This is a genomic window from Aquimarina muelleri DSM 19832 (assembly GCF_000430665.1).
Taxonomy (GTDB): domain Bacteria; phylum Bacteroidota; class Bacteroidia; order Flavobacteriales; family Flavobacteriaceae; genus Aquimarina; species Aquimarina muelleri.
The window spans coordinates 1-57671 of the sequence record NZ_AUML01000016.1 but is presented as its reverse complement, the minus strand read 5'-3'; the positions used below and the strand labels follow the sequence as shown (position 1 = coordinate 57671).

General features: G+C 31.7%; 55 protein-coding genes and 1 tRNA gene (1 of these 56 running past the window's edge). 32 read left to right on the top strand and 24 right to left on the bottom strand.

Annotated features, from left to right (window positions below):
* The 7 genes from H527_RS0107935 to H527_RS0107905 form a co-directional block, all read right to left on the bottom strand.
* Window positions 1–160: the start of a DUF547 domain-containing protein gene (locus H527_RS0107935; protein ID WP_027412209.1), read on the bottom strand. Its footprint begins 551 nt before the window's first position; the window shows 160 of its 711 coding nt (coding positions 1–160); its start codon is at window positions 158–160; its stop codon lies off the left edge, out of view.
* A 372-nt stretch (window positions 161–532) separates the two neighbouring features.
* A complete protein-coding gene (arsM, locus tag H527_RS0107930) occupies window positions 533–1501 on the bottom strand; it encodes an arsenosugar biosynthesis arsenite methyltransferase ArsM (RefSeq protein ID WP_027412208.1) in 969 nt (322 codons plus the stop codon).
* Window positions 1502–1504: 3 nt separating this feature from the next.
* A complete protein-coding gene (locus H527_RS0107925; RefSeq protein WP_027412207.1) occupies window positions 1505–2317 on the bottom strand; it encodes a purine-nucleoside phosphorylase in 813 nt (270 codons plus the stop codon).
* Window positions 2314–2934, bottom strand: coding sequence for a TIGR04282 family arsenosugar biosynthesis glycosyltransferase (locus tag H527_RS0107920; protein ID WP_155837830.1), 621 nt, complete (start codon window positions 2932–2934; stop codon window positions 2314–2316). Before H527_RS0107920 ends, H527_RS0107925 begins: the two co-directional genes overlap by 4 nt.
* Entirely contained in the window at window positions 2931–3428 is a 498-nt protein-coding gene (locus H527_RS0107915) for a rhodanese-like domain-containing protein (protein WP_027412205.1), read from the bottom strand. The genes H527_RS0107920 and H527_RS0107915 overlap by 4 nt, the downstream gene beginning before the upstream one ends.
* A gap of 17 nt (window positions 3429–3445) precedes the next feature.
* Window positions 3446–4507, bottom strand: coding sequence for an arsenosugar biosynthesis radical SAM (seleno)protein ArsS (arsS, locus tag H527_RS0107910; RefSeq protein ID WP_027412204.1), 1062 nt, complete (start codon window positions 4505–4507; stop codon window positions 3446–3448).
* 123 nt (window positions 4508–4630) lie between these two features.
* Entirely contained in the window at window positions 4631–4966 is a 336-nt protein-coding gene (locus H527_RS0107905; RefSeq protein ID WP_027412203.1) for an arsenosugar biosynthesis-associated peroxidase-like protein, read from the bottom strand.
* Window positions 4967–5238: 272 nt separating this feature from the next.
* On the opposite strand from H527_RS0107905, the gene H527_RS0107900 reads away from it, so the two are divergent.
* Both H527_RS0107900 and H527_RS21665 read left to right on the top strand, forming a co-directional pair.
* Window positions 5239–6249, top strand: a complete 1011-nt coding sequence (locus H527_RS0107900) for a LacI family DNA-binding transcriptional regulator (RefSeq protein ID WP_027412202.1) — start codon at window positions 5239–5241, stop codon at window positions 6247–6249.
* 132 nt (window positions 6250–6381) lie between these two features.
* On the top strand, window positions 6382–8085 hold the full coding sequence (locus tag H527_RS21665) for a glycerol-3-phosphate dehydrogenase/oxidase (RefSeq protein WP_081414573.1): 1704 nt from the start codon (window positions 6382–6384) through the stop codon (window positions 8083–8085).
* A gap of 387 nt (window positions 8086–8472) precedes the next feature.
* Here the strand turns inward: H527_RS21665 and H527_RS0107890 are convergent, their stop codons facing one another.
* The 5 genes from H527_RS0107890 to H527_RS0107870 all read right to left on the bottom strand — a co-directional run bounded on the left by H527_RS0107890 (window position 8473) and on the right by H527_RS0107870 (window position 13696).
* Window positions 8473–9339, bottom strand: a complete 867-nt coding sequence (locus tag H527_RS0107890; protein WP_027412201.1) for a phosphatase PAP2 family protein — start codon at window positions 9337–9339, stop codon at window positions 8473–8475.
* A 310-nt stretch (window positions 9340–9649) separates the two neighbouring features.
* Window positions 9650–10909 (bottom strand): BamA/TamA family outer membrane protein, encoded by a 1260-nt coding sequence (locus tag H527_RS0107885; RefSeq protein ID WP_027412200.1) that lies wholly within the window; start codon window positions 10907–10909, stop codon window positions 9650–9652.
* Window positions 10906–11907 carry a glycoside hydrolase family 113 gene (locus tag H527_RS0107880; RefSeq protein WP_027412199.1) on the bottom strand — a complete coding sequence of 334 codons (1002 nt, stop codon included), beginning with the start codon at window positions 11905–11907 and terminating at the stop codon, window positions 10906–10908. The genes H527_RS0107885 and H527_RS0107880 overlap by 4 nt, the downstream gene beginning before the upstream one ends.
* Before the next feature lie 60 nt (window positions 11908–11967).
* Complete coding sequence (locus tag H527_RS0107875; protein ID WP_027412198.1) at window positions 11968–12882, bottom strand: hypothetical protein; 915 nt, start codon at window positions 12880–12882, stop codon at window positions 11968–11970.
* A gap of 103 nt (window positions 12883–12985) precedes the next feature.
* Window positions 12986–13696 carry a DUF547 domain-containing protein gene (locus tag H527_RS0107870; RefSeq protein ID WP_027412197.1) on the bottom strand — a complete coding sequence of 237 codons (711 nt, stop codon included), beginning with the start codon at window positions 13694–13696 and terminating at the stop codon, window positions 12986–12988.
* 288 nt (window positions 13697–13984) lie between these two features.
* On the opposite strand from H527_RS0107870, the gene H527_RS0107865 reads away from it, so the two are divergent.
* From H527_RS0107865 to H527_RS0107835, 7 genes are all read left to right on the top strand, one after another.
* Window positions 13985–15286: an NAD(P)/FAD-dependent oxidoreductase gene (locus tag H527_RS0107865; RefSeq protein ID WP_027412196.1), complete on the top strand. Its 1302-nt coding sequence runs from the start codon at window positions 13985–13987 to the stop codon at window positions 15284–15286.
* A gap of 60 nt (window positions 15287–15346) precedes the next feature.
* Window positions 15347–16945, top strand: a complete 1599-nt coding sequence (locus H527_RS0107860) for a 4Fe-4S binding protein (RefSeq protein ID WP_027412195.1) — start codon at window positions 15347–15349, stop codon at window positions 16943–16945.
* A gap of 122 nt (window positions 16946–17067) precedes the next feature.
* Window positions 17068–17550: a toxin-antitoxin system YwqK family antitoxin gene (locus H527_RS0107855; protein ID WP_027412194.1), complete on the top strand. Its 483-nt coding sequence runs from the start codon at window positions 17068–17070 to the stop codon at window positions 17548–17550.
* On the top strand, window positions 17551–18243 hold the full coding sequence (locus tag H527_RS0107850) for a glycosyltransferase family 2 protein (protein WP_027412193.1): 693 nt from the start codon (window positions 17551–17553) through the stop codon (window positions 18241–18243).
* Window positions 18244–19716 (top strand): cellulose synthase family protein, encoded by a 1473-nt coding sequence (locus H527_RS0107845; protein WP_027412192.1) that lies wholly within the window; start codon window positions 18244–18246, stop codon window positions 19714–19716.
* The gene (locus H527_RS0107840; protein WP_027412191.1) at window positions 19716–21113 is read left to right on the top strand and encodes an MptA/MptB family glycosyltransferase; all 1398 of its coding nucleotides are present in this window, start codon (window positions 19716–19718) and stop codon (window positions 21111–21113) included. Before H527_RS0107845 ends, H527_RS0107840 begins: the two co-directional genes overlap by 1 nt.
* Window positions 21103–21933: an alpha/beta hydrolase gene (locus H527_RS0107835; RefSeq protein ID WP_051316690.1), complete on the top strand. Its 831-nt coding sequence runs from the start codon at window positions 21103–21105 to the stop codon at window positions 21931–21933. Before H527_RS0107840 ends, H527_RS0107835 begins: the two co-directional genes overlap by 11 nt.
* 444 nt (window positions 21934–22377) lie before the next feature.
* Here H527_RS0107835 and H527_RS0107830 read toward each other — a convergent pair whose 3' ends face one another.
* Both H527_RS0107830 and H527_RS0107825 read right to left on the bottom strand, forming a co-directional pair.
* Window positions 22378–23289 (bottom strand): pseudouridine synthase, encoded by a 912-nt coding sequence (locus H527_RS0107830; RefSeq protein WP_027412189.1) that lies wholly within the window; start codon window positions 23287–23289, stop codon window positions 22378–22380.
* Window positions 23290–23337: 48 nt separating this feature from the next.
* A complete protein-coding gene (locus H527_RS0107825; RefSeq protein WP_027412188.1) occupies window positions 23338–24294 on the bottom strand; it encodes a carbon-nitrogen hydrolase family protein in 957 nt (318 codons plus the stop codon).
* Window positions 24295–24836: 542 nt separating this feature from the next.
* On the opposite strand from H527_RS0107825, the gene H527_RS0107820 reads away from it, so the two are divergent.
* The gene (locus tag H527_RS0107820; RefSeq protein WP_027412187.1) at window positions 24837–25193 is read left to right on the top strand and encodes a hypothetical protein; all 357 of its coding nucleotides are present in this window, start codon (window positions 24837–24839) and stop codon (window positions 25191–25193) included.
* A gap of 55 nt (window positions 25194–25248) precedes the next feature.
* Here H527_RS0107820 and H527_RS0107815 read toward each other — a convergent pair whose 3' ends face one another.
* From H527_RS0107815 to H527_RS0107805, 3 genes are all read right to left on the bottom strand, one after another.
* Entirely contained in the window at window positions 25249–26157 is a 909-nt protein-coding gene (locus H527_RS0107815; protein ID WP_027412186.1) for a geranylgeranylglycerol-phosphate geranylgeranyltransferase, read from the bottom strand.
* Window positions 26158–26264: 107 nt separating this feature from the next.
* A complete protein-coding gene (locus H527_RS0107810; protein ID WP_027412185.1) occupies window positions 26265–27200 on the bottom strand; it encodes a mevalonate kinase family protein in 936 nt (311 codons plus the stop codon).
* 46 nt (window positions 27201–27246) lie between these two features.
* On the bottom strand, window positions 27247–28332 hold the full coding sequence (locus tag H527_RS0107805; RefSeq protein ID WP_051316689.1) for a diphosphomevalonate decarboxylase: 1086 nt from the start codon (window positions 28330–28332) through the stop codon (window positions 27247–27249).
* A 98-nt stretch (window positions 28333–28430) separates the two neighbouring features.
* Between H527_RS0107805 and H527_RS0107800 the strand changes: the two genes are divergently transcribed.
* Both H527_RS0107800 and H527_RS0107795 read left to right on the top strand, forming a co-directional pair.
* A complete protein-coding gene (locus H527_RS0107800; RefSeq protein WP_027412183.1) occupies window positions 28431–28904 on the top strand; it encodes a TspO/MBR family protein in 474 nt (157 codons plus the stop codon).
* A gap of 30 nt (window positions 28905–28934) precedes the next feature.
* Window positions 28935–29504 carry a TetR/AcrR family transcriptional regulator gene (locus H527_RS0107795; RefSeq protein ID WP_027412182.1) on the top strand — a complete coding sequence of 190 codons (570 nt, stop codon included), beginning with the start codon at window positions 28935–28937 and terminating at the stop codon, window positions 29502–29504.
* Between the two features lie 180 nt (window positions 29505–29684).
* Here H527_RS0107795 and H527_RS0107790 read toward each other — a convergent pair whose 3' ends face one another.
* Genes H527_RS0107790 through H527_RS0107780 form a run of 3 tightly spaced genes read right to left on the bottom strand, consistent with a single transcriptional unit; the run spans window position 29685 to window position 32132 of the window.
* The gene (locus tag H527_RS0107790; RefSeq protein ID WP_027412181.1) at window positions 29685–30233 is read right to left on the bottom strand and encodes a DUF1697 domain-containing protein; all 549 of its coding nucleotides are present in this window, start codon (window positions 30231–30233) and stop codon (window positions 29685–29687) included.
* 10 nt (window positions 30234–30243) lie between these two features.
* Window positions 30244–31455 carry a BaiN/RdsA family NAD(P)/FAD-dependent oxidoreductase gene (locus H527_RS0107785; protein ID WP_035087649.1) on the bottom strand — a complete coding sequence of 404 codons (1212 nt, stop codon included), beginning with the start codon at window positions 31453–31455 and terminating at the stop codon, window positions 30244–30246.
* Window positions 31455–32132, bottom strand: a complete 678-nt coding sequence (locus tag H527_RS0107780) for a glycerophosphodiester phosphodiesterase (protein ID WP_027412179.1) — start codon at window positions 32130–32132, stop codon at window positions 31455–31457. The genes H527_RS0107785 and H527_RS0107780 overlap by 1 nt, the downstream gene beginning before the upstream one ends.
* Window positions 32133–32976: 844 nt before the next feature.
* On the opposite strand from H527_RS0107780, the gene H527_RS0107770 reads away from it, so the two are divergent.
* The 5 genes from H527_RS0107770 to H527_RS0107750 all read left to right on the top strand — a co-directional run bounded on the left by H527_RS0107770 (window position 32977) and on the right by H527_RS0107750 (window position 41376).
* Window positions 32977–33288, top strand: coding sequence for a DUF6660 family protein (locus H527_RS0107770; RefSeq protein WP_027412177.1), 312 nt, complete (start codon window positions 32977–32979; stop codon window positions 33286–33288).
* Window positions 33289–33366: 78 nt separating this feature from the next.
* Complete coding sequence (locus tag H527_RS0107765; RefSeq protein ID WP_027412176.1) at window positions 33367–37704, top strand: CusA/CzcA family heavy metal efflux RND transporter; 4338 nt, start codon at window positions 33367–33369, stop codon at window positions 37702–37704.
* Window positions 37705–37714: 10 nt separating this feature from the next.
* Complete coding sequence (locus H527_RS0107760; protein WP_027412175.1) at window positions 37715–38920, top strand: efflux RND transporter periplasmic adaptor subunit; 1206 nt, start codon at window positions 37715–37717, stop codon at window positions 38918–38920.
* A gap of 5 nt (window positions 38921–38925) precedes the next feature.
* Window positions 38926–39339, top strand: coding sequence for a Fur family transcriptional regulator (locus tag H527_RS0107755; protein WP_027412174.1), 414 nt, complete (start codon window positions 38926–38928; stop codon window positions 39337–39339).
* 60 nt (window positions 39340–39399) lie between these two features.
* Window positions 39400–41376 (top strand): heavy metal translocating P-type ATPase, encoded by a 1977-nt coding sequence (locus tag H527_RS0107750; RefSeq protein WP_027412173.1) that lies wholly within the window; start codon window positions 39400–39402, stop codon window positions 41374–41376.
* Window positions 41377–41445: 69 nt separating this feature from the next.
* Here the strand turns inward: H527_RS0107750 and H527_RS0107745 are convergent, their stop codons facing one another.
* Entirely contained in the window at window positions 41446–42288 is an 843-nt protein-coding gene (locus tag H527_RS0107745) for a universal stress protein (RefSeq protein ID WP_027412172.1), read from the bottom strand.
* Window positions 42289–42675: 387 nt separating this feature from the next.
* Here H527_RS0107745 and H527_RS0107740 point away from each other — a divergent pair, with 387 nt between their 5' ends.
* The 8 genes from H527_RS0107740 (at window position 42676) to H527_RS0107705 (ending at window position 47938) form a co-directional block, all read left to right on the top strand.
* Window positions 42676–43092, top strand: a complete 417-nt coding sequence (locus H527_RS0107740) for a VOC family protein (RefSeq protein WP_027412171.1) — start codon at window positions 42676–42678, stop codon at window positions 43090–43092.
* Between the two features lie 3 nt (window positions 43093–43095).
* The gene (locus H527_RS0107735; RefSeq protein ID WP_027412170.1) at window positions 43096–43875 is read left to right on the top strand and encodes an RMD1 family protein; all 780 of its coding nucleotides are present in this window, start codon (window positions 43096–43098) and stop codon (window positions 43873–43875) included.
* A gap of 17 nt (window positions 43876–43892) precedes the next feature.
* Window positions 43893–45263, top strand: coding sequence for a 30S ribosomal protein S6--L-glutamate ligase (gene rimK / locus H527_RS0107730; protein ID WP_027412169.1), 1371 nt, complete (start codon window positions 43893–43895; stop codon window positions 45261–45263).
* Between the two features lie 13 nt (window positions 45264–45276).
* Window positions 45277–45867, top strand: coding sequence for an SET domain-containing protein-lysine N-methyltransferase (locus H527_RS21660; protein ID WP_035087647.1), 591 nt, complete (start codon window positions 45277–45279; stop codon window positions 45865–45867).
* Window positions 45868–45921: 54 nt separating this feature from the next.
* Window positions 45922–46338 carry an NUDIX hydrolase gene (locus tag H527_RS23100; RefSeq protein ID WP_051316688.1) on the top strand — a complete coding sequence of 139 codons (417 nt, stop codon included), beginning with the start codon at window positions 45922–45924 and terminating at the stop codon, window positions 46336–46338.
* A gap of 11 nt (window positions 46339–46349) precedes the next feature.
* The gene (locus H527_RS0107715) at window positions 46350–46604 is read left to right on the top strand and encodes a hypothetical protein (RefSeq protein ID WP_051316687.1); all 255 of its coding nucleotides are present in this window, start codon (window positions 46350–46352) and stop codon (window positions 46602–46604) included.
* A 221-nt stretch (window positions 46605–46825) separates the two neighbouring features.
* Complete coding sequence (locus H527_RS0107710) at window positions 46826–47182, top strand: hypothetical protein (protein ID WP_027412167.1); 357 nt, start codon at window positions 46826–46828, stop codon at window positions 47180–47182.
* Window positions 47183–47332: 150 nt separating this feature from the next.
* Entirely contained in the window at window positions 47333–47938 is a 606-nt protein-coding gene (locus H527_RS0107705) for a DUF6134 family protein (RefSeq protein WP_155837829.1), read from the top strand.
* A gap of 110 nt (window positions 47939–48048) precedes the next feature.
* Here the strand turns inward: H527_RS0107705 and H527_RS23495 are convergent, their stop codons facing one another.
* The 3 genes from H527_RS23495 to H527_RS0107690 all read right to left on the bottom strand — a co-directional run bounded on the left by H527_RS23495 (window position 48049) and on the right by H527_RS0107690 (window position 49053).
* Window positions 48049–48396: a GLPGLI family protein gene (locus tag H527_RS23495; RefSeq protein WP_229809272.1), complete on the bottom strand. Its 348-nt coding sequence runs from the start codon at window positions 48394–48396 to the stop codon at window positions 48049–48051.
* A 16-nt stretch (window positions 48397–48412) separates the two neighbouring features.
* Window positions 48413–48739, bottom strand: a complete 327-nt coding sequence (locus H527_RS23890) for a COG3415 family protein (protein ID WP_155837834.1) — start codon at window positions 48737–48739, stop codon at window positions 48413–48415.
* Window positions 48740–48980: 241 nt separating this feature from the next.
* A tRNA-Phe gene (locus tag H527_RS0107690) sits at window positions 48981–49053 on the bottom strand.
* A 98-nt stretch (window positions 49054–49151) separates the two neighbouring features.
* Between H527_RS0107690 and H527_RS0107685 the strand changes: the two genes are divergently transcribed.
* The 7 genes from H527_RS0107685 to H527_RS0107650 all read left to right on the top strand — a co-directional run.
* The gene (locus H527_RS0107685) at window positions 49152–49883 is read left to right on the top strand and encodes a type III pantothenate kinase (protein ID WP_027412165.1); all 732 of its coding nucleotides are present in this window, start codon (window positions 49152–49154) and stop codon (window positions 49881–49883) included.
* Window positions 49880–51124 carry a BamG family beta-barrel-assembly machinery protein gene (gene bamG, locus H527_RS0107680; RefSeq protein WP_027412164.1) on the top strand — a complete coding sequence of 415 codons (1245 nt, stop codon included), beginning with the start codon at window positions 49880–49882 and terminating at the stop codon, window positions 51122–51124. Before H527_RS0107685 ends, bamG begins: the two co-directional genes overlap by 4 nt.
* A gap of 20 nt (window positions 51125–51144) precedes the next feature.
* Window positions 51145–52515, top strand: coding sequence for a tetratricopeptide repeat protein (locus H527_RS0107675; RefSeq protein ID WP_027412163.1), 1371 nt, complete (start codon window positions 51145–51147; stop codon window positions 52513–52515).
* On the top strand, window positions 52515–53072 hold the full coding sequence (gene lptC / locus H527_RS0107670; protein ID WP_035087646.1) for an LPS export ABC transporter periplasmic protein LptC: 558 nt from the start codon (window positions 52515–52517) through the stop codon (window positions 53070–53072). Before H527_RS0107675 ends, lptC begins: the two co-directional genes overlap by 1 nt.
* 208 nt (window positions 53073–53280) lie before the next feature.
* The gene (locus H527_RS0107660) at window positions 53281–54549 is read left to right on the top strand and encodes a hemolysin family protein (RefSeq protein ID WP_027412160.1); all 1269 of its coding nucleotides are present in this window, start codon (window positions 53281–53283) and stop codon (window positions 54547–54549) included.
* 600 nt (window positions 54550–55149) lie between these two features.
* Window positions 55150–57270, top strand: a complete 2121-nt coding sequence (locus H527_RS0107655) for a peptidylprolyl isomerase (RefSeq protein WP_027412159.1) — start codon at window positions 55150–55152, stop codon at window positions 57268–57270.
* A gap of 127 nt (window positions 57271–57397) precedes the next feature.
* A partial coding sequence (locus H527_RS0107650) for a transposase (RefSeq protein WP_027412158.1) occupies window positions 57398–57671 on the top strand: 274 nt, incomplete at its 3' end.

Here is a 57671-nt window from a genome sequence, read left to right as displayed (position 1 = left end):
GCGAGCTGTCTCTCATAAAACCATTATAATCTACTTTTCCATCTTCAGATACATTTAATAAAAGGGCTTGGTCCCATACATTATGATCAAAATTGTTTTGTGCTATTATGGGGTTAAAAAATAAGGCACATGCTATTACTATAAATTTAGGGGCTATCATTTTATAATTTTTTTTAAAATATTTGTAATACGATTTACGAATAAAAATCTCGCATATAATCGCATTCTTTTTCTACTATATTTTCTTCATAAAATGAAACAATAGCTATGGCTATTCTTTAATTTGATTCATCAATCTAGCGAAAAACCTTTGCAATTATTTATACGCAATTCTCATCCGTAAATCGTATAAATTATTGTGTGGTTTTTTCTTACGGTAAGCGATTATTTTTTATTCTCATTATTAGTAGTAGGTTGATATATAAACTTACAGGTAAAACATGATTTTTTTATAGTAAAAAGCAAAAAAGAAGCCAAAAACAAAAATTAGTTTTTGACTTCCTGGGTTTATAAATAGTTAGCCACCCTTTTTTTAACAGCATCCGCCTCCATCATAATGGTAGGTAGATTCGCTGATAAATAGATCATTTCTGCCCAAGCTTGCTAATGCGCCAGCAGTTTTATCGCATATTGCGATTGGTTGGTTTTTAAGTAGGATATGTCCTTTTTTATCATCAAAATAATCCTGATCCCCATAGTATATAGCAGCTTTACCAGTAAATATACAAGGGCCATCTGCGGGTATAGGGTCTTTAATTGCAGCAACTTCTATAGATTCTATATAAATAAGCTCGTTAGTATCATAATTATTAGGATCCAGAATTCTATATGGTTTTCGGGCTCTTATTTCTATGGTTCCAAAACCAACATCGGTTAATGCTTTTACATATTCGGAGATTGGCAAACTACCACTTAGGCAGAGTGCTCTTAAGCGCTCGTCGTTACGTAAATTATCGTTCATTGGTTGCTCACAAGTTGGATCACTCATTACTAATCTACCATGTGGTTTTAGTACCCGATACATTTCTTCAATTGCTTTTCGCAGGTCTTCGGCTTTAAAAATATTGAATAAACAGTTTTGCGCTGCTACGTCTATACTATTATCGTCTACAGGCAGATGTAGGGCGTCTCCATATCTTAGATCCACAAATTCACTTTTAAACCAATCATTTTGTTCTTCGGCTTCTTTAAAATTTTTGCGAGAAGCTTCTAGCATTTCCTTAACTACATCGACTCCAATAACACCACTTTTTTGACGAGAAAAATAGGCGAATTGTAGCAATTCCATTCCGCCACCAACACCTACATATAAAATTTTAGGAGTATTGGTTAAATCACGAGCATTAACTGTACTACCACACCCATAATTCATTTCTTGCATGATTTTAGGTATTTTAAGACCGGGTAGCTCCCAAATAGGATTTGTAGTACAACACAAACCCACATCTGGGGTTAATGCAGCTTCTTTATAGACATCGTGAGTGGTATCTAAATAGCTCATAAATTATAAGGATTTAATCAATTCTTTAAATAATAAAATCATGTTTGGTTCTGCTTTTTCTGCCATTGCTATGATCTCACTAATATTAACAGGGTTTAGATTATCTGGATCACACTCATCGGTTAGTACAGATACAGCAGCAACAGGTAACTCTAAATGGTTAGCTACAATTACCTCGGGCACTGTGCTCATTCCTACAGCATCAGCTCCTATGATTTTAAGATATCGATATTCTGCACGGGTTTCTAATTGTGGTCCTACTACAGAGGCATATACTCCTTTATGAAGGGTGATATTATTATTTTTTGCAATGGACTCGAGCGTAGAGTTAATAGCTGAATGATAAGGTGCGCTCATATCTGTAAAACGGCTTCCTAGTTTTTCTACACCTTTAAAAGCCAAAGGAGAGCCTCCTTGTAAATTAATATGATCATCTATAAGCATTAACTCTCCTTTTTTAAAATTTAAGTTAATTGCTCCAGATGCATTAGAAACCAATAATGTTTTAATGCCCAGTTTTTCCATGATTCGAACAGGGTAGGTTACATCTTGCAGGGTATATCCTTCATACAGATGAAAACGTCCTTGCATAATAATAACATTTTTACCTTCTAGTTTTCCGTATATTAATTTCCCCTTATGAAACTCTACCGTTGCGGTCGGAAAATTAGGAATGTGATTATAGCTTACTTCATTAATAATTTCGATTTCATCAATCAATTGTCCTAATCCTGTTCCTAGTATGATTCCTACTTCAGGGTTTTCGAATCCTCTTTTTTGAAGGAATTCGGTAGTTTCTTCGATAAATTTGGTCATGATTTATGGTATTGGTCTATAAATTTCTGAAAAACAGCAATGTCTTTAATATCTTCATAATAATCAATATCATTGCGCTCTTCTAATACTTTTAGGTTTTTTTCTTTAATATCTTTTAAGGTGTCTTCAAGAACAGTTTCTGTTCCCCAGGCTTTATTTTTAAATACTTGTGAATTTAAGGATTTCATTCCAAACAAATAGTATCCTCCGTCTTCTGCAGGACCAATAACATACTCATGGGTATCTAGAGCAAGAAATGCATTTTCAATATCTTTTTGGCTAAGATCATACATATCACTGCCTATAATAATGATGTTTTCATATCCTTGTTCAAACCCTTTTAGAAAAGCATATTCCATTCTTTGTCCTAAATCATCTCCGTATTGTTTTTTTTTAGAGTAAATATGGGGATTCCATAAGTCATTGTCTCTAATTTTTACAGAATAATGGACTTCCTTTTTAACATCTAAATTTTTGGTTATCGCAACCGTGTGTTGTAGTAAAAATGTATAAATTTTTAATGCGGCTTCTTCCCCAATAGTAGCTGCTAATCGAGTTTTACATTTGCCAAGTTCTGGATTTCGGGTAAATATTAAGAGGAGGTTTTTTTCTTTCAATTCGTATATATTTTTATTCCTTTACGTAACCAAATACTCCATTCTTTGGAGTATGTATGTACTTCTTCGGTTACTTCGTTTTTAGGGTTTATTACAGAATAATTTTGGTTTTTCCATTCAAAAATACCACCGTATAAGTTATAAACTTTGGTATATCCAGCTTTTTTAAGTTTTTCTGAAACATCTTCAGATCGAATTCCTAAACTACAATACACAACAATAGTAGAATCTTTGGGAATGTTTTGTTTTAAAACAGAATCGATCTTAAAATCGATATACCCAACATGAATAGCATCTTGTAAATGACTTATTTGGTATTCTTTTTTTTCTCTGGCATCTAAAATAAGTACAGTATCCTTAATTTTTTGTAATTCTGAAACAGAAATGTATGGTATACTATGAGTATTATATTTTTTTAAAAGATCCTCTAATGAATTTTGACCACTTGCAGTAGTAATATAAAGTAATGTAATGAGAAGGGTAAAAATTTTCATCCAGATTCTATAATTAGTTAAGCAACGGTTCCTTGGCAACTACTTCCTGCACCAGCAGTACAACCATAACAATGTTGCGAGATAATAATGTCTCGGTTTTGAAGTAACTCTTCGTTATACTCGCTTATGTGCTTTACTTTACTGGCTACTTTGAGATCTAGCATTTGGTTAAAATCACAATCATACAACCAACCATCCCAGCTTACAGATATGGTATTGGTACACATTACATTTGCTACTGCCGATGGATTGTATGCCTCTACAAGGGCATACATATAATCTTCATAATTTTCGGAAGCAATTAAGTAATCTAAAAATCGACTAATAGGCAAATTAGTAATAGCAAAAAGATGATGAAATTGAATATTAAAATCTTCGAGTAGTGCTTTTTTAAAATCTTTTTCCATAGCCACCTGATCCCCTGGTAAAAATGCTCCAGAAGGGTTGTATACCAAATCGAGTCTTAAATCACTATCAGGCATACCATATCCTCGATCATTAAGTTCTTGTAGTGCTTTTATAGATGCATCAAAAACACCATCACCCCTTTGTTTATCTGTTTTTCCTCTGGTCCAGTGTGGCATAGAGGAAATCACATGCACATTATGTTCTTTAAAGAAATCAGGAAGATCGTAATACTTTTTGTTAGCTCTTATTATAGTTAGATTACTACGAACGATAAAATCTTTAATTCCAGCTTTACTAGCTTCTTCTACAAACCATCTAAAATTCGGGTTCATTTCTGGCGCTCCACCTGTTAAATCCAGAGTGTGTGCTCCTGTTTTTTTAATAACCTCCAGACATTGTAACATAGTTTCTTTTGTCATAATCTCTTTACGATCGGGGCCAGCATCAACATGGCAATGTTCACAAACTTGATTGCACATATATCCAACATTGATTTGAAGGATTTCTAATGTATTAGGACGTAAAGGCGAGTGTCCTATTTCTGCAATTTTATCTGCAAATTTAGGAAGTTCGCCATTAGCAAAGATTCCATTATTTAAAATCTCTAACTGCCTGTTTACATTTGCTAATTGGTTGTTTCGTTTATGTAAAGATTGTTTTGTTTCTGGCATCTTCTTTTCTTGGGTTATCTAATTAATCTGAAAAGAAATTAATTTTTTCTTTTCGATACATTTCAATTTGTTTTAGGTCGAGAAATGTGAGTGACTTTATGTACAAAAAACTACGTTGTACGATTACATCGAAAGTTTTTCGTATTTATTCATCATTTGTACACCATGTACTAAAGTAGCACCACTTTCTATAGCAGCACCAACATGCACAGCTTCCATCATTTCTTCTTTTGTGATTCCTTTTTGCAGCCCGTCTTTGGTATAAGCATCAATACAGTAAGGGCATTTTACTACATGCGAAACGGCTAAGGCGATTAATGATTTCTCTCTTGCGCTTAGAGCGCCTTCTTCAAAAACTTTACCATAATAGTCAAAGAATTTAGTACCTAATTCTTCACTCCATTCTGTTATTTTTCCAAATTTCCTTAAATCCGCAGGGTCATAGTATGTTTTTGACATATTTTTTTTTTTGAGTTACAGACATATTTTATATATGTCGTGAATAGTATACAAATACTTACATTATAAATTACTTATTCCTTAATAAAAGGATTAAAAATTTAAAGATAGGTAAGATAAAAAACCCGTATTAATAAACGAATTATTTTTTTACTAAAAATATAGGGGTAACGTTATAAACTAATAATACAAGTAATACTACATTAAGAAAAAAGCTTAATTTAGGCTCAAATTCCTTTAAGATAGTATTGGAATTTGAAAAAATTGAGGTTATGAGGAGAAAAGTCACACTAAAACAACTTGCAAGAGAATTAAATTTATCTATTTCTACAGTTTCTAAATCTTTAAAAAACGATTCAGAGATTAGCCAAAAAACAATTACCCGAGTACACGAACTAGCAGCTTTTTATAATTATAAACCAAATGCGTTAGCAGTAAGCTTAAAAAATAATAAGACTAAAACGATAGGGATTATCCTACCCGAGATTTTAAATCACTTTTTTGCGAAAGTATTATTTGGAATAGAAAAAGAAGCTTCAAAAAGCGGGTATAAGATTGTGACTTGTATAACCAACGAATCTTATGATAAAGAGGTAGGGTATGTAGAGATGCTAAACTATAGTAGTGTAGATGGTTTTATTGTAGCTTTAAGTAGAGAAACCCAGATGATCAATAAACTAGATCATTTTCAAGTTTTAAAAAGAGATCACGTGCCTATCGTTTTATTTGATAGGGTTAGTGATGAAATTGATTGTGATAAAGTTATTGTAGATGATAAAGAGGCTTCTAAAAATGCATTTGAGTATTTGTTGCAAACAGGATGTAAAAAAATAGCAATAATTACCACGATTAGTAACTTGAGTGTAGCAAAACTAAGATTTGAAGGAGCAAGAGAGGCTGCCGCAAAAAATAATCAAGTTTCAAAAATAGAACTATCGGTTAAAGATTCGGATAACTTTGAGGCAGAAATAGAAAAGTTTATTAAAAATAATGATATAGATGGAGTTCTTGGTTTAGACGAAACCGCTGCGGCTATAAGTATAAATATGTCGCATAAGTTAGGATACAAGATTCCTGAAGATATTTCTGTAGTAGGGTTTACAGATGGGCTATTGTCCAGACATACCTATCCAAAACTTACTACAGTCTCTCAACATGCAGAGGATTTAGGAGCAAAGACAGTTCAAATTTTGGTAAACCAATTAGATAATCCAGACGAAAATTATAAAGCAAAAACAGAAGTTATAAAAACATCTTTAATCATAAGAGAATCTACTAATTAACACGTGTTTTGTTCCAAATAAATTATATATCCTATACATACTTTTAAGTGATATACTACAATTATCCTTGTTGCCATTTGGGTTTTGTTGTATAAAATATCGAGAAAGTTACAACTACCTAATACCTGTTATATGAATAAAAATGAGCTTGCTACTACGAAAAAGGATAGTATGCGTTTTTCGGTTTTGGATAGAGATGTTCAATTGGATAAAGCTGTCGAAAAAAAATTCGATCTGGTAGTTATAGGAGGAGGAGTTACTGGTGCGGGAATTGCTTTGGATGCATCTTCGAGAGGGTTAAAAGTCTGTCTTATAGAAAAAAATGATTTTGCATCGGGAACGAGTAACAAATCTACAAAACTTATTCATGGCGGACTTCGATATCTTAAACAAATGGAAATAGGTTTGGTAAAAGAATCCGGAAGTGAGAGAGCTTTAGTTCATAAACTAGCGCCACATCTTGTAGTACCCGAAAAAATGTTATTACCATTAATTGAAGGTGGAACATACGGTAAAATTATGGCATCTATTGGTTTGAAAGTCTATGATTTTTTGGCTAATGTAGAAGGAGAGGATAAAAGAAAAATGCTTTCTGCGCAAGAGACTATAGATAAAGAGCCTTTGCTTAATAAACAAGGACTTACAGGAGGAGGTTATTATGCAGAGTATAGAACAGACGATGCTCGGCTTACTATAGAATTATTAAAAAAAGCAGCTTCTTTTGGTGCAAATAGTATAAATTATTGCGAAATGATTTCTTTTAATTACGATCTGGATGGTAAAATCAAAAGCTTGCAATGCCTGGATCATAACACCAACAAAAGTTTTATTATTAGGGCTAGAAATTATGTTTCGGCAACAGGACCATGGGTGGATCTTTTAAGAAAAAAAGACCATTCTGTTAACAACAAACATTTGCGCTTAACCAAAGGCGTGCATCTCGTTTTTTCCAGAGAACGGTTTCCACTCACCCAATCTGTTTATTTTGATGTGCCGGGCGGAAGAATGATTTTTGCAATACCGAGAGGCAGAGCAACCTATGTAGGAACCACAGATACAGATTATAATGCTAATTTAAACAGGGTAGTAGCTTTGCAAAAAGATGCAGAGTATTTGCTTACTGCGGTAAATCACATGTTTACAGGGTTAAACCTTACGCAAAAAGATATAGAGTCTAATTGGGCAGGATTACGCCCTCTTATTCATGAAGATGGTAAAAACCCATCAGAACTATCTAGAAAAGATGAAATTTTTGTATCAAAATCAGGACTCATTTCTATTGCAGGAGGTAAACTTACTGGATATCGTAAAATGGCACAAAGAACATTAGATGCGGTAATTAAAACAATGAGTGATAAAAGAAAAGATACATTTTCTAAACCCTATACCGAAAAAATACCATTAACCAGTGCTCCATTACAAAATACGAAAGCTGTAAAAACATATTTAGATCAAATAACCAAAACACTTAAAGAACTAGGGGTAGAAGATCCGTATTGTGGTTGGTATTTAACCTCCACTTATGGTAAACAGTCAGATATTATTATTCATAAAATGAATAGTTTTTTAGATACAGAAATCACAGACCGATTAATTAGGGCAGAACTATGGTATTGTGTGTATTATGAAATGACTAATGGTATTGCTGATTTTTTTGTAAGAAGAACCGGAAGATTGTATTTTGATATACAAAGTGTATATAGATATAGAGCATTAGTACAAAAAGATTTGGTTGCGTATTTGGGTTGGGACAAAACACGTTTGCAATCTGAAAATGATTATATGGATCTCCTAATTAAGGACGCTACTACATATTACCAAAAAGAAATAGATTAAACCCAGATTATCAATGTCGTTAAGTTAAGAATTTAAACTGTTGATTTATAATTTGTTAATGGTGGATTCCGTTCTTCAACGGAATGACAAAATAACCAAAACACAATGCTTTCTGCTTGTCATTCCAACGTAGGTTGGAATCCATGATGGAAGTAAAGCAGTATTTTGCTTTTACAGATGTTTAATCCTCAAAAAGATACAACTTAACTTAACGACATTGCCCAGATTATGTAATAGAAAATCTATTTCATCTGTGATCTACTGCAAACACTGTCGCCTTGCTTTGTTTTTCACTTTAACCATAGCGATGCTATGCTAAAAGTAAGAAAACAACAGTGTTCATTATATCTCAAAGCTTCATAACGAAGTTCTATTGCATAATCTGGATTAAAAACGACCTACAACCCCTATTTGACCTGCTCCTAATTTTAGATTCCAACGTATTGCATTCTTTTTATTACGATAAGTATAACGTTCTGTTTTCTTTAAATAATTATCTATCCCATCAACAATAACTATACTTATAGCAACCCCTAAAGCCACATCGGTAAGCCAATGCGCTCCTTCCCATAAACGGGATACAGGAGATACGAGCCCTACCGCATAGATACCTGCTTTTAGATAAGGGTTCTTAAATTGTTTACCTATTGCATAGGCAGTAGTAAACGAAAGAATAGTATGGCCAGAAGGAAAAGAATGGTAACCAGGCTCATCAGACCAAAAATGAAAACTTAAATTTTCTTCACCCATAGAGGGTCTTGCGCGACCTGCTAAAGTTTTACTTACCGTTTGGATCAGACCACCTGCAGTAGCAGAAGCAATAAGAAGTACTCCTGTTTTTCTGATTTTTTCATTTTTTGTCAATACCCCTATTGCATAAACACTGGCTGTTAATCCATAATTAAGAATAGGTTTACCAAAACGAAAACCAATTTCACGTATACCATTAGGAATATCTTTACTTTGATCTGTAAAATAGGTATTAGCAGGTTTATCTATAGTTAATAAAGCAGCCGTTCCTGCTATTACACCTCCAAAAGTAGCCCAATCTTTACCTTTCCATTTAAAAGGTTGCGTATAAGTATGTTTTATCCCTCCAAATATAGATGTCCCATCATGTTTAAGTAGTTGCCATACAGATTCTGGAGTTTGTGTGTCTAAAGAATCTATACTGTCTTCAGAGTTTTGAGAGTATACAGTAAAGGAAACGAAAACCAATAATAAAATAAAAATAATAGTGGGGTTGGTATGCATTGTAATAAAAATTAGCGATGCAAAAATACTAACTTATACAGGTAATGTTATTTTGTTAAGAGTTAAATTTCTTAAGATGTAGTAGGTTGTTGTAGAAATGTTGAGTTAAAGACTGTTTTCTTGTACAACTATAAACTATATAATTTTTTGTGAAAAAAATGTGTCTTTTTTGCTTTAAAAAAACTTATATCTGTTATATCTTTTAATTTAGCAGTAAAAATAGCACTTTTTGTAGAAGAACTTAGGTTTTCGATTAGCGATCATGAACAAACCTTGAGGTTCTCGAAGAATTAATTTGCAAAAAAATAGATTAAAAATATTGTCCAATGCCAAATACAAATCCATTGGTAGCATTTTCTGTAATCCCATGCCCATAATCGATTCTAAAAATAGCATTAAAAATACGTTTATGCATAAATCGCAGACCTACACCTGGGTATATTCTAAAATTTTGAGACTCCCCAAAGTCTCCAAAGTCTCCACCTGGATTGCGCCAGCTACCACCATCTACAAAAACATTACTTTGTAGTACAAACCAATCTTTTTCGTATATCGTATGCCTGTATTCTGTATTTAAAACAATAACTCCCGTACCTCTATCAATAGTATTTCCAACTCCTCTAATATTAAGGTTATTGTCTACTGCAAAAGGGGCAAAAGGAGAGTCATCATTAGTTGCCAGCCCTAATCGTAATCTGGACGCCCAGTTTCCTTTTTTACCAATCCTTTTGTAATACAAAAAATCATTCCACCCAATAATAAAATCTGGCAAAATATCTTCAGTACTAATTACATATTGCATATTAAATACACTTTTAAATCCAGACACATATTGATAATCATAATCCAAATTATCATATTCGTGTATTAGTTTGTACAATAGCTTATTTACATCAAAATCTAAAGGAACTCCATCTGCAGTAGCTCCTGTTTTGTAGGTATACTCTTCATTAAAATAATTAATCCCCAACTCTATACGGTTTTGAAGATTAAATTGATACAAGCCTAAAATCTCGTATGATGTATTGTTATATTTATAATCTGCTGTTCCATTTTCTAAAAAAACTGGCTCTTGAGTCGTAAGATTACTATAATTAAGTGCTATTCCAAGGTTTTTGCCAAACAAAAACGGGGCTCTTAGGTTTGCCCCATAAGAGCTGTAAATATCATTTTGATATATCGCTCCTAGGGTAATATTACGTCCCATTAAATTAAATTCATAAAGACCTAGTCTAAAAGCAAACTCATCATTATTTGTTGTATAAACATTAACCGAAGGGATTATGGTAAAATTTTCTTCTATTCCATAAACTACTTCATACCCTTCTTCCTTTGTATTTACTTGGTAATATGCATGTGCTATAGATGGTAACCTTTTTAATCTTTTGATATCTTTTTCGATTTGCAAGGAGTCCAGAGCATTTCCTTGCTTAATCGTAGTAAGTTTTAGTATAGAAGCTATTTTGGTTTTATTATTTCCTTGGATATGTATTTCAGAAATTACTTTATCCTGCCCAAAACTTATACATGTTATAAAAAAAACGATATAAAGTATACGATGAAAATTCATTTACTATTGGAATAAAATTCTTGAATCAATTTTTCTGACGGTTTATTTTGTATGGTAAACCTATTATTTTTTTCTCCTCCTACTTCCTCATGGTTATGATACCATTTCCATAGAAATCCTCCTGCAAACCAAGGTTCATTCCAAAATTCCTGATATAGCGCAGTTAATGCATTGCTCTGGGCTTCCAGATTAACATTTCTTTCGATACGGCTAGAATCCCAAGGTTCTTTACCTGTATAGTTTATACTTCGATACCCATACTCTGTAAACAATACTGGTATTTCTACTTCTGCCTGTAATGCCATAATATCTGTTTTATGTTTTTGCCAGCCTTTTTTAAGTTCTTCAATTGTTGGAGTATGTTTTTCAGAAACCGGAAAATAAGCATCTATACCTATATAATCCAATTGTTTCCAAAAAGGCACTTTATCATATTGATCCCAATTTTCGGCATAGGTTAGTTTGCCTTTGTAAACCGATTTTATTTTTACAATTAGATGCTCCCAGAACTCAGGTCTTTTTTGTACAAACGTGTGTAGCTCTGTAGCTATACATAATACAGGAACCTTCATCTCTTCTGCTAATTTTGCATATAACAGTATAAAATCCTCATAGGACTTCTCTAATGTTTGCCAATCTTTTTCAGATTTCATATCAATATTGCCAGTAAACTCTCCTTTCCAAACCCAAATCTGGGGCTTTAGCATTACTTTTATTCCTTTATCGTTTAACAACTCTATGGTTTTTTTAGCACCATCTCTTCGCTCTCCCCACCATTGTCTTTCTATATTAAAAACTACTGTTGGTGTTTCTAAGTTTTTTATAAATCCAAAAGGCATTACTGCTGCCCAATTTGCATTAACTTTTACTACCGGATCTATTTCTGTAGAAGTAATTTGTTGTGGAGAAGCTACAAAGCTTACTCCGTTAATTTTTTGGAGTTGCCCTGTACAATTAACAAAAACGGTACTTAACAGTAGTATCAAAAACTTTTTCATAACAATTTTTCAATTCATTTTACTACTGAAAAGTACAATTTTATATTTATACCATTTTATTTAAAATATAGCTCTAATCCCCAGACTAAAAGTTTGCCCTAATCCTTGAAAATTACTTCCTCGTACTATTTTACCAAAAGATGCTTCTATATTAAACACTTTTGTTAGTTGGTATTTTCCTCCCAAACCAACTTGTGTATAATTTTGAGAAAAATCATTCCCAAGATCTATTAAAAAAGCTTGTTGTGTATTCACAAAAACAGTAGATTTTGAAGAGGGAAAATAACTTAAAAAGGCACTTAGTGGTAAAAACAGACTATTATTTGCAAAACGTTCTCCAATATTAGAATCTGCAACATTAGCATCCACAGATTTTTCTCCGAAATTAAACCCTAAATCTGCTTCTGTAAAAATTTGCCATTTATCTCCTCCAAATGTTTTATCATAGAAAAATTTAGTTTCCCAAAAAAAGCTTCTCTTATCCAGATATGTTGCATTAGGCACATCTTCAAAAACAGGGATATAAAAAGAACTGGTAAAAGAAAAATTACTAATGTTTTTAAATGGCTGTACTCGTACAGATGGTGCAATGGTAGTTAATCCACTTCGTGCATCGGTAGTGTTATCTTTAAAATTTAACACTTCTAAGGCTCCTGCTCCTTCATATGTATTGGCTCTAACTTGAAAAATCAATCCTATATTTACTCTGGAGCTATTGCTTACTCCTGTATATATCTCTGTAGTATTAGTAAAAAAAGTTTGTCTGTCAATAGTATGGGATTTGGATTTAGCATCGGTTTGCTCGGTTTGCGTATAAATACTATTAAAAAATTTAATATCCCATTGCCCTTTTTTTAATAATTTAGATGGTGTGTACTCTTGGATATTGGATGTTTCTGAATCTTGTTCTTGAGAAAATCCTATCGACAGAGCAAAAAGGCTAATTATTAGTAGTGTTATTTTTTTTGTTTTCATTTATGTTATTTTTATGTGTATAAATCCCACCTATCAAAACTATCTTGAATACCAGATAATTTGAATGAAAATTCTTTTAGTTTATTTGATTGTTTTTTTAATACTACTGAATATCATTTAGTCTCCAATCATAAGGATAGTAGGATACCTTAGCTCCTTCTGTAATTTTTTCTTTTCTAAATGTATTTATGTAATCTATTTCAGAGCCATGATGTGTAAAATCTACTTTATACCATTCAAATAACTGCGAAATCTGCACTTTTTCCCCCTTTACTTTTATAAAATCAGGGTTATTAAGAGCTTTTACAGTTTGTTGCTGTAATTGTTTCTCTAAAACCGTAGGTCTGTAGGCTGTAGCTATGATTGGAGGACAACCCAGACCTGCACATACTAACACAAAATGAAATCGGGCTTCGTTAGGAAAATTTTTTCGTAAAATGTTATTTTCTAAATTATTAAGTGTGATCTTGTTTCCCGCTAAAGCATAGGTGTTTTTATCAAAAAAGCCTTTAATGTCCAAAGGTGATTTCGTAGGATAATTATCTATAATTCCTTTTATTACTGCCAAATTATACGCATTAATATAAAATGCTTGATAGGTTGTAGTTTTACTTTTATCTACTTTTATTTTGGAAGCGATACGCAATAACTCGTCTAATCCCGAAGGTTTTTTTTTAATGCTTTTATAATCTACTCTACCGTTAGAAACATGCGTTTTTAAAAACCTGTCTGTTTTATTAAAAAAATCTGCTGTAGTTTGTGAAAACCCAAATTGGATAGAGAGAACAAATAATACGATTAGTGTTTTTTTCATCTTTTACCTTTTTTATCCATCTTGTTTTAAAAATCTACCATTGGTAATGACCATTGAGTCGAATTACAAATCATCTACTTACAAATTGTATTTAATTTTATTCCTTCATAAAAAGTAAAGTTTTTCAGAAATGTATCTTACCCTACAAAACTTAAAAACCTTACAAGTCCTTTGACTTTTAGATTGATTCTAAATTAATCTACTTGTTTAAGTTATTATATTTATGTTCGACTTACTTTACCGAAGTATTCACTTCTTTGTAAATATGGACAACCAATACTTATCTTTATGGAGCACATTGTAATTATCGGAAATGGAATTTCAGGAGTTACTGCTGCCAGGCATATTCGCAAAATGTCTGACAAAAGAATTACTATCATTTCTGGAGAAACCGATTATTTTTTTTCTCGAACTGCACTTATGTATATATACATGGGACACATGAAGTTTGAACACACACAACCGTATGAAGATTGGTTTTGGAAAAAGAATAAAATAGATCTTAAAAGCGGATTTGTTTCTAAAGTAAATCATCAAACCAATGAACTTGTCTTTGCCAACGGTGAAATTATGAGTTATGACAAACTTATAATAGCAGTGGGTTCTAAACCTAATAAATTTGGTTGGCCAGGTCAGGATCTAGATGGTGTTATGGGGATGTATCATAAACAAGACTTGGAAAAACTAGAACATCATGCTCCAAATAATAAAGTATGTAAACGAGCAGTAATTGTTGGTGGAGGATTGATCGGAATAGAATTAGCCGAGATGCTTCGCTCCAGAGATATCCCAGTAACATTTTTGGTTAGAGAAAATAGTTTTTGGAATGGAGTTTTGCCTGAGGGCGAAAGTAAAATGATTAACAGACACATCCTTAACCACCATATAGATTTAAGATTAGGAACTAATTTAAAAGAAATCGTTGCTGATGATCACGGTAAAGTAAAATCTGTTGTTATACAAGAAACGGGAGAAGTTATTGACTGTAATGTAGTAGGTTTAACCGCAGGAGTATCTCCAAACATAGATTTTTTAAAAAATTCTGGGATAGAGCTAGGTCGGGGCATAAAAGTAAATCGATTTCTAGAAACTAATATCCCTAATATTTATGCGATAGGAGATTGTGCAGAGCAACATGAGGCTATAGGAAATCGTCGCCCAATAGAGGCCGTTTGGTATACTGGTCGTATGATGGGAGAAACTCTGGCACAAACTATATGTGGAAATAAAATCGAATACAAACCAGGACATTGGTTTAATAGTGCTAAATTTTTGGATATCGAATACCAAACGTATGGTTGGGTATTTGGTAAACCCAAAGAATATGAACAACAGTTTTACTGGTTGCATAAAGATGATACAAAATGCTTGACCGTATCCTATCATAAAGAAACTAAAGAATTTTTGGGTATAAATACATTTGGTATTAGAATGCGCCATGAAGTTTTTGACCAATGGCTAACACAAAAAAAAAATGTGGATTATGTAATACACCATCTTGCTGAAGCTAATTTTGATCCAGAGTTCTACAAAACGTATGAATCTGAAATTCTTACCGCTTACAAAAAAGTAACGCTTCAAACCGCATAAAAATAAAACAGAATACCTCGCAGGATTTAAAAACTTACGAAACATAAAAAACACAAAAAAATGAGTAATAAATTAGAGCATAGTATGTCGCTTGCCAGTCCTGATCCTAAGGGACTATCTATAAAACAAAAAATAGCATCTGCTATAGGACTCGTAGGATTATTTATTTTAGTTCTTGCCCTATTCAATACTAATTTTCCTAATCAAGGAGCATTTTTAACCATATCCCTTATATTAATAACAGCAGGAACCATCCTATTTGCAAATGATGCATATCTAACTAAATTAGAAGGAATCAAAAACGATGGTGTATGGTTTAAATCCATCTCCTCCAGAGGTGTTTTGGGATGGTTAACTGGGGTTGGACTAACTACATTTTATATCGTATTGTACTTTTATGCCGAATTATTAGGTCTAGGAACTGGCGGAAAAGCCAACACTGGTTTGGTTGCTTTATTCGATCCTTTGAGTAAACTTTTGAGTGGTAATCCCGCAAGCCAATGGTTTGTGTATGGAACTCTATACACTATCGCCATTATTGCATTTGGTTATAAGTTTATTTTAAAATACAGACATAACCGCTACCAACAGATACGAACAGTTTCTGTGATGTTTTTTCAATTAGGGTTTGCTTTTCTAATACCAGAATTTATGGCTAGATTAAATTCTGATTCCTTTAAATTACCATATTATGATTTAAAAAATGTTTGGCCTCTTAATTACTATAATTTTGAACAATACAGGATTGACGAATTTATTAATGCTGGTAATGTGGGATTAGCATTGCTAATTTTTGGAATAGCTTCCATTTTTATCATTACTCCTATACTAACTTATAAATTTGGGAAAAGATGGTATTGCTCCTGGGTATGTGGATGCGGTGGATTAGCAGAAACTGCTGGAGATTCCTTTAGACAATTATCTAGCAAAAAATTAAGCGCATGGAAGTTAGAACGCTGGTTAATTCATACCGTATTAGTATTTGCTGTAGTAATGACTACTGCTGTTGTATATACCTACTTGGGGTATGATCCTAATAAATATTGGTTAACCAAAGATGTATTCCTTGCTAGTGTAGCCGGGTTTTTAACCTTGGTTTTTGCAGGGGTCATGATTTTTAAAAGAAAAGAACTAGGTAAAGATGCCAGATATGGAGCAATAGGGTACTTTGCTATAATTGCTTTATTAATTGGCATACATGTATTTGGCGATGGGGGTAAAATTTTCTTTATAAAAGCAGAAACCCTTAGATCTTCCTATGGGTTTGCAATTGGCTCTATATTTTCTGGAGTAATTGGTACTGGTTTTTATCCTATTTTAGGTAATAGAGCATGGTGTAGATTTGGCTGTCCTATGGCAGCTATTCTTGGATTTCAACAACGATTATTCTCTAAATTTAGAATTACAACTAATGGAGGGCAATGTATATCATGTGGTAATTGCTCAACCTATTGTGAAATGGGAATCGATGTACGTTCGTATGCTCAAAAAGGGGAGAATATAGTACGATCCAGTTGTGTGGGATGCGGTATATGTTCTGCTGTTTGTCCAAGAGGAGTTCTAAAATTAGAAAATGATAAACTGGATGGTCGTATAAATTCGAATGAAATTTTATTAGGTAATGATGTAGATCTAATGAATTACGTTAATAAAAGATAAGTTTTAATACTACAGCTTTTCAATAGGATTCGTAGAAGTAAAACTGAAAATAGTTTAAAAAAAGTGTTTATTCTGTTGGTATTCTCAATAGCTTTCGTCTAACCATGCGTAAATCAATTTTAATGATACATAAAATTTTTATACTTATACTACTCTATCCTTTTATGATAAATCAAATGATTTCTAAAAAAGAATATCATTATGAGTATTATGTGGATGGAAAACTTAAAGGAGAAGGATGGAAAACAGAGCAAGTTAAAATAGGTTTTTGGCACTTTTACTATCCAAATGGAAAAGTTTCTCATGAAGGACATTATCAAAACAATAAAAAAAATGGATATTGGTATTTTTATACAGAAAAGAATAAACTATCAAAAGAAGGACATTTTATAAATGATAAAGCTGAAAAATGGTGGATTATTTACGATATTGCAACCAAAATAACACGGAAATATCAATATAAAAACAATAAAAAACAAGGATATTGTTTGTTGTACAAAAATAATAAACTTTTTAAAGTAGAACTTTTTGTCAATGATAAAAAAACTGGTGGATGGACTGATATTATTAGTTTTAAAAGAGATAATCCAAATGCTTCCCTATAAATGACCCAAATTATAAACGTTATTATACCTGCTTTTAATGAAGAAGATTCAATTGCACACGTGATACATGAGATTCCAGATATAGTATCTGAAATAATTGTTGTGAATAATAATTCTACGGATAATACCGAGTATGTTTCAGAAAAAGCAGGAGCAACGGTCTTGAGAGAAGAACGGAAAGGGTATGGTTATGCTTGCTTAAAGGGAATGCAATATATAGCATCAAAAGATGTAAAGCCTGATATTGTAGTTTTTTTAGATGGAGATTACAGCGATTACCCATCCGAACTTATTTATATAGTATCTCCTATTATAGAAAAAGATATTGACTTTGTTGTAGGATCAAGAGTAAAAAGACTTCGTGAACCAGGCTCTATGACATTTCCTCAAATTTTCGGAAACTGGCTTGCTACAGGATTAATGAAACTTTTTTTTAAAGCAAATTTCACAGATTTAGGCCCTTTTAGAGCTATTAAATATAATAAACTTTTAGCATTAGAAATGGTAGATAAAACCTACGGTTGGACCGTAGAAATGCAACTAAAAGTGTTAAAAAAATGTTATAGTTATGTAGAGGTGCCTGTGCAGTACAAAAAGAGAATTGGTGTCTCAAAAGTTTCAGGAACCATAAAAGGTGCTATATTTGCAGGCGTTAAGATTTTAATTTGGATTTTTAAATATAGCTTTAGATAAATGGATATTGCTATCATCATAATATATACAGTAGCATTACTAATAATTTTTTTATATAGTTTAGCACAATTAAATTTGCTTTTTAATTATTTGAAATCTAGAAAGCAACCCGATAATTCGCCTACTTTTAATTTTTCTAGAGAAGAAGAAATTCCGTATATAACAGTTCAATTACCTGTATTTAATGAATTGTATGTTATGGATCGTTTATTGAAAAATATTGCAGAGCTCGATTATCCTAAAAATAAGCTAGAAATACAGGTCTTAGATGATTCTACAGATGAGTCTGTTGTTACTACGGCTCAACATATTCAAAAATTACAAGAAATAGGTCTTAACATAAAACACATTTGTCGTAAAGACCGAAGTGGATTTAAAGCAGGAGCTTTAAAAGAAGGTCTTAAAATCGCCAAAGGAGAGTTTATTGCTATTTTTGATGCTGATTTTTTACCTGCCAAAAACTGGCTTTTACAAACAATTCCATATTTTAAAGACACAAATATTGGAGTAGTACAAACTCGGTGGGGTCATATAAATAGAGATTATTCTTTGCTGACCAAAATTCAGGCATTTGCATTGGATTTTCATTTTACCATGGAGCAGGTTGGTCGTAATTATAAAAATCATTTTATTAATTTTAATGGAACCGCAGGTGTCTGGAGAAAAACTTGTATTGAAGACGCAGGAAACTGGCAAGGAGATACATTAACAGAGGATCTAGATTTAAGTTACAGGGCACAACTTAAAAAATGGAAATTTAAGTATCTAGAAGAAGTAGAAACTCCTGCAGAACTTCCTGTTGTTATTAGCGCTGCCCGATCACAACAATTTAGATGGAACAAAGGTGCTGCAGAAAATTTTCAGAAATTATACTGGAAACTCCTTAAAGACAAAACAGTTCCTTTTAAGACTAAATTTCATAGCTTTTTTCATTTATTAAATAGTAGTATGTTTTTACTTGTGCTACTGGTTGCGGTACTTAGTGTGCCTGTAATGTATATTAAAAACAGTAACCCTTTATTTAGTTGGTACTTTAATGTAATTGCATTTTTTGCAATGAGTACTGTTATATTCTTCTTTTGTTATTGGCATACTTATAAAAAGATCCACGGTAGTGGATTCTGGAAGTTTATGGAGTATATAAAAATGTTTTTTACTTTCTTTTCTGTTGCAATGGGCTTTTCTGTACATAACTCTATGGCAGTTCTAGAAGGTCATTTTGGTAAGAAAAGTGAATTTGTACGTACTCCAAAATTTAATATTAATACTATTAAGGATTCTTGGAAAGGAAATAAATACGTGAACAAAAATATATCTGGTAATACTATTATAGAAGCTCTACTTATGGGATACTTTGCTTTTGCTTTATATAGTGCCTTTAAGCTTCAGGATTTTGGGTTGTTTTTATTTCATATAATGTTGTTTTTAGGTTTTGGATTTGTATTCTTTAAATCTGTAACATCTAAGATGTAATGTTGCAACAATGGAAATACAATAAAATTTCTATATTATTTATTATCATTGGCATTCTCTTTTACTGGAGTTTTGCATACACCTTACAAAGAACTGATTTTGTTAAAATGATTGGTCTTTGGTCTGCATTGTTTTTTGTTTCTTATAAAATTATACAGATAAATCCTAATAACTGGAAGATCTTAGCAATTACAGCACTACTTTTTCGGATCGTCTTTTTATTTGCTATTCCTAATCTATCTCAAGATTTTTATAGGTTTATTTGGGATGGCAGAATGCTCCTAGAAGGTTTTAATCCATACTTGTCCTTGCCCAAGAACTGGATATCGCAAGGAAATATCCCAATAGAACAAGCACAAGAACTATATAATGGCATGGGAGAGCTAAATGGTAGTCATTATACCAATTATCCTCCTGTAAGTCAATTTTGCTATGGTATAGCCGCGTTATTTGCCAGTAAAAGTATCTTAGGCTCTGCAATAGTATTTAGAACTCTCATTATATTAGCAGACGTTGGGACTTTTTTTATTGGGCGGAAACTATTACAATCCCTTAAGCTTCCTGAAAACAGAATTTTTTGGTATATCCTTAACCCTTTTATACTTATAGAACTTACTGGTAATCTTCATTTCGAATCTGTAATGGTATTTTTTTTAATAAGCTCATTATATCTTTTGCATAAAGGGTATTGGTATTGGGCAGCCATTGTTCTGGGGCTTTCTGTTTCGGTAAAATTAATTCCTTTACTCTTTTTGCCTTTGTTTTTTCAAAAAATTACACATCAAAACAAGAGTATTTCTACTATACAAAATGTAATAAAAGGTATACCAAATCTAATGGGATTTTACTTCATTGTAATTCTTACTATACTCCTTACATTTGCCCCATTTTTATCGTCACAATTCTTAGTTAATTTTAGTAAAACAATAAGCCTTTGGTTTCAGAACTTTGAGTTTAATGCAAGCATTTATTTTATTATACGTTGGGTAGGATATCAAATTGTAGGATGGAACGTTATTGAAACTGCTGGTAAAGTATTACCACTTGTAGTAATTACAATACTTTTAGGGTTAACTTTTATAAAAACCAATAAAAGTACTCTTCAGCTTATTGAAGGAATGCTTTTAGGGATTTGTTCCTATTATTTTTTGTCAACAACAGTCCACCCATGGTACATTGCCGTACCATTATCTCTTTGTATTTTTACTAATTACAAGTTTCCAGTTGCATGGTCTTTTGTGATTATTTTTAGCTATACTGCTTATATGTCCCTTGGTTTTAAAGAAAATTTATGGATGGTAGGAATAGAGTATCTAATTGTATTTGGGGTTTTTATTCTTGAAATATATAACAATTTTAAAATTAACACATTAAAACCTATTTCTGTTGAAGATTAATTTCAAAAAGATCAGAAGACGGTTACTTAGAATTATAATGACGATTATTATTATAATTCTTTCTGGATATCTGTTTTTATATATAAGGCAGGAACATTTTTTCTTTAATCCTAAAGTTTTAGAAAAAGATTATATATACACCTTTGATCAACCTTTTGAAGAGATAACTATTCCTGTAGAAAAAGACGTAGCTCTAAATGCATTACTTTTTAAAAGAAAGAATATTCCTTCTAAGGGGGTTATTCTATATTTTCATGGTAATGCCGGAGCAATTCATGAATGGGGGATGCGAGCACCTTTATATACAGAAAATGGATTTGATATATTATTTGTTGACTATAGAGGATATGGCAAAAGTGATGGTTTTTATAAAAAAGAAAGTGAGTTATATCATGACGCACAAAAAGTATATGATTATGTAAAAACAAGATATGTCGAAAAAAATATTATTGTTTTAGGATTTTCACTAGGTACAGGTTTCGCTTCCTATGTTGCATCAAAAAACAATCCAAAACTTTTGATTCTTGAAGCACCATACTATGCCTGGAACAAATTTATAACTAGTATAGCTCCTGTGCCAACAATACTTATCAATTATGAAATTCCTTCTTATAAATTTTTAGCAGAAGTGACATGCCCGATATATATATATCATGGTACTAATGACTTCTTAATCAAACCTGAAGAAAATTCTAAAAGATTAGAAGCTTTATACCCTAATAAAATAAAACATGTAATGATTAAAGGGGCAGGACATAATGATATTTATGTTACAAAACAATATTATAACGAGATAAAACAATTATTAAATAGATATTAAAGGCTAGATCAACATGTCGTTAATAACCTTTAAAAAACAGCCTATTTTTCATAAAACTCCTTAATAAATCGTTAATCTTTATTTTTATGTTTAGTTAGATCAAAAAAGATCTTAGATTTGCGCGCCAATCAAATTAAAACCTACTAATTATGCGCTTTTTTACACAATCAAAATACTATTACAGTTATAGTTCTCTCATAATAATATTGTTTATTTCTTTTGTTTAGTCTTTCTTTTAGCTAACCATATAACGTTGTCTTTTTTTGTCCCTCTTGAACCTACAATTGCTATAAAGAACAATTTGATATGATTTATGATCTAAAAATAGTGGAGATTTTTTATCTATATATACTTAAATAAGAAGAGCAAATCAGGAAATGAATAAAAAAGAGGTTTTTTCTAGTATTGAGAAAACCTCTTTAAATATTTTGAAACACTAAATTTTTATAGCATTCTTAAATTAATCACCTCTTGTTCAGTAAGAATTCTCCAATGACCTCGGGGTAAATCTTTTTTCGTTAAGCCTGCAAAAATTACTCTATCTAATTTAACGACACTGTAATTAAGATGTTCAAATAGTTTGTGAATAATTCCATTTTTAGAAGACTGCAATTGAATTCCTATTTCATTTTTGCCAGCTCCTTCTATATAAGAAATCTCATCTACATTTATAAAGCCTTCTTCTAGCTTAATTCCTTTTTCTATTTTTTGAAAATCTTCAAATTTAAGATTACGTTCTAGCTCTACATGAAAGATTTTACGAACGCCACTTTTATGGTGTGTTAATTTTTTTTCTAAATCGACATCATTAGTAAACAAAAGTAACCCTGTAGTATTACGCTCTAATCTTCCTACTGGTTTTAATAGAGATTTTGAAGCATTAGCTACTAAATCCATAACCGTTCTGGTTTTTTCAGGACTGGTACTGGTAACAAATCCTTTAGGCTTGTTTAGTAGTACATATTCTTTTTTATAAGGGGTTATCAGCCTACCATCAAATTTAACCTCGTCGGTTAATTTAACTTTGTATCCCATTTCGGTTATTGGTTTTCCATTAACCCATACACTACCTGTTTGAATATACAGATCCGCTTCTCTTCTAGAGCAAACCCCAGAGTTTCCTACGAATTTATTAAGTCTCATCTCATTAGAATCAGAGATCTTTTTTGGAGTAGTATTTGTTTTTTTAGTAAGAGCTTTACCTCTTACGTAAGGCTTGTTTCCAAAATTTGGTTTCTTTTTATCACTTGAGTTATCTCTTGCTTTAGGCATATCCTTTTCATTCGATTTGTTTCTCGCTTTTCCTTCCTGTTTTCTGCTAGCTCTTTCTTTACCAGAATTATCTCCACGACTCATATCTTAATTTTTTTGCAAAGATAATTGTTTAAAGCATAGGTTCAACAACTATTCTTTGGCAAACCTAATCGTGCTTTGTCTCTCTCTATTTATGTGTAACTGTGTTACATCTGGTCTCGAATAATGCCCAACGGGATCAAAATTTTGGCGCTCTTGCAATACTCTATTAAAGTCTAAAATTTCGATAAGTAAGCCTTCTTTATGTAAAACAGGCTCTAGTATCCATTCTCCATCTGGCCCAGCTATGCAAGACCCTCCATTTCCTAAAACATCTGGAGCTTTTTCTAAAATCTCCTCCAAATATGGTGTAGTTATAGGAAAATCTTCTTTTCGCATTAAACTAGATACAGATATTACATAAGAGCGGGATTCTCGGGCAATAAAACGAGTAATATCTTTAGTATTATAATCACTACCAGGCCATACCGATACATGTAAATTCTCTCCTTGCCCATATAATGCTGCTCGAGGTAATGGCATCCAATTCTCCCAACAATTTAACCCCCCAACGGTAAAGGATTTTAAAGGGTGTACTAAAAGTCCATTTCCATCTCCTGGTGACCAACTTAATCGTTCTTCGTATGTAGGTTGCAATTTACGATGTACAGATTTAATCTCTCCTTTTTGATTAATATATACTAATGATGCATATAGGCTGTGACCTCCTCTATCTTTTGGTCGTTCGAGTATTCCTAAATAAATAGCTATATTATTTTCTTCTGCAATATTGCAAATAGAATCTAAATCTCCTCTTTCAATTACAACTGCATTTTGTGCATAGTGCGCATGAATTTCTTTTTGTATAGTACTATTAAATTGAGCCCCATCGGTTAATGATATCCAAAATGGATACCCAGGTAAAAGAGTTTCGCCAAAAACAACTAACTCTGCTTTTTTAGAAGCTGCTTCGGTGATAGCATTTTCTATTTTTTTAATTGTACCTGTTTTATCTAACCAAACTGGTGTGATTTGCGCTAAAGCAACCTTTAATAACGGGTCTTTCATTTATTCGTTTAAATTAGTTATGATTCTTATAACCTATATAGAATACTTTTAAAAAACTTTGGAATGTATTGTAATATTAAAGAATCCCCAAAAAAATATAACAGAGATAACATTAACTGCTTTTAGGATACTGTTTTCAAAAAATAAAAACATTTCGTTAACAAACGAATGGTGTGTAAAAAATTGATTTACAAATAATTAAATGCCTATTGTGGTGTTATGGAAAAACCATAACTTAACATTAAGGTAATATTAAAGCGTTATCAAAAAATCAGTGATCCATAATCTTAGAACCTTAAAATTAAGGATTTCTTATCTAGAAATACATTTCTTATCTATATCCAAAAGGTAAACATATAAAAAGTATTTATTCTTCAAAGTTTAATTTAAGTTAAAACACACCTGTTTTAACTTAAACGTAATCATAGTAATACATTCTAATAAAATAGAAAACAAAAATAATGAAGCATACCATTATACATTTGTACTGTAAAATTGAAACAAAATAATATTTAAATACTCCAATCTAAAAAACACAAAAAATGAGAAAGTTAACCGTTTTATTATTCGCAATCGTACTAGGAACAAGTTCTTTATTTGCTAACAACAGTATTCCTGAAAAAGATTCTAACCAAAAAATAAGAGAGCAAATTGCTGTTCTTTTAGATAAACCTGAAATCAAATTATTAGAAACGGAAGAATTAATTGCCAACATCGAATTTACTTTAAATACTAAAGGTGAAATTGTAGTATTAAATGTAGATGCAGAAAAAGAATTAATAGAATCTTATGTGAAATCAAGATTAAATTATAAAAAATTAGATGTTCTTAAAGCACAAAACCTTAAAAACAAAATATTCCAAATTTCTTTAAGAATTAAAAAGCCAATAGGAGCATAAAGCTAACCACTTATGATTTATAAGGCAGTTGTATTATTGTACAACTGCTTTTTTTTTACCATAAAACTCTATCCAGAATCATATTTACATCTACTAGGATAATACTAAGCGTTCCTACTACAATAATAAGTTTTAAAATATTATGTAACCAAACATAGTGTGTTCTTCCTGTAGATTTCCATAGTCCAAATAAAAATAAAAATAAAAGTACTATACATACATAAAAATATAAGTACATAAGGCCAATTTCGTAACGGATAAGTAATAAATAGACAGGGACAAAAGATGCTAATGTTAATACACTTAGAATTATTTTTGAGATTAACTCTCCATACACAATAGGTATTGTTTTATAGTTTTGAGCAAGATCTCCTCTAAGGTTCCCTAAATCCTTTATCATTTCTCGCATAACCAACATTAAAAATAAAAATGTTGCATGAACAAAAATTACTTCATCAAAATTCTTGTAATAAATAAAAACAGCAAAAAAAGGAGTTATTGCTAATAAAGAAGCAACGATATTACCTGTTATTGGAAATTTTTTAAGCTTATGTGAATAAAACCAAATTCCAAAAATATATAAAGAGAAAAAAACGACTGCTCTAAAAGAAACATAACTAGCACATACTACCGAAAGAAAATTAAGAATAAAATACCCTGTTAATTTAGTGCGCTGACTTACTAAACGATCTAACATGGTTTTTTGTGGTCGATTAATTAAATCTTTTTCTTTATCATAAAAATTATTAATGATATATCCTCCTGCAATAACACCTGCAGATGCTAAAACAATTACAAATAAATTGGGATCAAAAATCACATATTGTAATCTAATATGAGGCGCTAAAATAAAGATAGAAGTAAGGTATTGCGCAAGTATTATAATCAGAATATTGTATCCTCTAACTACAGAAAATAAACTTAAAAGTTTAAGAAGAACAAGTCTATTTTTTCTAGAAAGCATAAATAATGATACTTAATCAATAACCTCGGAGTAAACGTATGAGTATGTTTCCGAAAATATATTTTGTTTTCGAGGCAAGCCTCTAAATATTAAACGCTTATAAGGGATTAAAAAGTATAAACTACTTCTAGTTTGTAATCCTTAAGAGAGGCTTGTGCCTTATCAAAATCTTGTGTAAACCCTAAAATATAACCTCCTCCTCCAGAGCCACATAATTTTAGATAGTAGTTGTTCGTTTCTATGCCTTTTTTCCATAAATTATGAAACTGTTTAGGAATCATAGGTTTAAAGTTGTCTAAAACCACATGCGAAAGCTCTTTAATATTTAGGAACAAAGATTTTACATCTCCTTTTAAAAAATCATCCACACAGGCATCGGTATATTTAACAAACTGGTTTTTAAGCATATTTCTAAAACCTTCCTGTTTCATACTTTCCATAAAAATACTGACCATAGGTGCTGTTTCTCCTACAATACCACTATCTAATAAAAAAACAGCTCCTTTTTTACTTTCTACGCTTTGTGAAGGTATACCTGCTGGCTCGATATTATCTTTAGAGTGAATTAAAATAGGCAAACTAAGATAACTGTTTAAAGGGTCTAAACCAGAGCTGCTGCCATGAAAGAAAGACTCCATTAATCCAAAAATCTCTTTAAGTTTTAATAATTTATCTCTTGTAAGGTTCTCTAATACGGTTGTTTTATTAGCCGCATATTCATCATAAATAGCAGCTACCAAGGCACCACTACTACCTACTCCATAACCTTGGGGAATGCTACTATCAAAATACATCCCAGAATTAATATCAGAGTGTAGTTTTTTTAAATCAAACTGTACAACTTTCTTCTCTTGAATCTCTTCTAGGTAAGCAGCAAAGTTTTTAAGATTTTGGTTAGATTGTATAGCTTCCTGACTTGGAGTTTCAGAAACTTTCAATGCTCCTTTAAAAAAATTATAGGGTATAGAAAGACCTTTAGAGTCTTTAATTATACCATATTCTCCGAACAAAAGTATTTTAGAATAAAATAACGGTCCCTTCATTATCTTTGTAGTATTATATCTAATTTGTTTCCCTATTAGGATAAAGTTACATTTTTTTTGCTCCCCATCCTATTTTGTCACAAATATACTGCCCATTCTGACAATACGCAACTAACTCACTAGTAATGAATTCTAAAACTTGATTTTTCTCAGAATCTGGATATAAAACATGCACATTTGCTCCAGCATCTAATGTAAAACAAACTTTAGATCCTGTTGCATTACGATATTCCCATATTTTTTGAATTACAGATAAAGTGTTCGGTTTCATCAAAATAAAATAAGGCAAAGAAGTCATCATCATAGCATGTAATGTTAGTGCTTCACTTTCTACTACTTTAACAAAAGCATCTAGATCTCCAGATTGTAATATTTCTTTTAACAAAGTAATATTTTCAGAAGCCTGCTCAAATCGTTTAGTAGCAAAAGGATGCCCATGCATTAAATCATGACCTACAGTACTACTTACTTGTTTTTCTCCTTTATCTATCAACAAAATAGTATCCTGATAGTTATCGAAATTTTGATGTATTGAAAATGGAAATGGTACTGCGTAAGCGTTGTTACTACCTTTAATATCAGGGTGTTTCCCCCAAACAGTAATAGGACCTTCAATACTTCTGCAGGCACTACCAGAACCTAAACGAGCTAAGAAGGAAGATTTTTTTAATAGTTCTATATCAGAAATAGCTGGATTTATAATTTTCTCTACTTGCATTAAGCAATAGGATAAAGCGCTCATTCCACTAGCAGAGGAAGCAATACCACTACTATGAGGAAAAGTATTACTAGTTTCTATTGTAAAAGTATATTCCTTTAAAAAAGGCAGATATGGATATGTTCTTTCAAAAAAACTTTGAATTTTGGGTTTGAAATCTGGTTTAGGTTTTCCTTCAAAAAAAAGCTCAAAAGAAAAATTATCTTCTACAATTTTTCTTTTTTTATATTGTAGTTTAGTAGTTGTTTTACAATTATCTAAAGTAAAACTAATAGATGCATTTTCAGGGATTTGTACGGGTCTTTTTCCCCAATATTTAACCAAAGCAATATTGCTTGGAGAAATACAAGTTATTACTCCCTCTTTAGGTAATTCTGAAACTATTAGAGATGCAAACTCAGGATAATTTATCATAACTTACTATAATTTTAAACAAAGATAAGTGCAATAGTATATTTTAAGGGTATTCATAGTAAAAAATTGCTATTTTAGTGCTATACTAACTAATTTAAATGAAGAAAAAATTATTTCGTATCGGTATTGCGGTATTATTGTGTCTTTTAATAGGTTTTTTAAGTAGTATTGCTACTCAAACCTCTATAGATACGTGGTACAAATCCTTAAACAAGCCCTCTTTTACTCCACCTAATTGGATTTTTGGACCGGTATGGATTTTACTTTATGTAATGATGGGAGTAGCTGCAGGAATTGTATGGAGTAAAGGTTTTTATCATAAATGGGTAAAAACCGCGTTATATCACTTTGGGTTTCAATTGTTACTCAATGCTGCGTGGTCCATTTTTTTCTTTGGATTACAAAAACCATTGATCGCATTAGTGGATATAATAGCCCTGTTTATCCTACTTTTATTTACGATTAAATGGTTTACAGTAGTTAATTCTACAGCTGCTTACCTACTTATCCCTTATATTGTCTGGGTTGCTTTTGCAACTGCATTAAATTTTGGCATATGGCAACTAAATTAAAAACAAAGAATAAGGAATAGAATTTTTTATATGAGTAAAAAAGCAATAGTCTTACAGACTACTCTAGAATTAATAACAAAACAAGGTATTAGCGCAACGTCTCTCTCTCAAATTATTAAAGAATCAGGAGTTGCCAATGGGACTGTTTATCACCATTTTAAAAATAAAGAAGAAATCATAACCGAACTTTATTTAATGCTAACACAGGACTTTGGTACTGTTGTTATGCGTAACATACCAGAAGAGGATATAAAAAAGCAGTTTACTATTATGTGGCTTAATCTGTTTTATTACTTTGTAAACAATCCTCTTGCATTTATATTTTCTGAACAGATAGCACGTTCTCCAGATATTCCACAATCTTTGAAAGATAAAGCACGACAATATTATATTGAAATTGAAGAGTATTTTAAAATAGGGGTTAAACAAAAGATATTTAAATCCTATAACACCTTGGTGATGGAAGAGTTGTTTTTTGGCAATGTTGTATCCTTAGTAAAAATTCATGAAAATGAACAAATAAAATTACAGGAAAAACATATCAATCAAGCCATTGAAATATCCTGGAGAGGGTTCTTAAAAGATCAAACTATTATATGATTTTTTTAGATTTAAGTAAGTTTAATCCACATTGTGAAGTTTAATTCTCTAAGGTTTGTCTTGAAAACAACATATATTTTCCAGAAGCATACTCATACGTTTGCTCCGAGGTTATTGATTTTTCTATAAATTTTATCAGCGATATTTGCCTAGAGGGGAGTAACGGATAACAATAAAGGCTTATAGGCTTAACTCTAATAATTTAACTATTGTTTTTAAATTTCGTGTAGTAGCTACAGATTTTAGCTTTTTTTCAAAAAAATTGTTATTCAATTTCGTTTTTCCATAGCCATTAGCAGCAAAAAAGTATACTGTATTGTCGGTTATTTCAAATTCTTCTGGTTTGTAAGAGTTAGATAGTAGTTCTTGTACTCCATTAAAATTTGGTAGTGTAGAAAGAAGTGTAAAATACATTTTTTTATCTTCGATTTCTTCGGTTTTTATCCGGTCTAAATATGGGTTATTCTCATAGATATCCATTAAACCTTCTCGGGTTAGTACCAAAACAGGAACATCAAAACTAAACTTTTTAAGGATTTCTTTTTCTATGATAGCGCTCAAATCCTTTGTATTCTTTTCCTCATTCATAAAGATTACATTACCACTTTGGATATAAGTAGTTACAGAGGTAAAACCCAAATTTTCGAGCATAGATTTAAGATCTGCCATCATTATCTTTTTCTGTCCACTTACGTTGATCCCTCTTAATAAAGCTATATATGTTTTCATGTTTATAAAACTAGTCTGAAGTTATTGCTTGTGCTGCTATAAAAGCTCCTGTCCATGCATTTTGAAAATTAAACCCTCCTGTAATTGCATCAATATTTAATACTTCTCCTGCAAAATACAAATGCTTATGTTTTTTACTTTCAAAGGTTTTAAAGTTCACTTCTTTAAGATCAATCCCCCCTGCGGTTACAAACTCTTCTTTAAAAGTACTTTTTCCTTTTACTTTAAACATCCCTTGTGTTAGTTGTTGAGATAAAGCATTTAAGTGGGTTTTATTGGCATCTGCCCACCGGGTATTTTTTTCTATACCTGAAGCCAGAACGAGACTTTGCCATAATCTTTTTGGTAATTCGAACTGCGCATAGGTATATATTTGTTGTTTTGGATAGGTTGCTTTAAGAGTACCCAGCATATCCAAAGTTTCTTGCTGTGTTTGATATTGTAACCAGTTTATAACGATTTCAAAATTATACTCTTTTGTATGAAGTTCTATAGCTCCCCAAGCTGAAAGTTTAAGTATTGCAGGGCCGCTCATGCCCCAATGGGTAATTAACAAAGGCCCATCGCTAGATAATTTTGAATCTTTAATTTTTATTGCAGCATTAGTTACCACTCCGGGTAAATCTTTAATTCTAGAATCTTTACTATTAAATGTAAATAGGGATGGTACAGGATTTAGTGCTTCATGTCCTAAATCCTGCAAATGTTTCCATATTTTGGGATTACTGCCCGTAGCTATCATTAGTTTTGTTGCTACAAAATTACCTTGACTGGTTTTTAATACCCATTCGTCATCTTTTAAATAAAAATCTTTAACCGCATGGTTTTTTAAAATTTCAATTCCAAGTTGTTTAGCTTCCGATAAAAAACAATCGATAATGGTTGAAGAAGAGTCCGAAACTGGAAATACCCTTCCATCTTCCTCGATTTTAAGAGCTACCCCCCGGCGATCAAACCAATCCATAGTATCGCCTGTCATAAAGGTATGAAAAGGGCCTTTAAGTTCTTTTTCTCCTCTAGGATAGTTTTTACTTAACTCATTTGGTATAAACTCTGCATGTGTTACATTACATCGCCCTCCACCAGAAACACGCACTTTAGACAAAACCTCTTTACCTCGTTCTAAGATAGCGATCTTTAATTTTGAGTTATTTTCAGCTACATTAATAGCAGTAAAAAAACCAGCAGCACCGCCACCAACAATTATTACATCATATTTCATTATACAAAATTCGGAAAATCTGTAATGATACCATCTACTTTCCAGATTTTTGATTGCTCGATTTGTGTTTTTGTATTTACTGTCCAAACATAAACCTTGTATCCTTGCTCTTTTGCTCGCTTTACTGCATCCTGAGTTAAGAATGTTATAGGGGGATGTACCGAAAATGCGTTTAACTCCCTTGCTATATGTAAAGCATTTGCTATATTTTGCTCAGTTAATACACCTACTTTAAAGTTTGTAGAGATCATTTTTACTTCAAATAACTGTGGAGGATCAAAACTGGATAATATAAAATCCTCATATTGCCAATTGCTATTTTTTATATGATTTTCTAACAAAGCTATAGTGGGGACCGCAGTGTTTTCTCCTTTTAACTCTATATTAAGTACACATTTTGCACTTACAAGATCCAAAACCTGATCTAGAGTAGGGATTAAAAAACCTTCTTTTGTAGTAAATTGTTGTAGTTCTTGCAAGGTATAGTTTGCTACGCCTCCGACACCATTGGTAGTTCTGTCTAATGTTTCATCATGAATAACTACCAGTTCTCCGCTTTTACAACAATGCACATCAATCTCGATCCCATTAACTCCATGCTGTAAGGCAACTGTAATAGACTCTAATGTGTTTTCTGCAGCCAAACCTGCCGCTCCGCGATGCCCAAATATTTTCATGAGATTATACTTTTTCCTTTCTGCCAAGGTACTATATCTTTTGTTATATCATATTATTATATTATATAGTTTGTAGGCGTTTGAAAGTCGTGTTTTTTTATCCCTGTCGGGTTATTAAAGATACATGTTGGTTTATCATCTTTTTTTATCAGGATGTAATGTTTCCTTGTAAAAAAAATGTACTAATAATTACTTTTTTATGATATAAAACATGTTCTGTTGGCTTCTATTGCTGCTCCCGGCAGCTGGGGAGATACTTTTGATTGCCGGGAAGGGGTATTGCTGTGCCGGGAAAGGGTTTTGTAGTGCCGGGAGTATAAAAACAAGCTACGGGAAGGGGTATTGCTGTGCTGGGAAAGGGTTTTGTAGTGCCGGGAATATAAAACAAGCTACGGGAAGGGGTATTGCTGTGCCGGGAGAGTAATTTTACCTGCTGGGAAAGAGGATATAGGTTGCAGGAGCGTGTTTTGATCGCTGGGCTTCTGTTTTACTTAGCCTGATACCTTAAACCCAGATTATGTAATAGAAAATCTATTTCCTCTGTGATCTACTGCAAACACTGTCGCCTTGCTTTGTTTTTCACTTTAACCATAGCGATGCTATGCTAAAAGTAAGAAAACAACAGTGTTCATTGTATCTCAAAGCTTTATAACGAAGTTCTATTGCATAATCTGGGTTAAAATATTGAATATGGTAGTGTTTTTAATTATAATTTTTTCTTAGAATTAAAGAAAGATGAGCTTTTTAAAAGAATAAGGTTTACAACAAGAATGTAATCATTATTTTTTTTAAGGAACTAAACTATTGCAATCCCATTGCACCAATTATTGTTTATCTTTGTGAGGTGAAATTTTTTGTAGTCATATTATCTGTTTATTTCTTAGGGCTATCTTTTATACCTTGTGAAGATGCTGTTGTAGAAAATACCTTTATGGATCAAGAAGTAGTTGAATATCTGGATAAGAGTACAGATAACCATCATGCTGATTTATGCTCTCCTTTTTGTTCTTGCCAATGTTGTCATGTAAATGTAGCAGAAATCGGTGTTCAGCCTTATAAAATTATTACACCGCAGATATCTAAAATACCAAACACACGTTTAGTTGCTTCTGAGCAAGAAGTAAATTATTCTATTCTTCACCCACCAAGGGTATAATTCAGATTTACAGGGATACCTATGTCCTTTTTGTTTTGCCTAATGGCAAGTTTTTTTAACTGAATTAAACTTTATTCTATGATCAATAGACTTATTGACTTTTCAATCAATAACAAATTTGTTATTGCATTGTTTACGGTTGCATTAATTGCAGGCGGAATATATAGCATTACAAAAGTACCTGTAGATGCTGTTCCCGATATTACCAATAATCAGGTACAAATTATTACACAAGCACCCAATCTGGGTACAGAAGATATCGAACAATTTGTTACGTATCCTATAGAGGTTGCAGTAGCTAATCTACCAGAAGTTACAGAAATTAGATCAATATCTCGCTTTGGGTTATCTGTAGTTACTATAGTTTTTAGTGACGATTTAGATACTTACTTACCCAGGCAATTAGTAGCCGAAAAACTAAATGAAATTAAATCTAATATTCCAGAAGGTTTTGGAAAACCTTTTATGGGGCCAATTTCTACAGGTTTAGGTGAAATTTATCAATATACCCTAGAAATAGCACCAGAATTTAAGAACACCTATGATGCTACAGAACTTCGTACAATTCAAGATTGGATTATTCGTAGGCAAATGGCAATGGTTCCTGGTGTTGTAGAAGTAAATGCGTTTGGAGGTAGTATAAAACAATATGAGGTCACTATCGACCCAAATGAGCTTAAAGCAATTGATGTAACGATCCAAGAGGTATATAATGCTTTAGAAAATAACAATCAAAATACAGGTGGAGCGTATATAGAAAAAAACCATCAAGCTAATTTTATTAGGGGAGAAGGGCTGGTTCGAACACTAGAAGATATTAAAAATATTGTAGTTACTAATAAAGAAGGGATTCCAATAACAATTAAAAATATCGGAACAGTAAAGTTTGGAAAAGCTACACGTTACGGAGCTTTAACAAAAAACGGAGAAGGCGAAGCTGTTGGAGGCATGATTTTAATGTTGAAGGGAGCTAGTAGCGATGATGTTATTAAAAACGTAACTGCCAGGATAGTTGAAATTCAAAAATCATTACCAGAAGGAATCACCATAAAACCGTTTTTAGATCGAAGTAAATTGATTGCCAGCACCACATCTACGGTTAAAAAAAACTTATTAGAAGGAGCGTTAATTGTAATTTTTATTCTGGTATTTTTTCTAGGAAATTGGCGAGGAGGTTTAGTGGTTGCATCTACAATTCCGTTATCCTTACTCTTTGCTTTTATACTAATGAATATTTTTGATGTATGGGCAAATCTAATGAGTTTGGGAGCTATAGATTTTGGGATTATTGTAGATGGGTCTGTTATTATTGTAGAAAGTACAGTTTTTTATTTGTATCAGCGAATGAAAAAAGGAGAACAAATTACGGATAAAACAAGAGATGAAGTAACTAAACTAGCTTCTTCAAAAATGATGAATACTGCTTTTTTTGGGCAGTTTATAATCCTTATAGTATTCTTGCCAATTTTGGCTTTAGAAGGGGTAGAAGGTAAAATGTTTAAGCCAATGGCATTGACCTTTGGTTTTGCAATGATAGGAGCAATGGTACTTTGCCTTACTTATGTGCCAATGATTACTGCAGTGTTTTTAAAAGCTCCAAAAACCGAAAAACAATATTGGGGAGACAAAATTGTACGTTGGTTAGAAAATAAGTATGAAAACAGTTTGCTAAAAGCCTTAAAAAAAGGAAAGGTTATTATCCTTTCTGCAATTTTACTATTAGTAATATCAACTGTGGTATTTACCAGAATGGGAGGAGAGTTTATCCCACAACTAGATGAAGGGGATTTGGCGTTTCATGCTATCTTAAAACCAGGGAGTTCTCTGTCAGAAACAATTTCGACAACTACTACAATAGAAGGCATTATAAAGAAAAATTTTCCTGAAGTTATAGATGTGATAAGTAGAATTGGGGTTGCAGATGTACCAACAGATCCAATGCCAATGGATATTGCGGATGTTTTTGTGATTCTAAAACCCGTTTCAGAATGGACAAATGCTACTTCAAAAGAAGAACTTATCGATAAGATAAAAGAAAAAGTAGAGCAAATCCCCGGAGTAAATTATGAGTTTACACAACCAATAGAGATGCGTTTTAACGAACTTATTACAGGGGTTCGTGAAGATATAGCAGTAAAACTTTATGGAGATGATCTGGATGTTTTAGCTCAAAAAGCAGAAGAAATGGGTAAAATAATTGCTACAGTAGAAGGGGTAGCAGATATGAAAGTAGAAGCTACTGCGGGACAACCACAAATTACAATTGTTTATGATCGAAATAAAATAGCACAATATGGTTTGCAAATTAATGAGCTAAATAACCTTATTGAAACTGCTTTTGCTGGTGGGGTAGCGGGAACTATTTTTGAAGGAGAAAAACGGTTTGATTTAGTAGTGCGGTTAAAGGAAGAGCTACGCAAAGATTTAAATAGTGTTAAAAACGTATTTATCACGTTACCAAGTGGAGCACAAATCCCATTAAAAGAGGTTGCAACTATAAACTATAAACCAGGGCCAATGCAAATTAGTCGAGATAATACTAACCGCCGTATATACGTAGGGATTAATGTACGAGGTCGAGATATTAAATCCTTGGTAGAAGAGATTCAACAAAAAATAGAAGCAAATGTATCTCTGCCATCAGGATACTATATTCGCTATGGAGGTGCTTTTGAGAATTTAGAACGAGCTACAAGTAAACTAAAAATGGTAGTGCCTATAGCTTTAGGATTGATTTTTATTCTTATTTTCTTTGCTCTAAAATCTTTTAAGCAAACCATAATGATCTATATGGCAATCCCTTTGGCTATCATAGGAGGGATTTTTTCATTAATGCTTAGAGATATGCCTTTTAGTATCTCTGCAGGAGTAGGGTTTATTGTGTTATTTGGGGTCGCGGTATTAAATGGATTGGTGCTAATTAGCGGGTTTAATGAACTCAAAGAAGAAGGAGTTACAGATATTAATGATCGTATTAGAATAGGAACACGAAGACGTATTCGACCTATATTGTTAACAGCACTAACAGATATGTTAGGCTTTTTACCTATGGCATTATCCTCATCTTCTGGAGCCGAAGTACAAAGACCTCTAGCTACAGTAGTTATTGGAGGGCTCTTAACAGCTACCTTATTAACGCTGTTTGTTATTCCAATTCTATACAAATGGATAGAAACTAAAGAGCAGCAAAAAATGAAAAGAATAAAATCAAGCCCCGTAGCTATATTTGTTTTAATGCTATTCTGCTTTGGAATAACTACAGCACAACAACCCTCTATATCCATGGCAGATGCTGTTGCTGTTGCATTACAAAATTACCCAGCTATAGAATCTGCAAGATTATCTGTAGAAAAAGAGAAAACACTAAAAACGACAGCATGGGATTTTGGAAACACTAAGGTTTTTACTTCTGGAGAAGAAATAGGAAATAACAGCAACGATGCAACCTATACAACGATAGGAATAGGGCAAAATGAGATAGATGTTTTTGGGATAGCATCCAAAAGTAAATTGGCTAAAGAAAACATCAAATTAGCCGAAACGAATGTAGAAATTACTGTTTCAGAAGTTAAAAGAAGCGTACAGTCAGCATGGATTAAAGCCTATACTGCAAAACAAATGTATGCATCCTATGCAGAAATAGAAACCGTATTTGCGGACTTAAATAAAGCAATTGATTTGCGATTCGAAACAGAAGCAATTTCAAAGCTAGAGTATAACGCAACAGCCAATCAAGGAAAATTAATCACTTTACAAAAACAACAGGCATATACATCCTATCAAATAGCATTACAAAAATTAAATCAATGGTTGTTTAGTGAGAAGTTTTATGATATAACAGCTATGCCTATAGATAGATTGAATACCGATGTTTTGGTAATAGAAACAACCTTAACAAATCATCCTTTATTGGTGTATTGGAGAACTCAACAAGCAGTTGTTAAAGCACAGTATAACGTTGCAAATAAACAGTTTTTGCCAAAGCTATTTGCACAATATGGGTTTCAAACAATAGGAGATCAGTCTGGGTTTAATAGCTATCAGATAGGAGTACAAATACCCTTAGTTTTTAATAAAACTAAAGCAAAAGCAAAAGCATTAAAAATTAATGCACAAATTGTTGAGCAAGAAAATAAAATTAAAGAAACAGAACTAAAAAGAAGGTTTAGTATCCTGATAACTCAGTTTGAACAATTACAAAAAAGTTGGCTGTATTATAAAGATGAGGCACTGCCATTAGCCGTAGAGCAGCGTAATGGTGCTACTTTATCTTATAAGGAAGGAGCGATGGATTATATTGCTTTTCTTCAAAACATGAAAGATGCTATTCAATTAGAGATCAATACATGGAACGTGCTTCAACAATACTTAGATAGTAAAATACAGTTAGAATATTTTTTAACTTCAAAACAATAAAAACATACAGATGAAAAACATCAAATTATATATAATTATAGCCATTATCAGTTCCGTAACCTTATTAGGTTGTAATAGAGATTCAGGCAAAGCAGACCATAAAGATCACGTAGAAAAGGGAGCAACAGAAAATGAAGAGGCAAATGAGGAACATGGAGAAGAAATAACTTTGACTCAAGAACAGATAGAGTTACTCAATATTAAAATAGATACTATTTCGAAACGTAATATGGGTAGTTTTATACAGGTAAATGGTAAACTTGGTGTACCACCACAAAATGAAGCAGTAGTGACCAGTATTTTGGGAGCAAATATTAGTAGTATTAATAATATAGAAGGAGATGAAGTTCGCAAAGGAGAAGTTCTGGCATATATTAGCCATCCAGATATAATCACTATGCAAACCAAATATCTGGAAGCTTATAATAAACTTACATTTTTAGAGCAGGACTATAATCGCCAAAAAAAGATGTATGATGCAGGAGTAGGTTCTGGACGAGATTATCAACAAGCAAAATCAGAGTTTTCAAGTAGTAAAGGATTGGTTAAAGGATATGCAAGCCAGTTACAATTGTTAGGGATTTCTTCACAAAGAGTAAGAGAAGGAAACATAACACAAGTAGCACCCATTAAAAGTCCAATAGATGGATTTATAGAAAAAGTTCAAATCAAGTCAGGACAATATGTACAACCACAAACTCCAATGTTTGAAATTGTAAACACCGAGCATATACATGTAGATTTAATGGTTTTTGAAAAAGATATTAGTAAAGTTACAAATAGACAGCTCGTTACTTTTTCGATAGAAGCATTAGGGAATCAGGAAATGACTGCTAATATTTATTCTGTAGGAAAATCTTTTGAAGAAGAACCAAAAGCACTACATGTTCATGCAGAAATAGAAAATAAAAATAAAAACCTTATCGCGGGGATGTATGTAAATGCAAGAATTTTAACAGGAAATAAAATGGAGCAGGCTTTGCCAGAAGAAGCTGTTTTTCAGGAAGGAGGTATGTCTTATGTATTTATTGCCAAAAAGAATAATAATGATACGTGGAACTTTACACCTAAAGAAATTATCGTTACATCTACAAGTAATGGATTTACTGCTTTTGATTTTAAAGATAAAATCGACAAAAAGGTATTGGTAGCAAAAAGCGGAGCTTATTATTTAGTAGCAGAAATGAAAAAAAGTGAAGCAGAACATTCACACTAAATAGGATGAAAAAAATAGAAAAAATATTACAACAATACAGTATCAGGCCTACCGCTATGCGAATGTTAGTTTACCAATTTATACAATCTAAAACAACAGCAGTAAGTCTGTCGATTGTAGAAAATAATTTTGAGAAATCAGATAGAACTACTTTGTATAGAACCCTTAAAACGTTTGAAGAAAAAGGTGTTGTACATCAAATCGATGATGGAACAGGTATTCCTAAATACGCGCTATGTAATCATGAAAACAAATCTAAAAAACACAGGGATTTACATCTGCATTTTCATTGTAATAGTTGTAGAGAAACAGTTTGTTTAACAAATCATCAAATACCACAAATAAGTTTGCCAAATAATTTTATTCCAGAAGATATAAATATGCTGGTAAAAGGAGTTTGTGACAAGTGTAACCTATAATGCACATACAATGCAGTGTTGTTCAAAGTATCTTTGTAGCATCAAAATTATAGATTAAAAATGAAACATAAACATTTAGAAAACGACAAGCACGATCATAATCATGGAGGCGTTTTTGGAGAAAATACAGAGTTATATTTTGCGATACTAAGCGGAGTGTTTTTTTTTACAGGGTTAATATTAACCAAGTTTACAAACGTATTCGATTGGGTAGTATTAACAAGTTTTATTTTATCTTATTTCTTTGGGGGGTATTACACCATTTTAGAAGCTTTTGGTAAAATTAAAGAAGGAGAATTTGAAATAGATTTTTTAATGATTGTTGCAGCTATTGGTGCGGCGTATATTGGTAGTTGGCAAGAAGGAGCACTTTTACTTTTTTTATTTAGCATAGGGCACGCTTTAGAGCATTATGCCATGAACAAAGCTAAAAAATCAATTCATGCACTAGGAGATTTGTCTCCAAAAACAGCTTTAGTTAAAAAAGGAAATAAAATAGTAGAAGTTGCGGTAGAAGAGTTACAGCTCAACGATATTATTGTCATAAAACCAAATGCTAAAATTTCTGCGGATGGAGTTATTATAAAAGGTAGTAGTAGTATTAATCAAGCTTCTATAACAGGAGAGAGTATGCCAGTAGATAAAATGGCATACTCTAATCCAGAAAACCTACCAGAGTTTAAGGATATTCATAAAAACAATGTTGTTTTTACAGGAACCATAAATGGAGATAGTAATATTGAGGTACAGGTATTAAAATTAAGTAAAGACTCTACCATTTCTAGGGTAATCAAAATGGTTAGCGAAGTAGAAACAAAAAAATCACCTACCCAACTGTTAACTAAAAAATTTGAAAAATGGTTTGTGCCAGCAGTGATTGTATTAGTCGTTACTTTATGTTTTGCATATTTAGTAATCGACGAAACAGTAAAAGAAAGCCTCTATAGAGCTATTAGTGTATTAGTATCTGCCAGCCCTTGTGCATTAGCTATTTCAACGCCAAGTGCTGTGTTAAGTGCAATTGCAAGAGCAGCAAAAGGTGGGGTTCTTATAAAAGGAGGTCGCGCTTTAGAAGATTTAGGCAGTCTTACCACCATTGCATTTGATAAAACAGGAACCTTAACCGAAGGAAAACCAAAGCTAACGAATGTGGTTCTGTTGAGTGAATTTAATAAAAATGAATTTTTAAGCTTGGTCTTAGAAGTAGAAAACTTAAGCAATCATCCTTTAGCAAAAGCTATAGTAAAAGATATTAAAAAACAGTTTTCTATAGAGCAAAAAAATCTGGCATCTGATATCAAAGCCATTCAAGGAAAAGGACTGAAAGCAATTTATAGAGGAGAAGAGGTGTATATTGGTAATAAAGAGTTGATGGTAGATCAAAAGATATCGATCTCTGTAAAGGCAGAAACTAAACTAGAAGAGTTATTGAAAAACGGACATACAGTAATGCTTGTGTCTTTTAAAAAACAACTAATTGGTTTGTTAAGTGTTATGGATGTACCAAGAGAAAGTGCAAAAAACACGTTAAGTCGTTTAAAAAGGATAGGTATTAAAAAAATGATTATGCTTACAGGAGACCATCAAAGTGTAGGGGATTCTATAGCAAAACAAATAGGATTAACAGAGGTAAGAGGCAACCTGTTACCAGAAAACAAAGTAGCGGCTATAGAAGAACTGAAACAACGATATTCTAAAATAGCAATGGTTGGCGATGGGGTAAATGATGCTCCTGCAATGGCAAATAGTACTGTTGGTATCGCAATGGGAGCTGCAGGAAGCGATGTAGCACTAGAAACCGCCGATGTAGCTTTAATGTCTGATGAGATCGAAAATTTACCTTTTGTAATTGGGTTAAGTAGAAAATCTAAATCTATTATTAAACAAAACTTATGGATAAGTTTGGGGATTGTCGCTTTTTTAATCCCTACAACCTTACTCGGGATAGCCAATATTGGTATAGCAGTAGCAATTCACGAAGGCTCTACATTAATTGTAGTTATTAATGCATTACGTTTATTAAAGTATAACGAATAAATAGTTTGATGATTTTAAAATCAAACAGATATCAAATGGTAGATGAGATTTGGTGAAAAAATAAATTTTTTATTTTAATTCAGGCAATATTAAAAGCGGTACTGGACTGTTAAAACTTATTTTATCGACTACATCTTCCTCAGTAATTTTTTGAAAGAAATTATGTTTGTGATGTACTAAAGAAATTAAATCACTTTCGGTTTGTTTTACGAAATCTCTTAAAGCATTAGTTTCCGAAGTTTCTACATCTATTTTACAAAAAATATAATCCAAATCATTAAATAATTTTTTTAGAGTTTCTTTATTTTCTGTTTGGGTGTCGGTTAAATACTCTTCTTCCATAATCCTGGCAATATTTATTTTTGCATTACAGGATAAAGTAATGGAGATTAATGATTTTAGTTCCTTTTTATTAAAAGCTCTTTTAAAATTTGTAGAAAAAGCAATTAGTGAGGGTGCTTTTACTTTATAACTTTGAGGGACCAAAATTATAGGACAGTTATGTACACCATTAATTACTCTTACAGCATTACTACCTAGAAAAATTTCTTTAGCACCTTTAGCACCCTTGGTACCCATTACTATAAGATCTATATTTTTAGATATAATAACAGTGTTTATAGCGTTAATAAGAGAATCTGTTTTGGTAATTATTTCAAAACCATGCTTAATGTTGTTGTTATTTTCAAGGGTTTGATTCAATAATGTATTAAGATCTTCTTTTGATTGCTTAGTAGGATCTAAGGCTGCATTACTATCGTTATCTTTTAATTTAGTAGATGTATTACTATTACCAATATGTGCATGTAATAAAAAAAAGATACAGTTTTTATTAGCAAATAGTATTCTTGCATAATCCAGTGCATTAGAAGCATTGGTAGAAAAATCAACAGGAACTAAAACTTGTTTCATTAGATTTTTTGGTTTATAGTGGTTATCAAATTTACAAATAAAGAAATTAAAAAATTCATGCAATTTTAATTCTTTATATTCCCTTTTATTTTTTTATCAAATAAATTTTTGATATTACTTTTTTATTACTTTTGATATATCAATGATGCACTCTGTTGTAAGAATGTATTACAGAAATAAATGAAATTTTTTTTCAAATTTGGGCTTAGGAGAATAAAGAAGTCTACTCCAAAAGCAATCTTATGGATAAGGTACCGAATTTTAAGGCTGACTTCAAAAACATACACTACACCTAGTTTACTAGACAGAATCACCTTTGTACCTTAGATATTTAACAAACGTTCAAGTTATCGGATATAAAATATTCAAAATTATAACAGATAAAAAATGAAAAAAGCACAATTCCATTTAGCACTTCCTTGCGAAGATATACAGGATACGATAGATTTCTATACGTACAAACTAGGTGCGCGATTAGGGCGTAACACAGATACATGGGCGGATATAGATCTTTATGGCAATCAAATTACTTTTACAAAAGCAGGAGACTTTAATTTTGATTTTAAAAATTATCGTTTGGGAGAACAAATTTTACCTTCGTTTCATTTTGGAGTAATTATAGATGTAGAGGTATGGGGGAAATTATATTCTAGACTTTTTTCAATGGATTTGGAAGTGACAACAGAAACAACTTTTTTTGAAAATAAAGTAGGAGAACACCTTTCTTTCTTTGTAAAAGACCCTAATGGATATATGGTAGAGTTTAAAAGCTTTAAGAACCCTAATGAGATTTTTACGGTCTAAGTAATGAAAAATAAGGTATATGCTATTCAGGTTGCGGATGCAATTTCAATAAAAAGCTGTAAAATCGATTTCAAAGGGATATTATTGTTTTCGGATACAGATGAGTTGTTTTATCAAAAAGATGCAGAGCAATATATCTATATATTTAAATACGGGGTAATCTGTTTTTATAATGTTGAAGAAAAAGAAATTCAGCAGAGTATTCATGAGATTTTGCAGTTTAGTAAAAACCCTCATCAAGATAAACTTTCTGATCAAATTGAAGTTTTTATAGGAAAAGGCGATAGTGAAATAACTCCGGGCTATGTTAATTTAACAGTGTTTTCGGTAGATAAATTACGTTTGATAATGCTTAATGTGTCTCAGTCTATAGCTTTAGATAACTATGCTTATATATCAGAGCTGATTTTAGAAGAAACCAATACACATACCGTATATCTTGAAGAAAAAGGTAAATTAGATATCAGTGGTAAAAAACTTAAGAAATATATAGGTAAAGTCTTAAATATTAAAAACAAAATATCTGAAAATTTATATATATTCGATTCTCATGATGTAACTTGGGATGATGAGGTATTAAATAAATTTGATCAGGATCTAAAAAAAGCTTTTGACCTTAAAGATAGGTACAGAAGTATCCAAGATCAAGTAGAGGTAATTAAAGAAAATTTAGAATTATTTAAAGATATCATGTTTCACAAAGAGAGTAGTAAGTTAGAATGGATTATCATTATTCTTATCTTAGTGGAAGTTGTCGATATGTTCATATTAAAATTAGTATAAAATAAATTAGATTGGAAATAGAAAATTTAAAAGTAATAGGAAGTGAAGAATGGTGTATATTCGAAGAGTTTGGTATACCAGCAATTAAGGCAAGAGTAGATTCTGGTGCAAAAACCTCTTCAATACAAGCCAATAATATTAAAATTATTCATAGAGGAACCGAAGAATGGGTACGTTTTGAAGTAAACCCTGTTCAGGATAACCGTAGTATTTTTATTACTTGCGAAACAAGGCTTTATGACAAGCGTCTGGTAAAGAGTTCTTCAGGTATTTCAGAACAACGTTATGTGATTAAATCCCCTGTAACTATTGGAGATCAAACTTTCGAAATTGAGTTAACACTAGCTAATCGAGATGCAATGGAGTTTAGGATGCTATTAGGTCGTGAAGCACTAATGAATCGCTATATAGTTAACCCATCTACAACATACGTAGAAACTAGTTTTACGCAAGAGGAAGTTTCAAAAAGATATGCTCCTTTTATAAAAGAAAAATCAGGACTTAAGATTGCTTTATTAGCAAGTAATCCAGAATTATATAGCAATAAAAGAGTCATTGAAGCAGGTATTGCAAGAGGACATGAAATGGTTTTTTTGAATGTAGAGCAAGCCTATATGAAATTAGATGCAATAGAACCAGAAATACGTTATCGAGGAGGTAATATTATAGATGAATTTGACGCAATTATCCCGAGAATTAAACCTTCGGTTACATTTTATGCGTGTGCATTGATTCGTCAATTCGATTCTATGGGAGCATACTGCTTAAATTCTGCCGAAGCCATAACGCAATCTAGAGACAAGCTATTAGCAACACAATTGTTTGCTAAACATGATATACATATACCAATAACAGGGTTTGCAAAATCTCCTTTAGATACCAAAGATTTAATTAAAATGGTTAACGGGGCACCTTTAATTATTAAGCTTTTAGAAAGTACACAGGGTAAAGGAGTAGTTCTTGCAGAAACAAATAAAGCTGCAGAAAGTGTTATTAATGCTTTTAAAAGTGTACAAACCAATATTCTTGTTCAGGAATTCATTAAAGAAGCAAATGGTCAAGATATAAGATGTTTTGTGGTTAACGGTAAAGTAGTGGCATCTATGCAAAGACAAGCTGCTAAAGGTGAGTTTAGAGCAAATATACACCAAGGAGGTACTGCTTCAAAAATCAAAATAACTTCAGAAGAACGTAAACTAGCTATTAAAGCAGCAAAAATATTAAATCTTCCAGTAGCAGGAGTAGATATTATTCGATCTAATAAAGGGCCACTATTGTTAGAAGTTAATTCTTCGCCTGGTTTAGAAGGAATTGAAAATGCAACAGGATTAGATATTGCCAACATAATGATTGAAGCTATTGAAAAAAAACTAAAATTTAAAATATGATTTAAAACAAAAAATGATACATCCATACACCGAAATTAAACACATAAGCCCCGAAGTGGGTTATGGTGTTGTAGCCAAAGAATTTATTCCTATAGGAACTATTACTTGGGTGTTAGATAAATTTGATCGTGAGTTTACGTTAAATGAATATAACTCCTTAGAACCTATATATAAAGATATTTTAGAAACCTATGCTTATAAAAATAACAAAGGGAATCTTGTGCTTTGCTGGGATAACGGGAGATTTGTAAACCATAGCTTTAATTCTAATTGTCTTACTACGGCATACAATTTTGAAATAGCTATAAGAGATATCCATCCTGGGGAACAATTAACAGACGATTATGGGTATTTAAATATTGACAAACCTTTTAGAGGGATTAATGAAGGTACCCGAAGAAAGATAGTCTATCCAGATGATTTGCCTAGATATTATAAATCTTGGGATAAAAAATTATTAAAAGCTTTTAACTATATCTCAAAAGTAAACCAACCTTTACGAGAGCTTTTAAGTAACGATTTATGGCAACAGGTTATGGAGGTTGAAAAAGGAGAAAAAGAAATGGAATCCATATTAACCAATTATTATGGGCTTAAAGAATAAGCTTAGTATCTTAAATTAGTTTAGAGTATCAAATTCAAGTATAAATTATTTGGTATGAAAATAAAGAAGCATAAAGAAAAATCAAGACTGATTGTGTTTCAGGGAGAAAATATATTGGTTTTACAAAAACTAAATAATGAAACCCAATATGGGTTCATAGGAGGTTTTTTAGAACCTGGAGAATCTCCAGAAACGGCTCTTATTAGAGAAACCTTTGAAGAAACTGGAGTACAGCTTTCTGAAGAAGACCTAATATATCATTGCTCAGTTACCATCGAGCAAAGTGAAAAACAAAGATTAACTAAACATTATTTCTTTTGCCGTGACCCATATAAACCATTTGGATTGGCAGAGCCACATAAATTTAAAAGTATTATGTGGGTACATTGGGAACAAGTAGTGAAATCTCTCGGTAAATCGGATAAAAAGATAGCAAAGCAGCTTTTTAAATTGTGCAACATTGATTATTAATATAAAAAGCAATGAGAGGCATAGCTATTAGTCAAAATGTCGAGTATGGGATGTTTAAAAAATACTATAAAGGCTATTATCAGTTTATAATGGATAATGGAGATATATTAGTGTTTGAAGGAATCTCATTAGCTGCAATTAGAAAATTTGATCTTAAAACAAATAAATTTAAGGGTAAAAGTTTTGTGATAACTTATTCTGAATATCAAGAAGATAAAGACGAAGATTTTATTCTCTATAAAATTGAAAAATTAGAACTAGCATAGAGAAAATAAATGTTGTGTTTTATAATAATAAATAAATGTAAGTTGTAAACTCGGATAAAAAATGAGTCTTTTTATAAAAAAGATTCGGATTCTAAATCAGGTATAAAATAATAAGCAATACATCACGCGCAACCTTCTTAGAGAATATTTGCTAAAAGAACCAGACTTGAGGTGATAAACATCTGGAAAAAAATAGAATTATAATTTAAGCTTTATACAAAATGAAATATATAAAAAATTTAATCCCAGTATTATTTGTATTGTTTTGCAGTTATATGCCTGTTGTTGAAAAAGCAGGGAACAATCAAGAAACCGAAACAATAACAGGTGTTTTTGATGGCTATGATGGAGATACCTTTAGTTTTAAATATACTAATGAAGACGGAGAGGAAGATGTAGTTATTTTTCCTAAAATTAGTTCAGAAGTTGATGAAAAAGAAGATCTAAGTGGAGATGTGTACATAGGTAAAACGTTTAACATTACTTATATTTCGGAAGTAGAAACTGAAATTGATGAGGATGGTAATGAACAGGAGTATGTTACAAGGACGATTGTTGCTCTAGAATTAGTAGATTAAATAGGCAGGGAAAGAAAATAGAAACATTTTTCTTCTATTTAAAATGTTGTATAGTATATAATGACCAAAAGTGCTTGCAGAAATGCAAGCACTTTTTTTAAAGTAAGAGATATATTATTTTTATTGAAAATTTATTATAATAAAGTAGTAATGAGATTTATAAAAAACAAAACTTTAAAGTTTATTATTTGTGTTTTTTTAATGGGCTTTTCTTATACATCCCATGCGCAAACAAATATTTATGATATCGTTTTTAAAAAAGATACTATTGGTATTCTAAAAGTATCAAAAAATATAAAAGATGATGTGATTTTATACAGTTACTATCTAGATGTACAGGTAAAATTATTGGTTAGTATACATTTAAAATATAATTTAAAAGCAACTTATACCGCAGAACAGCTTATTCATGCAAGTGTAGATAACACAGTAAATAATAAGGAACATCATTCTTCTGATATTCAATGGAAGGACTCTTATTATTTAATTAATTCAAAAAACAAAAAGAATCATAAGCTTGAGAATAAAATTACGTATAGTGGGGTTAAACTTTTTTTTGAGGAACCAAATACTATTAAAAAGATATTTTCTGAGCATTCAGCGCAATATGGGATATTATCAAGAATAGGAGAAAATTATTACGAGCTCACATTACATAACGGAAAAAAAAATCAGTATTTGTATAAAAAAGGAGTTTTGGTAAAAGCAAGTATTAATAATTCGTTTATTCAATTTCAGCTATTGCTTAGAGATTAATAGATTATTTAAATATGTTTTAGAAATATCCAATCAAAGGTACTAACTCATTTAATTTTTAAGACGATCCATTGCTTGATCTAATCTTTTCTTGTATTCTTTTTCTGTGATCAATTCTCTTTTCTTAGGTTTTTTATAACTATATCCTTTTTTAAATTCAAATCTAGACTTTTTACTGAAAAATCTACAAACCCTCCATATTCTAAATGTATTATCAGCCCAGGAAGACCACCAAATCCTACAGGTCCAAACTGAAGTGGGATTTCTGGTGCATACCACGCAATTATTTCCTTATATTTCGCTTTATAACAATTGTACTTCCCAATTTTTTTGGTTTCATTAATCAATTCCCACTTAATTTCTTCGGATTTCACTATAAACGTTTGCCCAAATCTGCTTTCATCTTGAAAATAAAGGTTTACTGATGTGACCGTATCTTTATCTAGACTAGATTTAATTTGTTTAAATGAATTTTCAAGGTTTTTTAAAAAGCTCTTCAGCTTTTGGATCTTTCTTATAATGTGACTTTCGGGCCACTTTCAATTTGGATTTATGTTTACACCTACAATGAGCGTAGAGTGCGAAATAAGGAACAATTTCTTCTAATTCTTGCGCTATCAATAATTTTAACTCAATATAGGAAGTGATTGAGGTAGTTGAATCGGTTAGATTTTCTGCTATAAAAACTTTAGTGTTATTGCCCCCGCTTTTGATAGTTGTTAAACCTGAAAAACCAACTTGGGAATACTTTTGTAACCAACCTCGAACAGTTTTTTCAGTTCTTCCTAACTTCTGGGCTATATCACTTTGAAAAGCATACTTACCTTCGTTTTATGTAGATCAGGGATTTTATGCGGTCTTTTGATAAACTACTAGGTGATTTTGAGTGTTCTCGAAGTAAAAATTCTAAATCCTCTGCTATTAATAATGTAATCTTTTTTGGCATAACAAAAGATAAAAATTATTCCAGTAAATTCAAAATGGTATGAGATAAAATAAAAAACCCTTGATAATTATTATCAAGGGTTTCACTTTCAAGGTGTGGTGCCTCCAGGAATCGAACCAGGGACACAAGGATTTTCAGTCCTTTGCTCTACCAACTGAGCTAAGGCACCTTGTTGTAAGCGGATGCAAATATATAAACCTTTTTTTAATACACAAAAGAAAACTGTAAAAAAATCGTTTTGTATTTTTACAACTTATAAATTAAGATATGAATCTTGTTATTGATGTAGGTAATACTTTTACGAAACTTGGAGTTTTTGAAGGGTCAGAAATTGTATATAAAAAAATAATTAAACAAGAAAACTTTAGAGATACCATACAAAAAATTAGAGAAGAATACCCAGATATCAAAAATGCTATCATTTCTTCCGTGTCAAATTTGCAGGATAGTTATATCAAATATATACAATTGTCTTTTGATACTTTAGTGTTAGATCACTTAGTGAAAATGCCATTCAAAAACTTGTATGATACACCAAGTACACTTGGGATTGATCGTTTAGCTTTGGTTGCTGCAGCAGTAGATCAATTCTCGGGCAAGGATGTTTTAATAATAGATGCAGGAACTTGTGTAACATATGATTTTAAAAATAAAAAAGAAGAGTATTTTGGAGGCGCTATTTCCCCAGGAATACGATTAAGGTATAGTAGTCTGCATAGTTTTACGGCAAGATTACCACTGTTGCAACTTACAGTTCCTAAAAATCATATAGGAAAAAGCACAGAAGAGGCAATACATTCGGGAGTAGTTTTTGGAATTTTACATGAAATAGATGGTGTAATTACAGAATATTGCAACATTTATCCTGATTTAACAGTTATTTTAACCGGTGGAGATGCACATTTTTTGTCTAAAAGATTAAAAAATAGCATATTTGCCACTTCCAATTTTTTGTTGGAGGGTTTAAACCACATTTTAGCTTTTAATAATAATAAATGATAAAAAAGATTTTAGTGATCATCTTGGTACATGTTGCCATAATATCTAACGCTCAGGAAGGCACTTCGTCTCCATATTCTTTTTATGGAATAGGGATTCCGAAGTTTAAAGGAACAGTTGAAAATAGATCGATGGGGGGGTTGAGTGTGCTTACAGATAGCATTCACTTAAATCTCCAAAACCCTGCATCTTTTGGAGAATTGGCGCTTACTGCTTACACAGTAGGAACCTCATATCGTAATTTTAAATTTAGTAATGCTACAGAATCCTCTTCTGGAGATAACGCTTCTTTAGATTATTTAGCAATAGGTATTCCTGCAGGAAAATTCGGTTTTGGTTTTGGACTTATTCCTGTTTCTTCCGTAGGTTATGAACTTGATAAAACTGAAACAGACGGTAGAGATGTTAAGTTTAAAGGAGTTGGAGGGTTAAATAAAGTTTTTTTAGCAGCAGGATATAAAGTAAATAAAAACCTTAGTATAGGTTTAGATTTAAATTATAATTTTGGAAACATCGAAAATAAAACAATTTTAAGAAGACCAGGTGTTCAATTTGATACCAGAGAGATTACAAGTTCGGATTTATCTTCTTTTAGTTTATCTTTCGGGTTGAATTATAAAACTATGATTTCTGAAAGATTAGAAGTTGTAGGATCTGCTGTATCAACACCTTCTTTTGGGCTCAAAACAGATAATACCAGAGAGCTCGCTACCGTTGTGATAAGTACAAACGGTCAAGAAAGAGTAGTGGAAAGACAGGATGTGCAAGTAGAGAATAAAGATATAGATCTTCCTTCAGAATTTAAACTAGGAGGAGGAATAGGGGAGCCTAGAAAATGGTTTGCTGGAGTAGAATATGTGTATTCAGATTCTGGGAAATTCAGTAATATTGTCTCTAATCGAGAAAATATTAAATATCAAAATGCTTCGAAATTTAAGGCGGGCGGGTATTATATACCTAAATATAACTCATTGACAAGTTATTTTAGTAGAGTCGTATACCGCGCTGGATTTCGTTACGAAGAGACAGGATTGAATATTAATAGTAGTTCTATAGATGAGTTTGGCATATCTTTTGGAGTAGGACTACCAGTTGGTCGATTGTTCTCTAATGCTAACATCGGATTTGAGTACGGTCAACGGGGAACAACAAGTTTTGGATTGGTTAAAGAAGAGTTCTTTAGCATGTCTATTAGTTTATCGTTAAACGATAAATGGTTTAGAGAGATAAAATTTAATTAAATACAATAATTACTACAGCTATGAATACTAAAGTTTTATTTGTGATAGCAACAGGATTGGTTTTAAGCACTGCAAGAGTAAGTGCTCAAGCTACAGACTGTGCAACCACTGCTTCTATTGCCTATGAGCATGCTAAAGTAAAGAATTACGCATCTGCAGAGGAGCCTTTATGGAAAGTAAGAAAAGAATGTCCTACATATAGTTTGGCTACATTTCAATTCGGACAAAAATTGTTAGAAGATAAATATAAAAAAGCTCCTGATACAGAAAAAGTAGGGTTGGTAAATGAAATGATCAAATTATGGAAAGAGCGCCTTCAGTATTTTCCTGCAAAAACTAAGATAGGGGATATGCACTCTGACATAGGGCAGTTAATGTATGATAATAAAATGGGTACTGCAGAAAGTCAATTTGCAGAGTTTCATAAAGCATGGACAGAAGATAAAGAAAATGTTAGTAACCCTAAAAATGTATATACCTATTTTTCATTATTAGTAGATCTTCATGGCGAAAAGAAAAAAGAACTTCAGCAAGTTTTTGATCTTTATGATGAAGTAATCGAAAAAATTGAAGACGAAGAAAGCGATAAAGCAAAGACTATAGCGGAGCTTACAGAAAAAGAAGAGTCAGGAACGGCATTATCTAGTAAAGAAAAAAAGAAATTAAATAGATCTAATAAAATCTTATCTAATTACAGTAAAGTAAAAGCTGGAATTAATCAAAAATTAGGAGAGTTAGCAGACTGTAAGAACTTGATACCATTGTATAATGGACAGTTTGAAGGAAAGAAAACAGATGCTAATTGGTTAAAAGGTGCAGCAGGAAGAATATCTGCTAAAGATTGTACAGATGATCCATTATTCTTTAAATTGGTAGAAGCATTACATAAAGTAGAGCCTTCAGCAAAATCAGCATACTATTTAGGTATCTTAGCCCTAAAGGATAAAAATACAACTACAGCATTGAAATATTTTAATCAATCTGCAGAATTAGAAACTAAAGCAAGTGATAAAGGTAAAGTGTATTTTAAAATAGGTGAAGTAATGAAAAAACAAGGCAGTTTTGGAAAAGCAAGATCTTATTATAAAAAAGCTCTTTCACAAAGACCATCTATGGGAGTTTGTTACCTTAGAATAGCAGATATGATTAGCGATAGTGCAAATAGTTGTGGAAATGATGTTTTTAGTAAAAGAGCTGTATATTGGTTAGCAGAAAGCTATGCAAGAAAAGCAGGGAAAGTAGATCCTAGTTTACAATCAACCGCTTCTAAGTTTGCTGCAAATTATAGTGCAAAAGCTCCTTCAAAAACGGATATCTTCAATAATCCAGGAATAAAATCTGTAAGTATAGGATGTTGGATAGGAGAAACTGTTAGAGTGCCAAAACTATAATGCAAAATAAAAACATATATAATATATTTAACATTGTCATAGTCTTTGCTATGACAATGTTTTTTTCATGCCAATCAATTAAAAAGAAAAAACAGAGCTATTCAATTTCCGAAGAAACACCAATTGCAGAAGTTTTTGAAGTTAATCTTAAATATACAGATTCTGGTAGGCTTGCTGCGATATTAAAAACCCCAAAAATACTAGATTTCTCTAACAAAGATTTTGCTTATTTTGAATTCCCAGAGGGTGTAGTGCTGGATATTATCGATAAAGAAGGAAAAGTAAGTGTAGTTAGATCAGATTATGCTATTTCATATAAACAGACAGGTTTAATCGATATGAGGGGTAATGTAGATATAAAAACAGCAGATAGTACTCATTTACAGGCTCAACAATTGTATTGGGATCAAAATATTAATTGGATATTTACAGATCAACCATATAAAAGTTATCTGCCAGATGGAACAATTAATGAAGCAGATGGTTTTGATGCTAATCAAGATTTTACTATCTTGAATTCAAGAATTAATGATGGAGTGATGTTTATAAAGGAGTGATCCAACTAATATGATGAAAGTTTTTAGATTTTTCGAATATGCCTATTTGGCTATAATGTGCTTCTTTATATATCAAGCATATGTAGAGTGGGGCGATAAAGGTGGAAAAAGTGTACTCTATCTTTTTTTTGCAGCAGCAGCAGTTTTTATGTTTTTCTTTAAAAGAAATTTCAGAAAACGATTTGAAGCCAATAACAAAAATTAATTCATGGAATTACAAATAATAGTTATTGTACTTTCGCTCGTTTTATCAGCTTTCTTTTCTGGGATGGAAATAGCATATGTTTCCTCTAATAAAATACATATAGAGATAGAGAAAAAACAAGCAGGTTTTATTTCAAATATTCTTACCCGATTGACAAAAAAGCCCTCTAAATTTATAGCTACAATGCTTGTTGGTAACAATGTAGCTCTGGTAGTATATGGGTTTTATATGGGAGAGGTTTTGATGACCATTATAGAAGCGTATCTCCCAGGAATGGCTTCTACTGTTAATTTATTATTGCAAACAGTTATTTCAACCTTAGTAATCCTGATTACTGCAGAATTCTTGCCTAAAGTATTTTTTCAGATTTATTCTAATACATTGCTTAAAGCATTTTCGTTTCCTGCTTATGTCTTTTATATTATATTTACGCCTATTTCTTCATTTGTAATATGGGTTTCGGATTTTGTTTTAAAAAAACTTTTTAAAACAAATGGCGACGAGGTGCAATTAGCCTTTAGTAAAACAGAATTAGGAGATTATATTAATGAGCAAATGGAAACGGTAGAAGAACATGATATCGTTGATAGTGAAATCCAAATTTTTCAAAATGCGTTAGATTTTTCAGATGTAAAATCCAGAGAAGTTATGATTCCTCGAACAGAGATAGTTGGGGTAGAAAAATTACAATCTATAGAAGAGGTAAGTAAGCTATTTATAGATACAGGATTATCAAAAATAATAGTATACAATGAAACAGTAGATGATATTATTGGATATGTTCATTCTTTCGAATTATTTAAAAAGCCTAAATCATTAAAAGCAATTTTGCTTCCTGTTATTTTTGTTCCAGAAACAATGTTTGTGAAAGATGTACTTAATCTATTAACAAAAAAACATAAAAGTATAGCCGTAGTGATAGACGAATACGGAGGTACTAGTGGTATTATTACTGTAGAGGATATTGTAGAAGAACTTTTTGGAGAAATTGAAGACGAACATGATTCTATAGAGTTAATAGAGGAGCAGCTATCGGTAGATCGATATCGGTTTTCTGCTAGAATAGAAGTGGATCATATTAATGAATCCTATAAATTAGACCTTCCTGAAGATGAAAATTATGAAACATTAGGAGGAATGATTGTAAATCATACAGAGGAAATACCAAAACAAGGAGATGAAATAAAGATAAATAACTTTAAAATTAAAGTTATAGAAACATCTAATACCAAAATTGAAATTATAGAATTACAAGTGATCTCAGATGATTAATTAAAAGTCGTTTTGATGTCTAAAAAATACACCAGACTTAAAGGTGTTAGGTTTTTTTATAATTTATGTTTTTATTATGTTGTTAGGTCTTGTTTGTAGTAGTGATAATGTCTATTATGTTATACATTACTATATAAAAACTTTAATTCTTATAGTATTAATCCCGTTTTTAAAGATCTAGAAGTAGGAGATATGTTGGTTTTTGTATAACATACGGATTGTTTGTTTAGGAATATCAAACACAGTATACTTAAGAAGAAATGTAGCTTCTAAAAAAAAATATCTTTGTTTTTTTAAGATCGTTGTCTTTTATCTTGTCAAATAGTTTTTTTAGTATTTATAATGTTTTATACGTTGTTAATGTTTGAAGACGTGTTAATTATGGTTTCATCTGTAACTGATTTGATATTAATTGTTTATGATGTGTTGAGATAAAAAAATATAAGTTTTTACAACAATACAAGTAAGTGGAAGCCATATATTTTTATGCTAAAAAGAGTTTGTAAAAAAACTTCTTAACACTTTCAGATTTTTTAATTGGTATTATTACAATAAAATGGTATTTTCGCCCACTATATTTTGAATAAATTATAAAATACCATGGCAGTTTTAAATAAAATCAGACAACGTTCGGTTTTTCTTATCATAATCATAGCATTAGCTCTCTTCTCTTTTGTTTTAGCAGATTTATTCCGTAATGGTGGCGCTATTTCTCAAAAGGCAGAAAACGCAATAGCCACGATAAATGGAAAAGATATTGATAGAACAGAATTTGCTAAGAAAGTAGAATTAGCTTCAAGAAATTTTGGTGGAGGAACTTCCAGTATTCAAGCTGTGAATTATGTTTGGAATCAAGAGCTTAGAGAAACAGTTTTTGAAGAGCAATTCGAAGAACTGGGAATCAGAGCAGGAGAAGATCAAGTAAACCAACTTTTGGAAGAATCGTTATCTACTAATCCAACATTTCAAAATGAAGCAGGAGTTTTCGATAAAGCCAAAATGCAGGAATATGTTGCCAATGTAAAAGCTACCTCAAAAGAAGCTTATCAACAATGGTTAGACTTTGAAATCAATGTAAGTAAAGGCGCAAAAGAGCAAATTTATCTTAATATGATAAAAGCTGGTGTTGGTTCTACGCTAAAAGAAGGAGGATTAGAATATAGAATGGAAAATGATAATGTAGATATTAAATATGTACAATTCCCATTTTCGAGTATTGAAGATGCAAAGGTTACAGTTTCTGATGCAGAAATCAAATCTTATATAGATAAGCATTCAAGTCAGTACAAAGCAGAGCCTTCTAGGAGTATTAATTATGTATTATTTAATGAAGTTGCTAGCGAAGAAGATGAAAATCAGGTAAGAGAAGAAATAGCATCTTTGTTAGAGGATAAAGTAGAGTTTAATACAGCAACTAAATCAACAGATTCAGTTTTAGGATTTAAAAATACAGATAATGTAAAAGAGTTTGTAAATCAATATTCTGCCTTGAAATTTGAGGATAGTTTTAAATTTAAAAAAGATTTACCAGCTACCGTAGCAGATACACTTTATAATTTAGAAATAGGAGGAGTATACGGACCTTACAAGGATGGCGATTATATAAAGATATCCAAAATAGTTGCGCAAAAACAAATGTCAGATTCTGTTCAAGCGAGTCATATTTTAGTTTCTTGGGAAGGATTGGGTACTGCTGGAGAAATAAAGCGAACTAAAGAGGAAGCAAAAGTCTTAGCAGATAGTATACTTAAAGTAACAAAGGCAGATAAAACTAAGTTTATTGCTTTAGCAAAAGAATTCTCAGCAGATAATTCTAATAAAGATAAAGGAGGAGATTTAGGGTACTTTACCCCAGGTAGAATGGTTCCTGCTTTTAATGATTATTGTTTTAAAAATAAAACAGGAGATCAAGGAATTGTAGAAACACAATTTGGATATCATGTTATTAGTATTGAGGATCAGAAAAATGAACAAAAAGCTATACAAATAGCAACTGTTGCTCAAAAAATTGAGCCAAGTGAAAAAACAATAAATAATATATTTACTGAAACCACTAAATTTCAAATTTCAGCGAAAGATAAAGGTTTTGAAGAAATTGCTAAAAAAAGTAAATTAGCAGTAAGACCGGTAAATAGTATTAAAGAGTTAGAGGAAAACATACCTGGATTAGGGGCTAAACGAACAATAGTGCAGTGGGCTTTTAATGAGGAGTCTAAAGTAGGGGATATAAAGCGTTTTGATATTCCTGAAGGATATGCAGTTGTTCAATTAACTGCAAAAACAGATAAAGGAGTAATGACAGTTGCGGATGCAAGTTCTACAATTAAAACAATCCTATTAAAAGAAAAGAAAGCAGAACAACTAAAAAGTAAGATTTCAGGATCTTCGTTAGATGCAATTGCACAAAGTCAAGGACAAACAGTTAAAACTGCATCTGCTTTAAATATGAAAACACCAACAATTAGTGGAGCAGGAACAGAACCAAAAGTAGTAGGAGCAGCTTTTGCTTTAGAGCAAGGAAAAATATCTGATCCTATTGTTGGTAATAACGGAGTATATGTAATAGAGGTGACTAAGAAAACACCAGCAAGTGGGTTAGATAATTATATGAGTTATGCAGCACAATTATCTAAAGCGCAAGCAGGGGTAGTAAATACAAAAGTTTTTGAAGCGCTTAAAGAAGCAGCAGAAATAGAAGATAGAAGATCTAAGTTTTACTAGAATAAATAGTTTTTAAAAAAGACATAAAAAAAACCTGAAGGCACTAAGCCACAAAGTGTGTAATTAAAAAATATCGAGGGTTGCAACCCTCGATATTTTTTTGTTTAATTTTAAATTTTACACACTTATGAAAAAAGAAGATTTATTATCCGACGATTTTTTAAAACAGTTTAAGACTGGAGATGAACTCAGCAGTTTTTTAAAACAAATTCAAAAGCGCGGTATTGAAAAGATGCTTGAAGGAGAATTAGATAGTCACCTTGGCTATGGCAAGCATGAAAAGTCAACTACGTCTAATTCTAGAAATGGCTATTCTCAAAAGAAAGTTCGCACTTCTTTGGGCGAATCACAAATAGAAGTTCCCAGAGATCGAGAGGCTTCTTTTAATCCTATGCTGGTTC

Excerpts from the sequence above, each read along its gene's own strand:
- H527_RS0107715 (WP_051316687.1), top strand. The coding sequence starts at position 46,350 with ATGAGAGGCATAGCTATTAGTCAAAATGTCGAGTATGGGATGTTTAAA.
- H527_RS0107915 (WP_027412205.1), bottom strand. The coding sequence starts at position 3,428 with ATGAAAATTTTTACCCTTCTCATTACATTACTTTATATTACTACTGCA.
- H527_RS0107710 (WP_027412167.1), top strand. The coding sequence starts at position 46,826 with ATGAAATATATAAAAAATTTAATCCCAGTATTATTTGTATTGTTTTGC.
- H527_RS0107840 (WP_027412191.1), top strand. The coding sequence starts at position 19,716 with ATGTTGCAACAATGGAAATACAATAAAATTTCTATATTATTTATTATC.
- H527_RS0107800 (WP_027412183.1), top strand. The coding sequence starts at position 28,431 with ATGAAGAAAAAATTATTTCGTATCGGTATTGCGGTATTATTGTGTCTT.
- H527_RS0107755 (WP_027412174.1), top strand. The coding sequence starts at position 38,926 with ATGAAAAAAATAGAAAAAATATTACAACAATACAGTATCAGGCCTACC.
- H527_RS0107685 (WP_027412165.1), top strand. The coding sequence starts at position 49,152 with ATGAATCTTGTTATTGATGTAGGTAATACTTTTACGAAACTTGGAGTT.
- H527_RS0107830 (WP_027412189.1), bottom strand. The coding sequence starts at position 23,289 with ATGAGTCGTGGAGATAATTCTGGTAAAGAAAGAGCTAGCAGAAAACAG.
- H527_RS0107850 (WP_027412193.1), top strand. The coding sequence starts at position 17,551 with ATGACCCAAATTATAAACGTTATTATACCTGCTTTTAATGAAGAAGAT.
- H527_RS23100 (WP_051316688.1), top strand. The coding sequence starts at position 45,922 with ATGAAAATAAAGAAGCATAAAGAAAAATCAAGACTGATTGTGTTTCAG.
- H527_RS21660 (WP_035087647.1), top strand. The coding sequence starts at position 45,277 with ATGATACATCCATACACCGAAATTAAACACATAAGCCCCGAAGTGGGT.
- H527_RS0107655 (WP_027412159.1), top strand. The coding sequence starts at position 55,150 with ATGGCAGTTTTAAATAAAATCAGACAACGTTCGGTTTTTCTTATCATA.
- H527_RS0107745 (WP_027412172.1), bottom strand. The coding sequence starts at position 42,288 with ATGAAACAAGTTTTAGTTCCTGTTGATTTTTCTACCAATGCTTCTAAT.
- H527_RS0107740 (WP_027412171.1), top strand. The coding sequence starts at position 42,676 with ATGAAAAAAGCACAATTCCATTTAGCACTTCCTTGCGAAGATATACAG.
- lptC (WP_035087646.1), top strand. The coding sequence starts at position 52,515 with ATGCAAAATAAAAACATATATAATATATTTAACATTGTCATAGTCTTT.
- H527_RS0107765 (WP_027412176.1), top strand. The coding sequence starts at position 33,367 with ATGATCAATAGACTTATTGACTTTTCAATCAATAACAAATTTGTTATT.
- H527_RS0107860 (WP_027412195.1), top strand. The coding sequence starts at position 15,347 with ATGAGTAATAAATTAGAGCATAGTATGTCGCTTGCCAGTCCTGATCCT.
- H527_RS0107750 (WP_027412173.1), top strand. The coding sequence starts at position 39,400 with ATGAAACATAAACATTTAGAAAACGACAAGCACGATCATAATCATGGA.
- H527_RS0107810 (WP_027412185.1), bottom strand. The coding sequence starts at position 27,200 with ATGAAGGGACCGTTATTTTATTCTAAAATACTTTTGTTCGGAGAATAT.
- bamG (WP_027412164.1), top strand. The coding sequence starts at position 49,880 with ATGATAAAAAAGATTTTAGTGATCATCTTGGTACATGTTGCCATAATA.
- H527_RS0107760 (WP_027412175.1), top strand. The coding sequence starts at position 37,715 with ATGAAAAACATCAAATTATATATAATTATAGCCATTATCAGTTCCGTA.
- H527_RS0107780 (WP_027412179.1), bottom strand. The coding sequence starts at position 32,132 with ATGAAAATATTTGGGCATCGCGGAGCGGCAGGTTTGGCTGCAGAAAAC.
- H527_RS0107870 (WP_027412197.1), bottom strand. The coding sequence starts at position 13,696 with ATGAAAAAAACACTAATCGTATTATTTGTTCTCTCTATCCAATTTGGG.
- H527_RS0107790 (WP_027412181.1), bottom strand. The coding sequence starts at position 30,233 with ATGAAAACATATATAGCTTTATTAAGAGGGATCAACGTAAGTGGACAG.
- H527_RS0107815 (WP_027412186.1), bottom strand. The coding sequence starts at position 26,157 with ATGCTTTCTAGAAAAAATAGACTTGTTCTTCTTAAACTTTTAAGTTTA.
- H527_RS0107845 (WP_027412192.1), top strand. The coding sequence starts at position 18,244 with ATGGATATTGCTATCATCATAATATATACAGTAGCATTACTAATAATT.
- H527_RS0107660 (WP_027412160.1), top strand. The coding sequence starts at position 53,281 with ATGGAATTACAAATAATAGTTATTGTACTTTCGCTCGTTTTATCAGCT.
- H527_RS0107820 (WP_027412187.1), top strand. The coding sequence starts at position 24,837 with ATGAGAAAGTTAACCGTTTTATTATTCGCAATCGTACTAGGAACAAGT.
- H527_RS0107880 (WP_027412199.1), bottom strand. The coding sequence starts at position 11,907 with ATGAAAAAGTTTTTGATACTACTGTTAAGTACCGTTTTTGTTAATTGT.
- H527_RS0107675 (WP_027412163.1), top strand. The coding sequence starts at position 51,145 with ATGAATACTAAAGTTTTATTTGTGATAGCAACAGGATTGGTTTTAAGC.
- arsS (WP_027412204.1), bottom strand. The coding sequence starts at position 4,507 with ATGCCAGAAACAAAACAATCTTTACATAAACGAAACAACCAATTAGCA.
- H527_RS0107785 (WP_035087649.1), bottom strand. The coding sequence starts at position 31,455 with ATGAAATATGATGTAATAATTGTTGGTGGCGGTGCTGCTGGTTTTTTT.
- H527_RS0107875 (WP_027412198.1), bottom strand. The coding sequence starts at position 12,882 with ATGAAAACAAAAAAAATAACACTACTAATAATTAGCCTTTTTGCTCTG.
- H527_RS21665 (WP_081414573.1), top strand. The coding sequence starts at position 6,382 with ATGAATAAAAATGAGCTTGCTACTACGAAAAAGGATAGTATGCGTTTT.
- H527_RS0107825 (WP_027412188.1), bottom strand. The coding sequence starts at position 24,294 with ATGAAAGACCCGTTATTAAAGGTTGCTTTAGCGCAAATCACACCAGTT.
- H527_RS0107925 (WP_027412207.1), bottom strand. The coding sequence starts at position 2,317 with ATGACCAAATTTATCGAAGAAACTACCGAATTCCTTCAAAAAAGAGGA.
- H527_RS0107865 (WP_027412196.1), top strand. The coding sequence starts at position 13,985 with ATGGAGCACATTGTAATTATCGGAAATGGAATTTCAGGAGTTACTGCT.
- H527_RS0107900 (WP_027412202.1), top strand. The coding sequence starts at position 5,239 with ATGAGGAGAAAAGTCACACTAAAACAACTTGCAAGAGAATTAAATTTA.
- arsM (WP_027412208.1), bottom strand. The coding sequence starts at position 1,501 with ATGAGCTATTTAGATACCACTCACGATGTCTATAAAGAAGCTGCATTA.
- H527_RS0107905 (WP_027412203.1), bottom strand. The coding sequence starts at position 4,966 with ATGTCAAAAACATACTATGACCCTGCGGATTTAAGGAAATTTGGAAAA.
- H527_RS0107735 (WP_027412170.1), top strand. The coding sequence starts at position 43,096 with ATGAAAAATAAGGTATATGCTATTCAGGTTGCGGATGCAATTTCAATA.
- H527_RS0107885 (WP_027412200.1), bottom strand. The coding sequence starts at position 10,909 with ATGAATTTTCATCGTATACTTTATATCGTTTTTTTTATAACATGTATA.
- H527_RS0107890 (WP_027412201.1), bottom strand. The coding sequence starts at position 9,339 with ATGCATACCAACCCCACTATTATTTTTATTTTATTATTGGTTTTCGTT.
- H527_RS0107795 (WP_027412182.1), top strand. The coding sequence starts at position 28,935 with ATGAGTAAAAAAGCAATAGTCTTACAGACTACTCTAGAATTAATAACA.
- H527_RS0107855 (WP_027412194.1), top strand. The coding sequence starts at position 17,068 with ATGATACATAAAATTTTTATACTTATACTACTCTATCCTTTTATGATA.
- H527_RS0107805 (WP_051316689.1), bottom strand. The coding sequence starts at position 28,332 with ATGATAAATTATCCTGAGTTTGCATCTCTAATAGTTTCAGAATTACCT.
- H527_RS0107705 (WP_155837829.1), top strand. The coding sequence starts at position 47,333 with ATGAGATTTATAAAAAACAAAACTTTAAAGTTTATTATTTGTGTTTTT.